Genomic DNA, 57,671 nt, shown 5'->3' on the forward strand with positions numbered 1-57,671 from the left:
ACTTTTGTATGTGCTCTTACTTGGTGAAAATGGCGGAGCCTACAATATCGCTGATGAGGAGTCGGATATCACACTTAGAGACCTGGCAGCTATAATTGCTGATTATGCAGGTAAAAAGGTTATTTTCGAGCTGCCGGATGCTACAGAGGCAGCAGGCTATTCCAAGGCAACCAAGGCTATTCTTGATTCTGCGAAGCTTAAGAAGCTTGGCTGGAGAGCCGGATATGATATGAAAAAGGGACTTACCCGCACAATTGATGTACTAAAGGCAATTAATGCTTAATACAGACGAGGACTAAATTGCAATGAAATTTAAGGCGTGGATGCAGTCCACTGAGGATTTTTTAATAAGATGGGTTTCAAGGAAAATCGTGTTCCCTGCCATGTATTTAGCGGGGAGTATGAAGCCGCTTAAGGAAAACAAGGTGGTTTTTCTGGAGCTCAGACTCCTTTCTCTTTCGAACAATCACAAGGAATTGTATGAGAGACTTACAAGGGACTATGATCTTGATGTTCACTGCATCTTTTTTAAGATAGGAACAGCCAGACGCCGCGAGATATATAAGCGCTATGCGCAGTATATCAGAGAGGCAGCAGATGCCAAGTATCTGATTTTCAGCGAGGGTAATGATGTTCATGCCTGTGTATGGAAGAGAAAAGGTCAGCATCAGCTTAATACCTGGCATGCGGCAGGAGCCTTCAAGAGATTCGGACTTTCCACAGCCAAGAAGCTGTTTGGAGATACTGCAGCAAACATGAAAAGATTCCCTTCCCACGGTGATTATGATCTGGTGACTGTAAGTTCTCCGGAGGTTGAGTGGGCTTATATAGAGGCCATGGGTAAGGAGAAACACCCTGAGTGCATTAAGGCAGTTGGACTTTCAAGAACGGATATCTTTTACAAGGATGGCGAGAAGGCTGCAGCTTTCGAGAGATTCTATCAGCAGTTCCCTGAAGCAAAGGGAAAGAAGGTAATACTCTATGCACCTACCTTCAGAGGTAAGACTGTTGGCGCAGAGACACCTGATAAGCTCTCTGTACAGAAGTTTTATGAAAAGTTCCACGAGGACTATGTTCTTGTGTTTAAGCATCATCCTATCGTTCATAAGAGACCTGCGGTACCGGAGGAATACAGCACCTTTGCTAAGGATTTATCCGATACCATGACGATTGAGGATCTCTTATTTGTAAGTGACATCTGCATAAGCGATTATTCATCCCTTATATATGAGTATTCTCTTTTTGAGAAGCCGATGATCTTCTTTGCTTATGATCTGGATGATTACTTTGACTGGAGAGGCTTTTATTATAATTATGATGAGCTCACACCGGGCCCTGTATATAAGACAAATGAAGAGATCATCGATTATATCGAGCACATCGATGAGAGATTCGACAGGGAAGAGGTAAGGAAGTTTAAGGAGCGGTTTATGAGTGCGTGCGATGGCCATGCCACTGACCGCATAATGGAGATGTTCTTTGAGCCATCACTTGAAAAGTACAAAAAGAAAGATAAATAATGACTGGAAATAAGATTTTCAAAACTATATATCTGATATTTGCGGCGGTTGTTACAGCTGTTGGACTGAGCCTTGTTACCGATTACACAGGAAAAAGATACATTGCTCTTACAGCATGTTTTCTCGCTTTTGCCTTTGTTTTTCCTTTTATCAGCGAAAAGACAAGGGGAATGCTTGATAAGTGGCCAAGATATGTGCTGCTTTTGATTTTCCCTTTTGTCTGCTATTTTCTTACTGAGTGTGCACTTGATACATCTTATTCGATATTTGGAAGTAAGCTCAAGGCGATAGTTGGTAATTACGGACTTTATGCACTTATTTTGTGGTCCATTTACTCGTTTACGTTATCTCTCAGATGGTCTGTTTTTCTGACAGGTGTTTTGTCCGGAATGTTTGGAGTTGTTAATTATTATGTTATCAAGTTCAGACAGATTCCGATTCTGGCAGGAGACATTGCAACTACAGGTACAGCGCTTAATGTTGCCAGTGATTATGAGTACTCATACACCATAAAGCAGTTCATGATGATCGCCTTTCTTCTGGCATGTACAGCGTTCCTCCTGTTCTACAGATCCGGTGAGGAAAAGAGAAGAGATGTGCGTTTCAGACTTATCGTGGCAGGTCTTGGTGTGATGGTACTTTGCGGATCGGTTTATACACTTGGAGCAACAGATTTTCTTAGAAACCATGGTATTTCAATAAATACCTTCATGCCTATAAAGTCCTATAGGAATAATGGCGGACTGCTCACCTTTACAAGAAGTATTCGCACAATGGTAATTGATAAGCCCAGGAACTATAGCGTAGATACAATAACAGAGCTTCAGCATACCTACAGCTCAGACTCAGTTACAGGGGACAGCGAGGCTAAGAGACCCAATGTTATCGTGGTTATGGACGAGGCTTTTGCGGATCTTCAGGATGTGGGAGAGCTTCATACTGACAAGGAAGTGATGCCCTTCTACGACAGCCTTACAGAGAATGCTATTAAGGGTAGAAGCTATGTATCAGTATTTGGCGGACAGACAGCGAACACTGAGTACGAGTTTTTGAGTGGTGATTCTAAGGCGTTCCTTCCTGCGGGAACAACGCCCTATCAGCTTTATATAAAGAGCTTCATACCGACACTTACCCAGAACATGATCCTGGATAATTACAGCGGTATCCTGGCTCTCCATCCCTATAAGGCCAGCGGTTATAACAGGCAGAATGTATATCCCTACATGGGATTTTCAAGATTTATCACGATTGATGATTTCTCAGAGGATAATCATACTATTGGCGGACATATTGATGACAAAGAGGATTTTAAAAGGATAATCGAGGAATACGAGGCTGCTAAGGCAAAGAGCAATGAGCCCTTCTATATCTTCAATGTTACAATGCAGAATCACAGCCCCTATGAGGGGGAATGGGAAAACCTTCCTGATGAGATAGATATCCTTGATGATAATCTTCAGCAGGACGGAGTGGAGAACTATCTCAATCTGATTCATGAGAGTGATGATGCTCTTAGGGAGCTGGTTGAATACTTCGAGAAAACAGATGATCCCACGGTAATCGTATATTTCGGAGATCATGAGCCTGGATTATCGGATGAGTTTTATAATGAGCTTCTAGGAACAGATAAGAGCAGCTTAAAGGGACTTGATCAGATGAACCTCTATCATACAAAGTTCCTCATCTGGGCTAACTATGATATACCTGAAGAAAATTATAATTTTGAGGACGGAATAAGCATTAATTACGTTCAGTCAGTTATGCTTGATGCCTGTGGAATGAAGAAGAGCGGTTACAATAAGTACCTTCTTGACCTTATGAAGGATGTTCCGATAATCAATGCGAACGGTTACGTTGGTGCTGATGGTAAGTTCTATGAGGTGGATGATAAGACATCACCTTATTATGATCAGATAAATGTGTATAACACACTTTGCTACAACCATCTTTTTGATAAGAAGAACCGGGTTGATTCGTTCTTTGAGTATGGGGAGTGATAAGCGCGAATGAGTTTTTTTGATAACAGGCATGTAAAAGGAGGCAGCTTTAAGAGCTCAGCCTCAGCAAATACCAGTCTGTCGGCTAATTTCAACAGGATTCTTACAAGGAAGATTATCTTTCCGATAATCTATCATTTTCATGCATTAAAACCTATAAAGGATGACAAGGTAATTTTCCTTGAAATCAGATTTGGAGAGCTCACTGATAGCTACAGGGAGCTCTTTAACTATCTGGTAAGAGGATATGAGATGGATATCCACTGTCATTTTTTGCGTCAGGGCTTTGTGAATAACAGACAGGAGCTGAAACGACAGATTGATTTCCTGAAGGATGCTGCAACCGCACGTTATCTTATATTTAACGATAGCAGCGATACACAGGGTTCTTTCAAAGCCAGGAGAGGAACGCATGTTATGAATGTATGGCATGCGGCAGGTGCGTTCAAGAAGTTTGGTAACAGCACTGCTGACAAGCTCTATAATGATGGTAAGAAGGGAGTAGTTTATAAGCTCCATCAGAATTACGATCTGGTTACTGTATCAAGCCCTGAGATAGAGTGGGCTTATGCAGAGGCTATGGGGCTGAATTCATCTTGTGTAAAGGGTGTAGGAATTTCAAGATCAGATGTTTTTTATAGGGAGGACTTTAAGGCCGTAGCCTTTGAACATCTGTATGATGTGATGCCTTCTGCTAAAGGAAAGAAGGTTATTCTCTATGCACCTACCTTCAGAGGTATTCCCAGAAATGCCGTAACGCCAGATATGTTTGAGGTGCGTAAGTTCTATGAGCACTTTAAGGATGAATATGTGCTTTTGTTTAAGCATCATCCTCTTGTAAAGAATAAGCCTCAGGTACCGTCTGAGTTTGCAGGCTTTGCTGCGGATATGACCGACAGCATGAATATCGATGAACTGCTTTGTGTGACAGATATCTGTATTACGGATTATTCTTCGCTTATTTTCGAATATTCAATATTTGAAAAGCCAATGTTATTTTTTGCCTATGACCTTGCTAATTATTTTGACTGGAGAGGGTTCTACTATAACTTCGAGGAGCTTACGCCGGGGCCTGTGTGCTTTACCAATGCTGAGATGATTGAGTACATCGAGCATGTGGATGAGAGGTTTGATAAGAATAAGGTTCATGAGTTCAGAGAGAGATTCATGAGCGGCTGTGACGGTCATGCTACTGAAAGAATAACAGCTGAATTCTTTGGAGACAGGATAGATAAGTATAAGAGACCTGAGCCTATTGAGGGTGATTTCTGTGATCTTCCGGAGGTTAAGAGACTCTTTAGTGCGGAAGCTAAGCGCATAGATGAGATGGAAAAGCTCAGGAAGAAAGCTAAGAGTGCTTATGATTCCGGAAAAAGAAGACCGGTGGCTACAGGCAGAGTGGTATTCCTTGGTGATGAGAATTCTGATTGGGATGCTTTCCTTGGAGTTCAGAAAATCCTGGAAGAAGAGACGAAAAATACCGGTAAGCATTTTGAGATAATAGCTGATATTAAATATAACAGCGACAATATTAAGGAGTTTTGCGAAAAGCTCGCAGTAGCTGAGAGAATTTACTGCGCAGGAGAGCCTTACATTCTGAGAATGCTTGATGTAAGGGAAGAAACTAAGGTTATACAGATAAGCCCTGAGCTCAGGCCTGCATATCCCATGTGGGGAGCATCTAAAGAGGCTCGAAGTGGCTATAAGGTAAGAGAGAGCAGACTTTTCCCTGTAAAGACAGAGTACGATGTTGTGTATGGCAGTACCAAGGAGGAAGAGGAGCTTTGGAAAAGGAATTATAAGCTTAAGAATGGCGGAATAGTAACAAATGATATCAATCCTGCACTCCTGATGCTAAAGGATGATAATTACAAGGCTGAAGCTAAGAACAGACTTCTTAGCATGATTCCTTACACAAGGGATAAGAAGATTATCGCATTTATCTGTAAGGACAGAGAGCAGCTTGGTCACCATCTTGGCAGACTTTTGACAAAGATGCATGAGGACTTTGCAAGAACCCATGTATGCGTATGTATGGCTGTAGACGGGGCTCCCGGAAGTACGGTTGCAATTCCTGATTACCTTGAGGGCTTTGCCTTTGATCCCAGAAGGAGTCTTTCTGAGATGATAGCGATGAAGAGTGCTGCCGGTGCAGATGCTGAGAAGCTTCAGATGTCAGAAGGAAATTCTGAAGATAGAGGAGCTCTTTCTTCAGAATCTGGTAAGCAGGTTGATTATAAGAATATGGCACCTCTTTCTGTGAACGAGCTTATTTCAGTAGCAGATGTTGTGGTTACGGATTATTGCACCAGAGCGCTCGCGGCAGAGACCGCAGGTAAGCCGCTTTTCCTGTGGATGCCTGACAGAATAGGCTATGGAAGGGCTCAGGAGGCATATATTGATCTTGCGAAGGAGCTCTCTCAGGTATTGGCAGCATCTGATGAGGATTTGATAGACAGATTGATAAGTGTATGAGTGCTCGTTGACAAAAGTTATTAAAAGTTATTAAAATAAAGAAAAGTTATTAAAACTTATTAAAAGTTATTAAAGTATCCAAAAGTTATTAAAACTTATTAAAGTTGGAGAGCGAGTACATGGCTAGTGAGAATATAAAGGATAACCCATTCAACATCAATTTTGGTAAGGAGCCTTCGCGTATGATATCCAGAGAGGCTCAGATTTATGAGGTTGTAGATACATTTAATTCTGTTACTCCTTCATCTCAGGTATATGTGATTACAGGTGTGCGCGGATCTGGGAAAACAGTGACCATGACTACTATTTCGTCTGCGCTGTCAAAGTCAAAAAAATGGATTGTGATAAATCTTAATCCTACAAGAGATTTGCTGGTAGGTCTTGCTGCCAATTTGTATGAGCATCCTCTTATAAAGCCCGCTTTTATAAAAGCGGATTTGAACTTTTCGTTTGTTGTTGGGGCTTCTATTTCATCAGATGGACCGGCTGAAGATGTCGAAGTTCAGCTTAGAAAAATGTTTAAGATTATTAAAGCAGCCCATCTTAAGGTTTTGATAGCAATAGATGAAGTAACTAACAATAATAATTTAAAAGTTTTTTCAAGCGCATTTCAAATATTTATGCGAGAGAATTATCCTATCTTTCTTTTGATGACTGGATTATATGAGAATATAAAATCACTGCAGAATGAGAAAGCTCTGACATTTTTGTATAGAGCTCCCAAAATAGAGTTAAAGCCACTTGGAATTAAGGCTATGTCAAACAATTATCGAGAAGTGTTTGATATTCCTGAGGATGAAGCAGATGATATGGCGAAATTTACTTGTGGTTATTCCTATGCTTTTCAGGTTCTTGGATATCTCAGATTTAAATATAAGATGCAATTAACAGAGCTGATACCATATTTCGACGAGATTATGGAAGAATATGCTTACGAAAAAATATGGTCAGAGCTCTCTGAAAAAGATAAAACCGTGCTCTTAATATTGGCAAAAAACGGAAAAACTAAGGTTGCCAGGATTCAGATGGAGGCAAATCTTACTTCGAGTTCTTTTTCAACATATAGAAGGAGACTTGGTAAGGCTGGTCTAATAAATACAGCTGAATATGGTTACTGTAGCCTGACACTTCCCAGATTCGGAGATATCATAAGGGCTTGGGAATAACAAATATGAATATTACAAATGAATCTAAAAAATATCCATATACAGCTATGGACTATATTAACATTCTGGTGTTGGTCTTGATTTTTTTTGCCATTGTAATACGTTCACTATTTAGCTTTTGTCAGTCTGACGAAAGCTTTTATATAGCTTTAGCGCACAGGTTCTGGTTGGGGGATTGCCCTATTGCGGATGAGTGGCATCCTGCTCAGCTTATAGGTGTTATTCTGCTGCCATTTTATTCAGCATTTAAAATGCTTGTCCCTTCGGGAACCGGTGTCATGCTTTATTTTCGCATTCTACAGAATATAAGCTCATTATTATGTGCAATTCTTGTTTATACTAATCTGCGCCGTTTTCAAAAGAAATGGTGGACGCTTATTTGTGCTGTCCTGGTTCTTGTATTTGCCAGAGAAAACATACTTGGAATGAGCTATTATCATCTGTTTGCCATGTCTGCAGTGGTGATAGGAACATGCTTTTGCGTGATAGCAGAAACAGATGACGCCATAATTCAGAATTCAAGGATAGTATATATAGGTATATGCTGCGTTATCGGAACTCTGTGTATGCCCTTTTTTATTTTTGGATTTCTAGGTATTTCCATACTACTTATTGCTATTCATAAACGAATAATTGATAAAAAAAGATTTTATTTCAGTTATCTGCTGAGTCTTTTTTTGATGTCTGTATATCCATCCGTTATCATTATCCGCGGAATGCTTAAGGATACATTCATGAAATCCCTTCCGTATATTTTCTCTGATCCCGAGCATCTCAGAAGAATGCCTTTTTTCACGATGCCTATGCATCAGATTATAAAAAAGTCATTTTATATGGAAGCAGGTAGCGAAAACATCTTGCTTATTGTGATATTCTTTTTTATGGTAATACTGTCAATTATCAGCTTATTCATGAAGGGAAGACACGACTGGGTTTATGTAGTAGAGATACTGCTATTTTGCCTGGTAATTATTGAGAGAAGAAGATTGTGCCTTGATAGACAGTGGAGTACATTTAGTATCTTTATTCCCTGGAGTATACCGCTTGTTATTTGTTCTATAAAGAAGGCAAAACATAAGATACCACTGTTTTTGTATCTGTATGGATTTATCTGCTCTGTTTTATTTAACTTGGGAAGTGATGCTCCCAGTTCATTTACGGTAGGAGCACTTACAGTTTCAATGGCCACGGTTATGGCACTTGGAATTCTTGTAGATAGCTTGGAGCTTCAGATAAATCCCGGGACTAAAAGGATTTTATATACTGCTACGCTGGTCGCTTTCCTTTTTGCTTCTTCACCCATACTGGTTACCAGAATACTGGGGGTTTATCGTGATGATGAATTACAGAATCTTACTGAAAGAATTGATAGGGGACCTGCAGCCGGTCTCTATACCAGCCCGGAGCATAAAGCTCAGTATTATGAGGTGTGCAGAACCCTTGATAATCTGCAAAAGAGAGAGCCAGAGGGAAAGGTTCTGTATTCTAAAGTTCTTCCCTGGGCATATTTTTATACGGACTATCAGTTTGGAGCACCTTCTCCCTGGAGAAACCGTATATCCAGTAGACATTTGGTGAAATATTATGAAATTCAGCCTGAGAAGAAGCCGGATATAGTTGTTGTTTTTAATCCTGATATAGGAAAATATGAAGAATCAAAGTATGACAGTATCATTAGAAAGAAGAGACCAAACAAAAACAAACGGTTTGGTCGATTTTACAAAGAATTAAAGAATGACTACAAAATGGAACGTACAGAGTGTGCTACTATTTATATAAAAAATAAGTAAATGGGATAATTCAGATAAGGTAATTAAACAATTATTATGAAAAAAGTGGAAAAGGCCAACAGGATAAAAGGAATATTATTTGCGCTGCCATTTGCTGTGATGCAGCTAATAGGCAAGGATTTTAGTGCTGATAATAAAATAAATGATCTTACATTAGGCAAATTCTATATAATGAGGGCGCTTATCCTGTTTGCAGGATATTTTGTTGTGGCTTATGTGCTTAGTGTTTTGGGATTTTACGTCATAGAAAAGCTAAGAAAAAAGGTAGCTGCCAATAAGGAAAATACGGTAGAGCGAATTAATATCAAGAGCTATTTAAAGTCAGTCCTTGGTGTTTTTGTGTTCTGGATTCCCTACTATATCTTTTTCTTTCCGGGAACAAGTAATATAGGAGATACAGATAAGCAGATAAGGATGTTTTTCCACAGACCTGTCAAGTTTCCGCTCAATGTATCACCGGTGCAGGGGCCGGATATTTATATAACCGATCATCATCCTTTTTTCACTACATGGCTTTATGGCAGCTTTGTTAAGCTTGGTATAACCTTGTTTGGCAGAGCATGGATGGGAGTAGCTATCTTTTCATTTCTGCAGATGCTGCTGTTTTGTGCTTTTCTTGTATTTATTTTGTTCAGAGTACGCAGCTTTGGGCTGCCATCTAAGATATTCAAGCTTGGGATTGTGTTTACAGCGCTATTTCCGTTTTATCCTATGCTGGCAGTCTGCATGGTAAAGGATATGACATTTTCCTTCTTCTGTCTGACTACAGTGTGGATGATATTTGAGATATCCATGTCAGAGGGAATGCTTCTGAAGAATAAATGGTTTGTGGCAGGATTTGCCATATCGAATGTTCTTTTTATGCTTTCTAAGGGGCAGGGTAAGTATTTTGTTATGGTACTTGCCGTAATGATGATGGCGGTGTATTGGAAATACTGGTACTCTGTTGCGATAACAACTGTTTTGCCGATTTTCTTTGTTGTTGTGGTTTGGGGAAAGATCCTTCTTCCCGTGTGGAATATTTCTCCCGGTGGTAAGCAGGAGGCTATTGGCACTCTTCTCCAGCAGTCTGCCCGCTATGTGGTAACCTATCCCGATGAAGTGACTGAAGAGGAAAAGAACGCGATAGCAGCAGTTATTGATTATGATAATATTGCTGAGAATTTTGATCCCACAGTTACAAATCCTATAAAGATAACCTTCAACCAGAAAGCGACAAAGGAGCAGATGCGAAACTACTATAAATGCTGGTTTGCTATGTTTCTTAAGCATCCGGGCTTATATTTTGAGTCAACACTTAATACCTGCTATAAGTTCTTTGATATGACCTGGGAGGGAAATCCGTTCTTCGTATGCTTTAACATTGATGTGGAGCAGGATGATGAGCTTTATATAGAATCATTCTTTACAAGCGGAGAGATAGGAAACAGTATCAAATGGTTGTTTACTGAGATAAGGGCGATACCGATCATCGGAATTTTGTTTAAGACCTCTTTTTATACCTGGGTTGTATGGTTTTTATTCTTGGTAAATCTGAAAAGAAGAAATTCCAGGATGCTGGTTTTCTGTACGATACCGATTTTATCTATAATGATCTATGCAGCATGTCCCAGAAGCCTTCCAAGATATGCTGAGCCGGTGATCATGATGATCGTTCCGATGTTAATGGCGACTATTGTTACCGGGACGGAAGTGAAGAAAAGCGATAATTCCGATGTAATAAAAGTTTAATAGTTGCTTTATAAAACGTAGATTTGCAAGTGTTATAATGAATACATATTATATCTAAAATGGTGCAGATTTTTGATTAAAGCGCCCAAATAATCTTATGAGGAATAGGAGGATATTTTATGAGGGATGTTAAAAGACTTGCAAAGTACGGAATGGCAGCCGCTGCCATGGCTTTTTCAATTATGCTTATAAGCCCGGTGCAGGCAAAGGCTGCATATCTGGTTAAACATAATGAGAAGTGCGTTCAGGAGGATGAGAAGAACTCAAATGACCAGAAGGCTATTCAGGAGGCACTGGAGAAGTATAAGGATATTAAGCTGGAATCCGGAAAAGAGTACTATCTTCAGGGACCTATTGATGCGGTTGATGGCGGAAGCATAGACGCTACAGGAGCTACAATCATCTGCCGTAAGGTTATTATTCATAACAAGACAGAGAGTAAGTCTATAGCTAATTTCAGCATTAAGGGCGGTACATGGAAGAGATCTAACAAGAGTGAGGCGGATGGATCTTCCTTCAGATTCCATTACGGGACTAATCTTAAGTTCACCGATATGACAATTGAGCATGCGAAGATGGAGAACCATGCTATTGAGCTGGTGGCATGTTCGAACGTTCTTATAGAGAACTGCAAGATTACCGGACAGGGAGATTATAGTAAGAAGAGTGTTGAGGAACAGATCCAGATTGATGTTGCTACTGAAAGGACAGCTCCATTCCTGAAAGATAAGAATTCAGGACTGTTAAATGGAACAGGCTGTAAGAATATAACAATAAATAACTGTGAGGTTACAGGCTGCAGAGCTGTTTGTGCTAACTATGACAAGAGCACTAAGAAAAATGCCAACAAATATCACAAGAATATAAAGGTTACCAATTGCACACTGACAGGTGAGTCTGCTGAAGGCCTGATGATTTTCAACACAAAGGGAATCACAGTAAAGAACAATACAATTATCAGTAATGCTCCAAAGTCAAGGAAATACTACTCGCCCGGACTTCACATTCAGGTATATGGAAACGGCAAGGGTGGATTTAATAAAGGTAAGGTAAAGGTAACAGGCAATACTATTAAGGGCGGAATGTTCGGAGCTTTCATTTCTGCAAACACAAGTAAGACCAAGTTTGGTAAAATCACCTTTAAGAATAATAAGCTCTACAGCAAGGCAGGGAAAAACAATGCTTATCACATTGATACCTACAAGAAGCTTACAGATAAAGGTAATAAGAGCAAAAAGTGGTAATCAATCAATGCTTTAATGCTGTATAATCTAGGATATAACAGAAGAGGGCAGCCAGAGAAATTTGACTGCCCTCAGTTTTTGAGGGGGATAGTAACTCGTGAGAAAAATGATCAGAGTATTTATTGCAGCGCTGATAATAGTGGCACTTATGCCCTGTAAGCATGTTAATGCTGCTTCGAAATTAGCTGACAGCCTGAATGACAAGAAAATAGTTCATGCCTGTGGTGGATTTAACGGTATAAGACATGCAAATTGTGAGGAGTCTCTTGTAGAAGCAATCGAATCAGGGAAGAAGGTCATTGAGATAGACTTTATGTTCACATCTGATGATGTGCTTATATGTGAACATGGCTTTTTGGGCTATGGAAAACAGGTTTTGTCCTATGATGAATTCCTGCGAAGGAAGCCAATGGAAGAAGGGACGGCAATGACAGCACGCAGAGCCATAAGTCTTCTGAAAAATACTGATATCAAGCTGATAGTAGATACTCAGGACCCAAAGCTCGTTAAGGTATATAAGGAGCTTCGCAAAATTTGTAAAAAAGAGAATGCAGAAAAGTATTTTAAGAATATAATTCCTCAGATATACTATGAGGGACAGTATAAAGAGATGGAGGCTTTTTATAAGTTTCCGGAATACATATTTGAAGCCTATCGTATCACAGGTAGCCCTAAGAAGGGCGGACATGCTGACTTTAAGTATTTCCAGAAGGTATGTAAGCGTCATAAAAAGATAAGATATATTGCTTTTTACAGTAGATTTGTGACAAAAAAGGCTGTAAAAATGTTTGAAAAATACAATGTCGGTGTTATTGCACACCCGGTAAACACTAAGTCTGACTTTAAGAGACTTAAGAAGATGGGTGTGAAAGCCGTCATGACAGATTTCTTATAATTAAGAGTCTTCGCGGAAAGGTATCAAAATGACAGAAAAGCTTAAAAAGTGGAACATAGGAACGGCGATTAGCGTGATCATTACTCTGGCTGCTATTACAATCAAGCCAGAGTATGATCTTAAAAATCATTTCCTTAAATACAGCTATCAGAATATCTTCGCCACGTTATTTGTAATAGCGTACGTGGCGTTTTTTTATGACCGCATTATGGATTTTCTGTCAGACAGGAAGAACAGAATAGTATGTATTATTATGGGGGCTTTTGCCGCTTTTGCGATTGTGGTGGGATATTCCTTTGATACTACCGGAAGTATAGATGTGGTCAGAGGGGCGCTGATTAAGAATGCTATAAGGTTCATGGCGCTTGGTTATGCCTTCACGACTCTTTTCGCTCTTGTTTTTATCAAGATAAATGACCTTTTGGCGTCGGGTGCATTTATGTTAAATACAGAGCGTAAGCTTAAGGGACTTTATAAGTCCTATATAGATATTCTTCATAAGAAGCCTTTTATTACAGCTGTTGTTACAGTTTTCATAATCCTTATTCCGTGCCTTATCGCAGCTTATCCTGCGATTTTCATGGGTGATACCAGAGTGCAGCTTGCACAGGCATTTAATTCATCTTCATATAATCACTATGATGTGGAGTATGGTGCTACCAAGCTGGATAATCACCATCCTCTTGCTCACACAATGCTCATGTATATCTGTGTGAAAATTGGTGTGGCTGTAACAGGTTCATGGAACGTGGGAATGTTCATATACACTCTGATTCAGTACGTGTTCATGCTTGTTTGCATAGGTTATGTAGTAAAGACCTTCGTTGATGAAAAGTTTGGGGATATTTGTTCAATTCTTTTCATGCTGTATGTGGTATTTGCAGGCGGTCATTCAGGAAGATATATATTCCTTGCCACAAAGGATATTATTTATTCAGGCTTTTTGATCTTATTTACAATCGGGCTTTACAAGGCTCTTAAGGAACAGAAATTTGGAAGGTTCATTTATATTGGCGGCATAGGTATGCTGGCGTTTAGAAAAGAGGCCTTCTATATCCTCCTTTTGACTATCGTATTATGCATGATTCTGGCACTTTTTAGTCGCAAGAAGCTGGCGCTGTTATTTGCTGGCGTTGTGGTTATCCATGTTATGTGGAATAACGTACTTGTTCCTGCTATGGGAATACATGCAGGAAGTACAAGAGAGGTCCTCTCACTTCCTCTTCAGATGACAGGAAGATATGTCCTTAATTATCCAGATGAAGTTACAGATGAGGAGAGGGAGGCGATAGACGCAATCGTCAATTATGAGAAAATTGCGGAAAACTATGATCCCAAGCACTCATCACCTATAAAGAATACCTTCAGGGAAGATTCGACAAAAGCAGACCTTATGAATTACTTCAAGGTCTTTTTCAAGATGTTCCCAAAGCATCCGCAGATATACTTATATGCGCTTATTGAGTTTAAGTATGAGCTGTTTTACCCCAAGGCCTTTAACAAGGCTACTTATCTGTACAGCTATTCTGCGAACCGCATGGAAAGAGCTAACGAATTCATGGGTGATGTGGGAGCTGACTTCCATTATCCCGATAATGCCGCATTGACTAAATTCAGAGATAGTCTGTGCGATGCAATGGTCAGATGGAATGGCTACCCTATAATCAATATATTTAATTCAGCTGCTACCTATGTGTGGTGGGTGATAATTGCATTTGCGCTTTCAATTATAAAGAAAAACAAAGGCGTGTTTATTATTACATTGCCCCTTATTGCCACAATTCTGTTTTGTATTTTGGGCCCACAGTCAGGTGGACATATCAGATATATGTATCCCCTGCAGATGGCGCTTCCGTGCATAAGTGCATTTTCACTTAAGCTTATTAAAGATGCATCCAGATGATGGCATAAACTTTTAATAGCAGACAATTATGAAAGAAACATTAGATTATGAAGATCTATGAAAAGATAACAAGAGCAGGCATTTATATTGTTTTTTTGATTTTACTTATCCTTTCATTTAGTAAAAAGGTAAATGTAAACATAGACGAGGTTTATTCCTACGGTCTTGCCAATCATTACGGTGAGAGAAGGATGTCCTTTGAGGATGGGATAAAGTATGTTCCTGCGGGAACGCCCTGGCTTCAATATGTGACAGTTTCTGATGATCACCGCTTTGATTATGCCAATGTCTGGAGCAATCAGACATCAGACGTACATCCGCCCTTTTACTATGTCATTATGCATACGATATGCTCATTTTTTCCCGGCAGGTTCTCCTTGTGGTTTGGAGGAGTGATCAACATTTTCTTCTGCCTTATAAGCCTTTTGGTTTTTGAAAAGCTGGTTGGAATTTATATTGAAGATACGCGGGTAAAGCTCATTCTGGCAGCAGCCTATGGGCTTGCACCTGCTTTTCTTAATATGGCCATGTTTATAAGAATGTACACCATGGCTATGTTTTGTACGCTTCTTTTTACATATTTCTATATAAGATATGTAAGGGGAGAGGATGGGAAAGGAATTCTTGCAGCCCTTACATGCACAGCAGTATTAGGGACCATGACGCATTATTACTGCATGATCTTTGTTGTTCTTTTGTCTGTCTCCTATGGAGTTTACAGCTTGTTTAAGCGTAAGTTTGCAGCTTTATTAAAATATACCGTATCAATGCTTGTGGCAGCAGGACTTTGTGTGGCTATTTTTCCCGGAATACTGGGCCACTTTTTTAACAGTGACAGAGGAGAAGAGACCATAAGTAATGCCGGAAGTGATTCGGTTCTCAGGACTAACCTTTGGAAGGATGTTTTATTGGTTACTAATGAGATATTTGGTAATCCCATTCTCTTATGCGGAATAGTCTTTGCAGTATTGCTGCTTCTTATAATTGGATATAAAAAGTGTGCAGCTAAGATAAATGCTGAATTTGTGCTTGTTTTTGTTGCTGTTGCAGGATACATGGTGATGATATCAGCTACAGCGCCCTATGCAACGGACAGATATTTCTTCCCTATATATGGCGTGTTATTTGCGCTTGTCTCTATTCCCTGTGCTAACGTTATAAAAGCTTATTTAAATGGTAAAAAAGCAGTGATAGTGACATTTGCTGCTCTTTTCATAATCACCTGCGCAGCATGGCGAAGCGTTAAATGGGACTATACAGAAAGCTATACAAAGGATTCGCTTCAGTGGGCAGGGGAGCATTCTGACCTGGACGCTGTTATGATTCATGGAGCCAGATTCAGGATGCACACATCATTCCTGGAGGCCTCTGAATATGCGTCCATGACACTGGTTGACCACAAGGAGCTTAGCGGACTGCCCAATACTTCTGAATTCGAAGACAGGGATTTCGTATTAATGGTTGCTGCGAAGGAAGATGACGAAGATTATCTGGAGGAAGTGATGAAAAGGTATCCGGGCCACAGCTACAGTAGGGTTGCCTACTCCGGATATCACTCCACATATTATTTTACTTGCAGTGAATAGGAATTCCTATTAATATAGAAATGATATTGTTTAGAAACAGGAGTAGATTTATATGAAGTTAATTATACAGATTCCCTGCTTTAACGAGGCTGAGACACTTGAGGTTGCGCTCAATGACCTTCCGAAGCACATAGATGGAATCGATACTATCGAATATTTGATCATAAACGACGGCAGTAAGGACAACACAGTAGAGGTTGCTAAGAACTGGGGCGTTCACTACGTTGTTAATTTCAAGAAAAATAAGGGACTTGCCAAGGGATTCATGGCAGGTCTTGACGCATGTCTTAGAAACGGCGCGGATATTATCGTTAATACGGATGCGGATAATCAGTATAACGGAGATGATATCGAGAAGCTGGTTCGGCCTATCATTGAAGGTAAGTCTGATATTGTTATCGGCGCAAGACCGATAGACCAGACTGAGCATTTTTCACCTCTTAAGAAAAAGCTTCAGCACTTCGGAAGCTGGGTAGTAAGAAAGGCTTCCAAGTCAGATATTCCGGATGCTCCCAGTGGATTCAGAGCATACAGCCGCGAAGCTGCCATGAGACTTAACGTGGTAAATGAGTATACATATACTCTTGAGACCATCGTTCAGGCAGGTCGTGAGAGAATTCCCATGGAGTCAGTGGACATCAGAACCAATGCTGAGCTCAGACCTTCAAGACTTTTCTCAAGCATGATGGGCTATGTTAAGAAGTCCATGCTTACTATTATCAGAGCATATATGATGTATAAGCCTCTGCAGTTCTTCTCAATCTGCGGATCAATTCCGTTCCTTATCGGATTTATTTTAGGTGTGCGTTACCTGGTATTTATTGCTCTTGGTGTAGACGGAGGACATGTTCAGTCCCTGATCCTTGCAAGCACACTTATGCTGCTTGGCTTTATGACCTTTATTGTGGGACTCCAGGCAGACGTTATTGCAGCTAACCGTAAGATCCTCGAGGATGTTCAGTATCATGTAAGAAAGCTTGACTATGACAAAGATACATCTGAGAAGAAAGATAAAGCAAATGATTGAAAAGATTTTTAAAAAGCTGGTAAACAAAGAAACAATACTATATACAATATTTGGCGTGGCTACAAGTGTTTTAAATGTAGCCATGTTTCATGTTTTGGATTTGCTGGGAATGGAGTACAAGCTGGCAAATCTGATCACACTTATTACAGTTAAGCTGGCAGCTTATATATGTAATAAAAACTTCGTATTTAAGAGTAAATGCAACAATTTTCTTGAGCTTGTCATGGAATTTGGACGCTTCGTGTTCTGGCGTGGCGCAACCATGATTTTAGATTATGTCGGCCTGATTTTCCTTGTAGAGATAGTTCATATGAAGAAGCTTTATGGCAAGATCATTGTAACTGTTTTTGTCATTGCGCTGAATTATGTTACAGGTAAAAAGCACGTATTTAAGAATCAGGTAAAAGAAGAGACAGATAACGTGTGAGGAGACTTTTATGAAGAGAATTTTGGCGGGAATACTTGCAGGAGTCTTGGTGGCGACCTGTGTTGGAACCGGAGATACTGCGAAGGCAATTACTGCTGAGGAGTTTTTTGAATCTGTATCTGATGGGAATGCACAGGATGAAACTACCGAAGAAGAGAAGAGCTCAGAGGAAAAGAGCGATTCTACAGAAGATGCAGATAAGCCGGAAGAAGATGCAACTAAGGTGTCTGACGATAAAGAAAATGCAGATTCTAAAGAAACAGAATCAGAGGATACAGACGAAGCCGTATCAGATGGAAATGCTGATTTTGCGGATGAGGATGATCCTGAAAAGGAAGTATCATCAGGTGATGCAGGAGATATAGAAGACTCTGATGATGACTTCGAGAGTGCCGCGTTTAAGTATGAGGAAGAGGTAGACGGATATCAGTTCGTACTTACCGCGGATGAAAACATTCTTCCTGAGGGCACAGAGGTTCAGATCGTGAAGCTCTCAGAGGAGGATGAAAAGCATATAGAGAACGATGTTCAGGATATGTCTAAGACTAACGTTATGGAGACAGAGTCCTTTGACATCAAGCTCTACGATGAAAATGGAGAGAAAATCCAGCCAAGAGACGGAAGTGTTCATATTTCTGTGAAGCTCCCCGAAGAAAAGGCCTACTCAATGGAGACCTATGGCGGTGGTGCGGAGTTTAAGATTTTCCATGTTCATGATGAGGATGAAGAGGCACTTCCTACAAAGGTAAATGAGGAAGATTCAGATATAGCCCTTCCTACAGAGGATGATACAGAAATTTATGTGGATGAGGAGGCTTTTGACCCCGAAACCCATGAGCTTAAAAAGGACAGCGTATTAAAGTTCTTAAATGCTGCTGTTCATGAGGAAACAGAGTACCTCAAGGAATATACACTTGAGTGCGATACTGACAGCTTCTCAGTATTCTCAGTTGCAACTGTGCTCAAGTACTCATACGACACAGTTGAGGCAGGCGGTGAGACAGTTTATAACCTTTCAAGAGCTGAGCTTAGTGGTAACTTCGGAGGCTGTGTAAATGGTGCCCTTTCAGATGCCTGGAAAGATTACAAGGCTGATAACTCAAGATTTTTCAGAATTGTGATCCCTTCAGGTACATATACCTTAAGCGGAGGCGTCCTTCGTATAGGAAGCAATACGACACTTGATATGAGCGGCGTTACTATTAAGAATAACAACGGCAGAATGCTCACAACGCAAGTTCTGGATGGTAAAAAAGGTGTAGGTGGTTATTCTGACTATCAAAACATCACATTGTCAGGCGGATGCTGGGATGCAGAGGGAACAACAAAGGTTCCGATAAGATTTGCCCATATGACAGGTCTTACAATGAAAAATGTTACCTTTGAAGATACAGCAGCTACCCATACAGTGGAGATTGGTGCCTGCAAGGATGTTCAGATAACAGGCTGTACCTTCCAGAACACCAGACATCCAAGCGGTGAGCTGGAAGCACTGCAGATAGACGTTATGCATGAGTATAGCTATTCCTCAGACGATAGTGAAGATTCAGATGATACAGGTTACACCATGAAGTATTATCCGGATCAGGTATATGATGATACCTGCTGCGAAAATGTCACCGTAACAGGCTGCACATTCCGCAACCTGAAGAGGGGCTTTGGCAGCCACGGAGCTCTTGTTGGTAAGTATTATTACAATAACATCACAGTTAAGAACTGTGTTTTTGATAACATTGAGAATACTGCGATCATGTGTACCATGTGGAAGGATTCCGTTATTTCAGGTAACACCTTTACAAACGTAGGACGAGGTGTGGATACAACTACTTATCCCTGGTATACACATTACCCTGATGATCATGAGAGTAAGAAGGCATTGGGATATAATGCCAACATCACTATTTCCTCTAACCAGTTTAGCCTTGGCGGAGCAGACAGAGACAGTGCGACTCTTGCGGCGATTCTGGTAAGCGGATATCACAGTTCAAATGAAGGTGATGATTATCCCGCAGGAACCTACACTCCTACAGGATTCACAATCATCAACAATACTGTAACCGGTTATAATGACTGGAATAATTATCACGAGGATAATGTTTACGCAGATGTTTACGTGCTCTATGCAAGGGGCGTAAAAATCGATAACAATGACCTCAGATATGGAAAGTACGGCGTTCTTGTTCAGAGTAACAGTGAAGCTTCTTCAGTAAACGGTAACAAGTTTTCAGAAAACGATGCTGCATCAATTGCTGTAAGAAACGGTGGAACAATCTCAGATATGCGTGATAATGCGCTTCTTGGAGCTGCTCCTTATGTACTTTATGCAGATAACGAGTCGACCTGCAACGGAACTATCAATGCTGACTTTAAGATGGGTGCCGGTGAAAAGGTAAACCTTAAGTATAAGGAATTACCCCATGTAACATCTGACCTTGCAAATATAGAAGGACTTAGATACAAGTCCTCCAAGAAGGCAGTTCTAAAGGGTGGTGGATCCAAGCTCAGTGCCAAGAAGAAGGGAAAAGCCATAGCGAGAGCTTCCTGGCAGCGCGGTAACGGCACTGTAAACCTGGAGATTTCAGTTCAGGTTAAGAAGGCGCCCACAAAGCTTAAGCTTGGTAAGAAAAAGATCACCATTAAGAAGGGCGATAAGTATCAGCTTACACCCAAGGTAAATACTGCATGTCACACCTATACTTACAAGTCTTCAAATAATAAGATTGCAAAGGTGTCCAAGAACGGCGTTATTACAGCTAAGAAAAAGGGCACAATTCAGATTACGGTTAAGACATATAACAATGTTACCAAGACCATAAAGGTAAAGGTTAAAAAATAAACTATCGTTTATGGAGGAGAGATAAGTAATGCAGGGAGTAATCTTAGCTGCCGGAATGGGTAAGCGCCTTAAGTTTTTAACAAATGACAATACAAAGTGCATGGTGAAGGTAAACGGTGTCACCATGATAGAGCGTGCGCTCAGGATTCTCGATAAGAAGCATTTGTCCAAGATAGTTATAGTTGTGGGTTACAAGGGAAAAGAGCTCATCGACTATATAGGAACTCTGGATATCAAGACGCAGATAGTTTTCATTGATAATCCTGTGTACAACAAGACCAACAATATCTATTCACTGGCTCTTGCCAAGGATTATCTTTGCGCAGAGGACACACTTTTATTAGAGTCTGACCTTGTATTTGAGGAAAGCGTCATCGACACTCTTCTGAACGATAAGAGGGAGAATCTTGCTCTTGTTGATAAGTTCGAGAGCTGGATGGACGGAACCTGTATGGAGCTCGATGATGACGACTGCATTACCAATTTCATTCCCGGAAAATATCTGCAGTTTTCAGAGAAGGATCACTACTACAAGACAGTTAATATTTATAAGTTCAGTGCATCCTTCTGCATGAATACCTATGTGCCCTTCCTTACAGCCTATGAGAAGGCCATGGGTGAAAATGAGTACTATGAGTCTGTTATCAAGCTGATTTCTCTCCTTGAGACAAAGGAGATAAGAGCTAAGAGGCTTGATGGCCAGATCTGGTATGAGATCGATAATATTCAGGATCTTGATATAGCTGAATCGCTGTTTTCAAATTCAGACGAGGAGCATTTCCAGAAAATAGCTGCCCGCTACGGCGGTTATTGGAGATATCCCAAGCTCCTGGATTTCTGCTATCTTGTTAATCCCTACTATCCTCCGAAGAAGATGATAGAGGAGATGAAGTCCAATTTCACAGAGCTTCTTACACAGTATCCTTCCGGAATGGCGGTTAATTCACTGTGTGCAGCCAGTGCCTTTGGAGTAAGACAGAACCATATCGTAATCGGAAACGGTGCTGCCGAGCTTATTAAGAGCCTTATGGAAAAGCTGCTTTCCGATCCGGAGATGAAGATAGGCTGCATTTCTCCGACCTTTGAGGAGTATCCTAACCGATTCGACAGAGACAGGATTGTGGGATTTGTATCTAATGCTCATGATTATCATTATACTGAGGATGATCTGATAGCCTTCTATGGAGATAAGGATATAAGTGCGCTGGTTCTGATAAATCCTGATAATCCGAGCGGTAATTACATCAGTAATGACGGTCTTATGAAGCTTATCGACTGGGCTAAGAGAAAGGGAATTATCCTTATTATCGATGAGAGCTTTGTTGATTTCGTAGATATCGAGGATGGCGAGGGGATCGAGAGCGTTACGCTTTTAAAGGAAAAGATCCTAGGATTATATGAAAAGCTCTATGTTGTAAAGAGTATCTCAAAATCCTATGGTGTTCCCGGTGCAAGACTTGGGGTGCTTGCCAGCCATGATGAGAAGACTATTGAATTTATCAAGAAGGATGTTGCTATCTGGAATATCAATTCCTTTGGCGAATTTTTCATGCAGATAAAGGAAAAGTACGATAAGGATTACTTTAAGTCTCTTGAAAAGATGAGAACTGCAAGAGCTTCTCTTATGAAGGAGCTTGCGGCAATTCCTTATATTACACCCTTTGAGTCACAGGCCAATTACATCATGTGCAGACTCTCTGATGTGAATTCAAGGGAGCTTTCCATGAGACTTCTCAGGGAAAATATTTTCATAAAGGATCTGACTCCCAAGATCAGGGACGGAAATCAGTACCTGCGTCTTGCAGTCAGAGATGAGACTGATAATAAGAAGCTTATCAGTGCTCTTAAGCGTTACATGAAGGAAAAGATGAAATGATGATGCCTTTATATATAGACCCCGGCACGGGAAGCATACTGTTTGCGGTGCTTATAGGTATTCTCGGGGCTATAAGATATGTTATAAGAATTGGAATAGTAAAGCTGAAGTTCATGATGAGCGGAGGCAAAAAGGTGGATAACGATGGAGAAGTCCTTCCCTTCGTAATCTATTCGGACAACAAAAGATACTGGAATGTATTTGAGCCTATATGCAGAGAGCTTGATAAAAGGGGAATGAAGGTTGTTTACATGACCCAGTCTCCGGATGACCCGGCTCTCAATAATCCCTACGAGAATATCAAGGGTGAGTTTATCGGTGAAACAAATAAAGCCTTCGTGAGACTGAATTTCCTTGAGGCTACAATGCTTTTATCAACCACGCCGGGGCTTGAGGTTTATCAGTGGAAAAAGTCCAAGGGCGTAAAGCATTACTGTCATATCCTGCACGCAGCGGGAGAGGTTGTGCTCTACAGAATGTTCGGAATCGACTATTATGATTCCCTGCTTTTATCAGGTGAGTATCAGGTTGATGAGGTAAGGCAGCTTGAAAAAATGAGAAATCTTCCGGAGAAGGAGTGCTACGTAGTGGGACTTCCTTACATGGACGAGATGGTTAAGCGTCTTAAGGAGAGCGGCCCCAGTGAGCCTCATGAGAGAACCGTTCTTCTTGCTCCTTCATGGGGACCGAGCGCTATTTTCTCAAAGTTTGGAGGAGATATCATAGGTAAGCTCCTGGACACAGGGTATCACGTTATTGTTCGTCCTCATCCCCAGTCCTTCGTATCCGAGAAGGAAATGCTGGATAAGATCATGGAAAAGTATCCTGAATCCGACAGACTTGAATGGAACAGGGATGTCGATAACTTCGAGGTATTAAAGAGAGCAGATATTCTGATCTCAGACTTTTCAGGTGTTACATTTGATTTTGCACTTGTTTACGATAAGCCTATCATCTATGCGGATACTGAGTTTGATACCGCGCCATACGATGCATGGTGGCTTAAGAAAGAGGTATGGACTCTCACAGCTCTTCCAAGAATCGGAATGAAGCTGGAGGAGAGCAAGATGGATTCTCTTAAGGAGATGATCGATACCTGTATCGAGGATCCTAGGTTTGCTGAGGGAAGAAAAGAGGTCAGATCAGAGACCTGGTGCTACTACGAAGAGGGCACAAAGAGGACTGTGGACTGGCTTATGAATAAGTATGAGGAGCTTACAAAGGAGAATGCAGAGAACGCCTGACCGGGCGCTTTGCATTTGATGTGAGCTTTCGAATTAGAAACAGGAAGTAAAAATGAGTATTTCAGAAATAATATACACATTGCTTATCAGACCACTCAGAGTTTTTTTTGAGCTGGTCTTTATAACTGCCAATAAGGTGATCGGTAATCCCGGCCTTTCAATAATCGCGCTGAGTCTCGCTATCAATTTTCTGGTACTGCCTCTCTATAAGAGAGCTGACGCAGTTCAGGAGGAGGAGAGAGACATCGAAGCTAAGCTCCATGACGGCATTGCTCATATAAAGAAGACCTTCAAGGGCGATGAGCGTATGATGATGCTTCAGACCTACTACAGGCAGAATGATTACAGACCGACAGACGTTTTCAAGGGATCCATATCACTATTTCTTGAAATACCCTTTTTCATTGCTGCATATCAGTTTCTGTCTAATCTTTGGATTTTACAGGGAGTTTCATTTGGTATAATTTCTGACCTTGGAGCTCCGGATCAGCTTATAAAAATCGGTGCACTTGGAATAAATCTTCTTCCGATTCTCATGACCGGAATTAACCTTGTTTCCTGTGCGATTTTCACCAAGGGCTATCCCCTTAAGACCAAGGTTCAGCTGTACTCAATGGCGGTGTTTTTTTTCATCTTTTTGTATGATTCACCATCAGGCCTGGTATTTTACTGGACTCTGAACAATCTGTTTTCACTTATAAAAACAATTTTCTATAAGCTTAAGAATCCCAAAAAGGTGCTCAGCATCCTTTTTGCGGTTATCGGAGCAGTGACAGCTGTTTATGGTGCTGCCTTCTATAGTAGCGATAATATGAAGCACAAGGCTCTTATCGTTGTCCTGGGCCTTGGCTGCATGGTTCCGCTTTTCGTGATGCTCCTTAAGAAGAAAAAGGCTGAGCTTGTGAAGGCTAATAAGGATCAGCCCAATGCAAAGCTTTTCTGGGCAGGTGCTCTTTATATGGTGGTGCTGGTGGGACTTGTTATTCCTTCAAATGTTATAAAGTCATCACCCCAGGAGTTTGTGGATCTTAACTATTACGTAAATCCTCTGTGGTATATAGTCAGCTCCTTCTGCCTGGCTGCAGGTGCTTTTGTGATATGGATGGGAGTTTTCTACTGGCTTGCAGGAAAAGAGTTCAGACCTTTCTTTGATAAGCTGATCGTAGTTGTAAGTGCTGTTGCTACAGTTGATTACATGTTCTTTGGAAATAATCTGGGAACCCTTACTGCCGATCTTGAGTATGAAGAGGGCTTTGAGTTTTTATTATCAGAGAAAATGATAAATTTCGGAGTGGTGCTGGCGGTTATTGCAGTTTTCATACTGCTTGTTAAAAAGCTTCCCAAGCTTACAGCGTCTGTGGTTTCAATAGCGGCACTTGCCCTTGCTATCATGTCAGGCAGCAACATGGTGAAGATTCAGGAGTCTGTAGCGCAGCTCGCTGATGATGTGGCATACGCCAAGGCAGATGTGCCAAGCTTTAGCTTAAGTAAGAACGGCAAGAATGTTATCGTTATCATGCTGGACAGAGCCATGAATGCTTACATTCCCTATATTATGAATGAAAAGCCGGAGCTTAAAGAGGTTTATTCAGGATTTACATATTATCCAAATACAATTTCCTTTGGACCCTGCACCAACTTCGGATCAGCTCCGATTTTTGGTGGTTATGAGTACACTCCTGAGGAGATGAACAAGAGGGATTCCGAGCTTTTGGTGGATAAACAGAATGAGGCACTTAAGGTACTGCCGGTTCTGTTTGATGAAAATGACTATGATGTAACTGTTATAGAGCCGCCCTATGCGGGATATCAGTGGACACCTGACCTGTCAATCTATGATGAGTATCCTGATATTAAGGCATACCATGCGGCAGGTAAGTTCATACCTACTGAGCAGAAGGAGGACAGCATCGAGAGAAGGAAGGAAGATTTCTTCTGCTACAGCCTTATGAAGGCTAGTCCGCTTTTTGCACAGAATTCACTCTATAACAGTGCTAACTATAATAACTATGCTGATCCTGCAATTCCGGGTAAGCAGAAGAGACACAAGGCGCACGCAGCAACCGGAATAAGTGCAAAGTGTATGGATCATTACACTGTTCTGGAGAATCTTACGAATATAACTACTATAACGGAAGAGGGTAATAACTTCCTTATGATGTCTAATGACACGACTCATGAGCCTATGCTGATGCAGGAGCCTGAGTATGTGCCCGCTGCAAATGTGGATAATACCGAGTATGATGAGGCTCATGCTGACAGATTCCTGGTGGATGGAGTACAGCTCCATGCAGAAAAGGGTTGGCTCCTTGCTCATTATCAGACTAATATGGCTGCTCTTTTGAAGGTGGGTGAGTGGCTTCAGTATCTGAAGGATGAAGGTGTTTATGATAACACAAGGATCATCATTACAGCTGACCACGGAAGAGCTTTGGAGCAGCTTGATAATCTCATCCTTGATGACGGAAGTAACTGGATGCTTGATGCACAGTTCTATTATCCGCTTTTACTTGTGAAGGACTTTGACGCTGAGGGAGAGTTATCAACCTGTGAGGATTTCATGACAAATGCTGATACGCCCACCATGGCAGTTAGCGAAATTATTGATAATCCTGTGAATCCCTTCACCGGTAAGGAAATCAATAACGATGAGAAGTTTGCCCATGACCAGTATGTGCTTGCATCTCACCTTCATGATGTGGGAGCTAACTGCGGAACACAGTTTTTACCTGATATGTGGCTCGCTGTCCATGATGATATGAGGAAAAAAGAGAACTGGAAGATAGTTCAGGATAGTTCTACAATGCCATATTAAGCTTTTGTAGTGTATAATATGCAATGGAAGAGGAGATAAATCTTTTGTTGGGGTAAGCTATGAAAAATGGTTGCCAGTTGGAAAATAAAATAGATCATTCTGATTTTAAGAAAAAAGCTGCTATTACCGCTTTAATAGCGGCTTTTTTTGCTGTGCTTTTGTTTATGGCGCTTTGCGTAGTGCTGCATATTACGCCCTTTGGGGATAAGACCTTTTTGTATGAGGATATGAAGCAGCAGTACGTGGATTTCTTCTCATATTACAGCAATGTTTTTCATGGGAAGGATGGATTTTTCTATTCTGATAACTGCGGACTTGGAGCTAAGATGCTTGGAATATGGGCATATTATCTGACAAGCCCCTTTCTTTTGATGTTCGTGCTTATTCCTGATAGCTATTATCCTGTGGCTGTAACCTTCCTTATTATGTTAAAGCTTGCGGCCATGGCTGGAACTGGTTCGGTGTTCTTTTCATATATTTCTGATAAGTTTCCTGTTGAACAAGAATTTGGAAGAGTAAAGAGACAGGATGAGAATGGTTGGGCAAGTGGACTTTTTAATTGTATAGGCCTTTCTAATATCATAGCTTCTGTTGCTTTTGCATTTAGCGGCTGGATGATTGCAAACATGACTAATATCATGTGGCTTGATGCAGTGATCATGATGCCGGTGGTGCTTATCGGGCTCTTTATGATGATGCGTGACGAGAAGAGAGGACGAATTATTTATGTCGTCTCTGTCATGATCATGGTGGTGATGAATTATTATATTGCAGCTATGGTGCTGATGTTTGTGGGATTACTTGCATTTCTGCTGTGCTTTGGCGGCATTTATGAAAATGGGATCAGGAGGTTTTTTGAATTTATAGCTGCAACTTTAGGCTCGCTCCTTCTTGATGCCTGGTTCCTGATTCCAACTGCGATGTCTCTTATGGGCAGCAATAAGGACCACTCAGGCAAAATGGCAAGTGCGTTTGCTAAGTATCTGCCATCCTCAGAGGCAATCGGAAAATATATCTCTCCAATTGCTGTTCTTCCAAAGCTCTTTAGCATGAGCTATGATTCCTTGGAAATCATGGAAGGGATGCCTAATATCTATTTTGGTGCAGCGCTTATTATTCCCTGTGTTTTGTTTTTCTTTAATAAGGCTATTGGCAGAAAGACCAAGGTGCTTATGGGCATTTACCTTTTGGTGATAATGATGTTTTTCTGCATTAAGCCGCTTAATACCCTGGCTCACGGAGGAACGGAGGCCTATGGGTATCTGTACAGGTATTCCTTTGTTTTTTCCTTTGTGTGCGTGACTCTTGTTTATTTGAATCTTGTGAACTACAAGGGGATAGATTTAAAAGGAGTGCTTATATCAGGTGGAATTGCGGTAGTTTTATTTGCGATTGCATTTTTATCAAAGCCTGGATTTATTGGAAATAAGGCATGGGTTGTTAATGCTGGTGTTTTGTGCGCAGTTGAAGTGCTGCTCATTGCGCTTTCTTGTGGCAGGAATATTGTTAATATGGGCGCTCTTGCTATCTTGGCCATTGTCTTTGCTGCCGATATATCGATGAATTTTATATGTATATACAGAAATTCATCAATGAATGCGGAGACAGAAACAGGCTACATGGCTAAATGCGAGGAGACGAGGGCTACTCTGGAGGATATTAGAAGCGAAGAAGATTATGCATTGGGAATGGAGTGGTATCGTATAGAATCTACTTCGCCCAGAACTCCTAATGATTCTTTGCACTTTGGGTACCCTGGAACCACAACCTATAATAGTCTTCTAAAGGTTGAGAACCGCCTTTTCATGTACAGGCTTGGCTTTAATGACAATGGTCTCTATACCATGTATGAAGAGGGTAACACCAGATGCGCCGATGCTATTCTTGGTATCAGATACATTATGAATGGTGTTGATTATGAAAAGAGGGAGGCTCTTCCAGCAGAGTTTACTACAGGGGATAAGATTCCGGAGCTTTTAGAGTGCATTGAGGATACAAAGAATCCCTTTGAAGCCCAGGAGATGTTGTGGAACAAATTTACCGGAAGAGATGATGAGGTATTTAAGGAAGCTGAATGCCTGCAGCTTAATGAAGGAGATAATGAGGCGGATGATAAGGGTTCTGCCGATACATGTATATATGAGATACATCCGAAGATAAGTGGAAAGCTTTATTTCTATATGAACCGCGACACTAGAGCTGACAGATCACTTGAGATATATGTGAATGGAGAGTTCACTAGCGGCTATGGTAATGCTTCCTGCCAGAAGGTTCTTGATTTTGGCTACTTCGATGAAGGAGAAGCAGTAACTCTGGAAATAAGAGCAGCGGATGGAATAGAAGGTCTTCCTGATGGAATGGTTGTTGTGACTGAGGATTTAGGTATTCTTGAGGGTGTTTTCACAGACTGAACAAAATTCTAAAAAAAAAATAAATTTTTTTTTGAAATAGGGGTTAAGTTTTCTAAAGTGCTGTCCGATATTATTATCGGTGGGGAAGAAATGACACAACACCTTGGGTTTTCTAAGGAGACACTACAAGATAGGGTATGCCGGGATGCCTATCCACAAGATAGAGTCATTCGGGGGAGCATTTAGAGGTAGAGTTTAAAATCAATTGATTTTTTTTCATAAACCCTCTAAAGTAAATAGAAAATACGCCGATAAATGTAGTAGAACTAAAGAAATTCTCCAAGGAAGGAGGAAACGATATGCGTATAGAAGCTTACAGCCAGATTCAGCAAGTTTATGGCACCAGCAAAGTGAATAAGACCGCTAAGACTCAGAAGACAGGTAATGTTTCTGATTCTCTGAAGATTTCTTCAATCGGAAAGGACATTCAGATTGCTAAGCAGGCTGTGAAAGAGGCTCCGGATGTCAGGGAGGACGTTACGGCACCTATCAAGAGTGCAATTAAGAACGGAACGTATGACGTTAGCGGAGAGGATTTTGCAGATAAGCTCCTCGCTAGACTCAGCGAATCTATTTGAGAAATATGAAAACATTATATAGAAACTATTAGAGCCGGCTTAATCAAACGGTTTAAGCTCCGATGGAAATTAGGCAGGCTCTATATCTATGCCCTTTTTTGGGACAGTCACCTGACGAGGTATTTACGAGTCTGGTGAATGTGCCAGGTCTGGCGAGCGAAGCGAGAGCAGACCTTCCTTGTTGCTATAGTTATTTAGCGAGGTAATAGACATGGCTAGCTTATTGCAGAATCTTGTAGACGTTCTCGACAGAGAATGTGCATTATATGAGAGACTCCTTGATTTATCAGGAAAAAAGACGCCTGTTATAGTCGAGAGGGACTTAAAGAAGCTTGCAAAGATAACAGAGGATGAGCAGGCGGTGGTTTCCCTTATTTCTGCAGTGGATAAGGAACGTGAAGCAGTAATGAACAGCATTGCAGAGGTAATCGGAGAAAAGGGCAACGATCTTAAGCTTACCGATCTTGTAAGGATGCTTAATTCAAGACCTAATGAACAGAGAAGTCTGGCAATCCAGAGAGATAAGCTTAAATCAATATCAAGCAATGTCCAGAGAGTAAATGATCAGAATCAGATTCTTCTTCAGAGCTCTTTGGAAATGGTGCAGTACGAGATGAATATAATTCAGTCTGCAAGGCGTGCGCCTGAGACTGCCAATTATACGAGACATGCAGGCACCAGAGGCGACCTCATAGCGGTAGCACCTATGGGACGCTTCGATGCGAAGCAGTAAAATTTTTTGAGACATTTAAAATCGAGTGGGACCGTGTATCCTGCTCGATTTTTTTTATGGAAATTCCGCACATTCGTAAGGAATTCCTGATATTTTTTCATTTTAATTCTAAGAAAACCCCTTAATTAGCCGATAAAGAATATGAAGAGCTTTGTGTAAAGGCTGAAATCAGCTATTTGATATATACGAGGTAAGTACATGGCATCTTTAATGGGAAGTTTATATATTGGAGCTTCTGGACTTCAGACATCACAGAATGCGCTGAATACCACATCTCACAATATGGCCAATATAGACACGGAAGGCTATACAAGGCAGCAGGTTTCACAGGGCACTCGCCCCTACATCACCACTGAAAAGGATTTCAGAATAATTTCCTGGAAACAGACCGGACTCGGCGTTGTTTACAACAATTGTAAGCAGGTCAGAAGCCTTTTCCTTGACCAGAGCTACAGGCAGGAAACAGGCAGAGAGTCCTTCTATGACGTGTCAGTAACAACCCTTGAAGAGATCGAGGATCAGCTTCAGGAAATGAACGGCACAGAGTTTGCAGAGTCCATGAATAACCTCTGGGTTGCAATTCAGGAGATGAGTAAGAACCCTACAAACGCAGTCAATCAGAGCACTCTGGTAACAAGGGCAAACGAGTTCATCACAAGAGCAAAGAGTGTATATGAAGGCTTTACTAATTATCAGGACAACATGGATCTCAAGGTTGCGGATCTGGTGGAAGAGATAAATGACATCGGCGACAGAATAAAAGAGCTGAACCTGGAGATAGTTAAGATAGAATCCGGACATCAGGAGCATGCAAATGACCTTCGTGACGAGAGAAATCTCCTCCTGGACAGACTTGGAAAGCTTGGAAGAATAAGCTATTACGAGGATGTTTTCGGAAACGTACTTGTACAGTATGAAGGAACACAGTTCGTAACTACAGATCATGTAAATCACATGGCATGCGACAATGAGCTTCCTGCAGATAAGGGCGGAAGTGCTGTTGGATATAACACTCCTTATTGGGAGTTCGCAGCGAAAAAGGAATACGATGAAATAAGAGGCGAATGGGTAGTTACTGATATCAGAGGTGCAAAGGTATTCGACCTTACACAGACCGTATCCACAGCAATGAACACCGATATCGGACAGCTTCGCTCAACTCTTCTTGCAAGAGGTGACCATCACGCCAACTATCACGATATAACAGAGGACGCTTCAGGACAGTATTACAACACAAATATAGCTCAGTCAGTAATCATGAATGTAGAAGCAGAATTTGACCAGATGATCAAGAACATCTGCACAGCAATAAATGAAGTGTTCGAGAACGCCGAAAGTAATCCTGTTACTCTTGGAGAGGCAGAGGGGAAAACTTCAGATTACGATCTTTTCACAGTATTAAACGAAGAGGATTGCCTCAACTATGATATCGATGATGAGCACAAGGCAGGAACAGTAAGAAAAAGCTACATGATCACAAACCTGGCAGTTAATTCAAAATATCTTGAACTGCCTACAACAATGACATTCCTTCTTGCAGATGGAAGTGAGGATCAGGATGCGGTTGAAAAGCTGAAGGCCACTTTTACTACAGCAAAGTATCTGATCAATCCTAACGTGGCAACAAAGACAGACTTCGTTGGATATTACAATATGCTGGTTTCTCAGGTGGCTAACTCAGGTGAGGTTTACAAGGGAATCAGATCCAATCAGGAGCTTACGGTAGATGCTGTATCAAATGCAAGAGAGCAGATAGTTGGTGTATCAAGTGATGAAGAGCTTGAGTTCATGATCGAGTTCCAGAATGCATTTAATGCATCCAGTAGATATATAAATGTGGTAAGTGAGATGCTGGAGCATGTAGTTACGGCACTAGGAAGCTAAAATACCTGACGAGGTATTTTCGAGTCTGGCATTTTAGCATTCTTCTGGCGAGCGATAGCGAGAGCAGAAGTTCCTTTGAAAAAGAAGTAAGGAGATAACATATGCCTTCAACATTTTTCGGATTAAACATAGCTGCATCAGGACTTAGAGCGGCAAATGCAGCACTCAACACAACTGCAAATAACATAGCTAATGCCAATACTGATGACTACAGCCGTCAGAAGGTTGATCAGAGAGCATCGGATGCACTGAGAGTTTTCACAACTTATGGATGTGCCGGTGCGGGTGTTGATACCATCGCTATTGAAAGAGTTCGCGATGAGTTTTATGACGTAAAGTACAGAACTAACGAGACACTTCTTGGAAGAGTAACTCAGCGCAACTACTTCAACCAGCTGGCTCAGGAGTACTTTAAGGACGATGGAACAACCGGATTCTCAAGTCTTTTCACCAAGATGCAGTCAGCACTTCAGGATGTTATGAAGGCATCAGGAACAACTGAGACAAAGGCTACATTCGTATCATCGCTGTCACAGATAACAGATTATTTTAATCACATGTCTGAGTCATTGCAGCAGCTTCAGAACGATATCAACCAGGAAATAAAAATGAGCTGCGATACCATAAATTCCTACGCACAGCAGATCTGCTCCCTCAACGAACAGATAAATGTCATCGAGATGCAGGGATCAAGGGCAAACGAGCTTAGGGATCAGAGAGATGATCTTCTTGATAAATTGTCAAAGATTGTCGATATAGATGTTAAGGAAACGAAGGTGGTAGATGCCAGCAATCCTGAGAGAGAGACCGGTGCCACAAGACTTATAGTAAATATCGCAGGACAGCAGCAGTTACTGGACGGATATGCTTATAAAAAGCTTATCTGCATCGCTAGAGAAGCAAATGAAAACGTTAATCAGAGCGATATAGTCGGACTTTACGACATCAAGTGGGCGCCCGCCAACTATAAGGAGGGTGATAACACAAGTAAGCTCGATGTATTTGATCTTGATAATAAGCTTATTGGAGGAGAGCTCCAGGGGCTTATCGATATGAGAGATGGAAATAACAGCTTCTACTTCAGCGGAGAGGTTCAGGATTCCATCAAGGATTCAAAAACAGGACTTACAACAGTTACCATCAAGGTTTCAGACCCGAACCTTATGGATATGACAAAGTGTACACTTCCTCAGGCAGGAAAAATCGAAGTGGCAAGTAAGATATATTCCTACGAGGAGTGGCAGTATGACGGCGGTGATACCTACACCTTCATACTTACGGCAGAGAGTACAAGATCCACAACACCTCCTAAATACAGGACAGCAACTGTTGGCGCTGATTTTTCATACCAGGGAATTCCATACTACATGCAGCAGATGAATGAGTGGGTAAGGAAGTTTTCCGACAGAGTTAACGACATCATGGTTAAGGGCTTCACAGCGGACTCTCAGGAAGGTCAGTACATACTCTCCGGAACCAGCGATATGGATTCCAGCGCACAGTTTTCATACCCGCAGCTCACATCACTCTCAAACAACAAGGGCTATTACGAGCTGACAGCAGGTAACTTCATAGTAACAAGAGAGCTCAGAGCTAATTCAGATCTTCTTGCAACCAAGATGGATGTCACAGAGGGTGAATCAGAGTACAAGAATATCGAAACCCTTGGAGAGTTCTTTTCAAAGGAAGATATATTCCGAGGCGCAACAAGCGGTGAGTTCCTTGATAAGGTACTTGGTGATGTGGCACTTAACGCCAGCAACTCAGAGACACTGGAGGGTACATACACAGCCCTTGAAAAGACCATCGGCAACCAGAGACTTTCAGTAATGGGTGTTGATGAGGATGAAGAAGCATCCGCACTTGTTCAGTACGAGCACAGCTACACGCTTAACTCCAAGATGATAAATACATTAACACAGGTCTATGACAGACTTATCACCCAGACGGGCGTATAAGAAAGGGATTTACCATGAGAATTACCAACAAGATCATGAACAATAACTCACTCTACAACATCAATAACAACAAGGTCGCAGAGGATGAGGTCAACACACAGATGGCTACCGGAAAAAAGATAGCCAGACCCTCCGATGACCCGGTTATTGCCATCAGAGCTTTGAGACTTCGCTCAACAGTTACACAGCTTGATCAGTATTATCAGAAGAATGCGAAGGATGCAAAGAGCTGGATGGATGTTACAGAGGATGCGCTTTCAACTATAACTGACGTTTTGACAGATGCGATCAGTATAGCAAACAGAGGCGCGAATAAAGATCTTACCATGGCAGATTTAAATACTCTGGTAACACAGCTTAGCGCCCTGTCAAAGGAATACTATTCCACAGGAAATGTGGACTATGCAGGCCGTTATGTTTTCACAGGCTTCCGCACAGATACCACACTTTCATACGGAAAGCCCACAACTGAGAATTTCACGGATATAAATGATGAGTTCAACGCAGCTGATATCAGCAGATCCTACAGAACCCTGAATATGCAGTATCTGGATGCCGGTAATGTGCTTGATGCTACTACACAGGGCAAGTATGCAAATGAAACCAAAGAGGATGATATCCGTCAGGTGGATATAGGAAGAATAAGATTATCCTATGATGATCTGGATTATACAGTTGGCGATGAGAATAAGGCAGCGCTGAAATACAGGGAAAATCTGCCGCAGGAAGCTACATCATCCATAACTGAGACAGACCTTACATATTTTGATCTCAAATTCGTCAACGAAGCAGGTGAGGAGCAGATAGCTTATGTTCCCCTGTCTGACATATATACGGTTACAGTAGGAAACTATCAGTGCACCGCAGAGCGCGCAAGCATTACACATCCTGAGAGAGGATACATCATCAATGTAACTGATCTTACAACCTTTGATATGTACCAGTTCGAGGTAAGTAAGGATGGAGTTCTCACAGATGGCGACGGAGACGGACAGGTAGATGTTCCGACAGGTATAAAAAGTGCAGTTGTATCTATGCAGACTACAAGCGTATCTACACTGGCATTTTCAGATGAAGACGGTAACAACGAGACAACGGTTCCGCTTCTTGGACCTGTTGGGCAGCAGTACAAGATAGATGTAGATAATGATTTCGTAGCCACAGTAAACGGTGACGGAACATATACAATTGAAAAAGAGACATCCCAGGATGAATATGAAAACAGGACTAAGACAGTTCTTGAAGTGACTGCAAACGGAAGTATGCATTCATCCTATAAGGAAACTACAATAGTTATAGATACAGATCATATTATCTATTCAACATCCACAGAGGATGAAATAGATGAAGCCTACAGACAGCTTAAGGGTGAATATGCACCTAAGAGGAAGGCTTATAACTCCGGAAACGAAGGAGATGATGAGCTGGCATTTGAAGAAGCCTATGAGGAGTTCAGTAAGACCTATAACAACATGGTTTATCTGAATGCGAAAACAGGAGAAGTCCTTCTGAATGATTATCTCTATGATAAGCTTTCAGCACTTCCTTTTATCACAAACTCCAACACTGTTGATGTGGTCTATGATAAGAAGGAGTGGCAGGAGGGTGACATCAGACCTCAGAACCTGTTCGCATGTGTCGATGGAGACGGTGTTATTTACAATGGTGGTAATGCACCTCATGAGATTCAGTACGATGTGGGATATGCTCAGAAAATCACCATAAATACAGCAGCTACATCAGTTTTCTCAACCACGATAAAGAGAGATATATTCGATCTTGAGCAGATAGCAGCTAATATCAATCTGGTAAATACAACACTTACAACTCTTCAGGATAAGCTTGCAGGACTGACCGATAAGGACGAGATAAGCGTAGTACAAAATGAGATAGATGCCTGCAAGAAGGCTTATGATTATCTCAGACAGAACATCCAGGAGGAGTTCGAGCACAAGATCACAAGCATCCAGGTAGCACTTGATAAGGCAAATGTGGCAGTAACTGATAATGGTACAAGAAGTAAGAGACTCGAGCTAATAAATACAAGACTTCAGGATCAGAACACGACCTTCAAGTCATTGCAGTCTGATAATGAGGATGCTGATCTTGCAGAGACAGCAACCAATCTTGCAACAGCACAGCTGACCTACCAGGCAGCACTTATGGCAACAGGTAAGATTTCAAAAGACAGCCTTATGAATTATATTTAATAAATTTTTAATGGTAATTGGTTATCAGGTTCAAAACCATTTGGCTTGCAAAAAACCGTTAATTTGTTACAATAATTAATAACAGAAAGTTCGAGGAAAATGCTGAAATTCAGCATTCACATATTTTCATATGGAGGGGCACCAGAATGAAATTAAAGACCAGAATTTTCGGAGAGATTGAGATTGAAGATAGCAAGATCATCGAGTTTCCGAAGGGCATCATTGGTTTTCCGGACATGACACAGTTTGCGCTGATGCATGATAAGGATAAAGAATCAAACAACATTAGATGGCTTCAGTCACTTGATGACCCGGTTTTTGCCATGCCTGTTATGGATCCGCTTTATGTTAAACCTGACTTCAACCCCGTTGTTGAAGAGGAGAGCATAAAGGATATTCTGCCGCTTGAGGATGAGGACCTTCTTATCCTTGTAACAGTAACTGTTCCGCAGGATATTACCAAGATGACAGTTAATCTTAAGGGACCCATCATTATTAATTCGGGTAATTGCAAGGCTTGTCAGATCATTATCGACGATGATGATTATCCTGTTAAATACCCTATTTATGACTATCTTCAGAAACAGAAGGAAGCTGCCGGAAAATAATTACACGAAACTTCTGTGAGGAGCAAGGTATAAAAAAGGAGAGGAAGAGCTTATGTTAGCATTATCTAGAAAAAAGAATGAGTCTATCATCGTTAATAATGATATAGAGATTACAATTTTAGACATCAGGGGTGATCAGGTGAAAGTGGGAATCGCCGCACCCAAGGAAGTGCCTATTTATCGTAAGGAGGTTTACCTTCAGATTCAGGAGGAGAACAAAGCAGCAACAAATGCGGATGGTATTTCCGCACTGGCAGATCTGCTTAAATAATTCTGATAAGTTTAATGGGGCAGTCACGAAGTTAGCTTCGGGGCTGCCTTTTTATTATCCAGGGATAAACATTTTATTAAATAATTATAAGAACCTAAATGTTATGCATTTACATCCGATATAATGGATAGAGGAAACTATAGGTATGTCTGTTTGTAAAGGGGACAGATTTTACCTTGAAAAAAGTGGAAAGGGATAGCCACTGTAAATTACACAAGGAGGTGAGAGTGATGGCTATGGATGCAATCAGTAACGTAGGTGCAATCAGCACAACACAAATTCCTGACATTCAGAAAACTGAGCGAGTAGTATCATTCCAGGAAGGAGCTGGGCAGAATCAGGAGAAGCCTGATTTTTCACTGAACCAGCCGTCTACAGGTGCGCCGGCATCTAAGGTAGAGCTTCAGGAAAATACTAGCAGCAACGTGCCTACCCGTCAGGAGAGGACAAAAGAACAGATCGAAGCTGAGAACAAGCGAATCAAGAACGCAATCAGTGAGATGAACAAGAAAATGTTCAACAACTCTGAGGCAGTGTTCGGAATCCACGAGGATACAAATCGTATCACCATTAAGATCGTGGATAAGACCACAAGAGAGACAATCAAAGAGCTGCCGCCGGAGAAAACACTGGATATGATTGCAAAAGCTTGGGAATTAGCTGGACTTATGGTCGACGAAAGAGGATAAAAATCACTTTCGAAAGCTATTTTTGAATGTGCAAGGGGTATTCTGCGCTTTTTCAAGACAAGGCTTGAAAAAGCAAAGGATGCACAGCCCGCGATAAGGAGATAATTGCTTCGCAATTCCGCGGGCGCGCAGAGATTTCGCAAGCGAAATCTCATTTTCAGCAGGTTATGCCCCATTAAGAAAGGAGCACCATATGACCATGAGAATAACCGGACTTGCTTCCGGGCTCGATACAGAGAGTATTATCACCGAGCTGACGAAGGTTGAGTCCCAAAAAGTAGATAAAATTAAAAGTGATCAGAAAAAGCATGATATGAAGATGGATAAGTGGAAGGAGCTCAACAAGAAGGTTGTGGACTTCTACAATAAGACATTAAGTAATCTGCGTTTTGATTCAAGTTATACAAAGAAAACCACTGAGTCTTCCAACAATGATGCAGTATCGATCGTAACAAGCGGTACTGCTATGAACAGTGTTCAGAAGCTCTCAGTAGATAAGCTTGCAAGCAGCGCCTATATGACAGGCAGCAAGGTGCAGGCTAAGAGTGGTGATGGCAAGGCTAGTCTTACTACTACCCTGGATAATCTGGTGGGCTATGGAGCAACTACTGACGTAGCTGATGAAGTAAAGAATAAGATAACCATCAAATTTGGTCCAAAGCCAGCTGATGGAGAAGAAGATACAAGAGAGACATTCCAGATTGAGCTTAAGGGAGATGAGACAATAGCAGATGCCATTTCCAAGATAAAGGAGCTTAAATCCAGCGATGGCTATAGCTTAAATGCTAGCTATGACGCAACTCAGGGACGCATGTATATGGCATCTAACGAATCAGGTGCCGACGCCGGTTTTGAGATAGATCTTGATGCATCTGACCTGAACGTAGTAAATGCGCTTGGCCTTAATGCTTCTGACGGAGCAACCTATAACGCAGGTGAGGATGCACAGATCACACTTAATGGTGTTGAGTATACATCAAATACAAATACCTTTGATATTAACGGATTATCCATTACTGCAAAGCAGAAGGCAGAGGATATATCCCTTACAACAAAGGATGACACCAGCGGAATCTATGATATGATCAAGAACTTTGTAAAGGAGTACAACGACCTGATCGGAGAGATGTATACACTTTACAATGCAGATGAGGCCAAGGAATATGACATCCTTACCAAAGAGCAGAAGGATGAAATGACGGATGATGAAATAGAGGAATGGAACAAGAAGATCGAGGATGGTCTTCTGTCCAGAGATCAGACAATCTTCCGTGTCATGAATGAAATGAAGAATATCATGATGAAATCCTATGACTGGGGTGAAACTGATATCAATAAGGAAACCGGTAAGGAAGTTCAGGTCATGACATCATTCTGGTCCTTCCATATTGCTACACCTGGATACTTCGAAGCAGAAGAGGGCGACAGATATAAATGGCACATTTACGGCGATGAGGATGATGATCTTAAGAGTAATGAAGAAGATAAGTTAAAGGCAAAGATCGAAAAGGATCCGGAGCTGGTAACAAAATTCTTCAAGCAGATATCATCTGAGATGTACTCAAAGCTTGGCGATCTTATGAAGTCAACGGAGTTTTCAAGTGCTTATACCTTATATGAAGATAAGCAGATGAAAACGCAGGTTGATAAGTATAAGAAGCAACTAAAGGAAGCTCAGGATAAGCTGGGATCTGTCGAGGATAAGTATTACGACAAATTTGCCCAGATGGAAAAAGCGATGACCAAGCTAAATGAGCAGACCAATTCTCTGGCAGGTATGCTGGGAACAGGCTGATATAAATAATGGCTATCAAGACTACAACATGGAGGTGGTTCTATGCCGGTAACGAGAAATCCTTACGCAAAGCAAATGAATCAGTATCAGAATACTAAAATCCAGCAGGCAAAGCCTGAGGAGCTCACTCTGATGCTTTATGACGGCGCCATAAAATTCTGCAATATTGCGATTATGGGCCTTGAAAATAATGATGAAAAGAAATTCACAACATATCTTCTTAAGGTAGAAAATATTATTGATTATCTGAACAACACCCTGGATATGAAATATCCTGTTGCAAAGGATTTTGAAAATGTTTACAACTATCTTATGAAGAGGCTTGTGGAAGCTGATCTTCACAGAGAGGATGCACTGGAGATCATGAATGAGGTGAATAAGCATATTCACACCATGCGTGATACCTGGGTGGAAGCTATCAAGATAGCAAGGGGACAGGCTCCGGCTCCTCAGAGAGTGCCGGCTGGCGCATAAAATGATTATTTATATGAAGAAAGTGGGGAAATAAAAGTGACAGAGTCATATCTGGACATGATGGAAGACAGTCTCAGGGATAAGATTGAAGTCCTTAATGAGATCGTTAAGGAAAATGAGACTCAGAAGGAAATACTTGAAAGTACGACAGAATTCGATGAAAAAGGTTTCGATGAAGCAATTAGTCGCAAAGGCGAACTGATACGGCGGGTCGATAATCTGAATGACGGATTTGAGAGCTTGTACGAAAGAGTAAAAGAAGAGCTTGACCAGAACAAAGAAAAACATAAAGAAAGGATAAGGATTTTTCAGGATCTTATAAGACAGATAACTGATTTATCAAACTCCATAGAAGCAGGCGAAAAGCGCAACAGCGCCCTCGCAAAAAATTATTTCAGTGTGGCAAGGAATAAGATGAATCAGGGACGAAAATCCTCCCAAGCTGCTCTTGATTACTACCTTACAATGAACAAGTCCAAGATTACACCGCCTCAGTTCTATGATACAAAGAACTAGGTGATAAAGTGAACGAACTTCCGATTGTAAAGGAATACGAAAACAGAATAGTTGAGATACTTACATGTGATGATATCACGGAGTGCTTTGACGAGATGTTGCAGATCGGAGCACGGATTATTAGCGGTGCGCTATCTACAGAGGGTAAAAAGGAGCTGGCGGACCGCATTAAGAGAAGTGTCTATTTCCTCCCCAGGGAGGAAACCCCGGATATGCTGCGCCATGTGGCATATCTTCATTTAATGGTGCGCCTTACAGACAGTAAGGATTTTTATACCGAATTTCTTGCTTATGTAGATGGAATGAGAATAGATGAACGTTATAGATTTTTCCTACTTATGCAGGCAAGATATTTATCCTACCAAAAGCCTTACATAATTACATTAGAGTCTGACAGGTTATTCCACAAAATATTTAAGAGAAGTAAACAATATTATGCCGACAGACTGGGCGATACCGGACCTTTCATGAAGCTGACCAGTAGAAAGTGTGATCAGACGATCATCCTGACCCAGCAGTATCTGACGGATACACACAGAGAGACGCATATTACCAATCTCATAGCGCAGGAGATAATGGTAAGCATGTGTCAGAATACATTTATTATTAATACGAATGATCTCCTTCCTGTTTCAAATGTGGTACCGCTTTTCGGAATAGAGGGTCACAATTCCATGCAGTACCTGGCAAATGCCAATAATGTTTTTGTAAGAGGACTTTCGGTTCCCTACTTCCAGTGCGATGACAGGATGCCTTCAGAGGATGAGATGCATATAATCCTGAGTACCATAAGGGAGCTTAGGCCTGAATACATAATCAGCTGCGGAGACCATGCGATTACAGCTTCACTGGCAGCAAGGATTGTTCCTGTAATACCGGGATATCAGATAGCTCCGGTGGATGATCCCCAGGTAATAAGGGAGAATCTTCTTAATTATAGAAGAATGATCGAAGAAAAGAGATTTTGGCAAATACGTTTTAAAGTTAGCGAAAATAAGATAAAATAATCTTGTAACGTATGAGGGTTTTAGAGAAGGGAGATAAAAATGAAAGTTAATACCAGGATCTTTGGTGAAGTTGACATTGAGGATGAGAAGATAATAACAATGCCGTTTGGGCTTGTGGGCTTTCCTGATCTTCAGAAATTTGCGCTTATTCATGACAGTAAAAAGCCTGTAGGTGCGCTGTGGTATCTTCAGTCTATGGATGATCCTGATATTGCACTTCCGGTTATCGATCCTTTGACGATAAAGGCTGATTACAATCCTCAGATTGAGGAAGCGGATGTTGAGCTCTTAGAGCCACTGACAGAGGATAATCTGCTTCTTCTGGTTACGATAACTGTTCCAGAGGATATTACGAATATGACTGCTAATCTGAACGCACCTATTCTTATTAATAGTGATACGGGAAAGGGAGCACAGATTGAGATAGTATGGGGGAAAGAGGAGTACATTACAAAGTATCCTATTTATGAATATTTGAAAAGGCAGAAAGTGTAAGTATATATGATAGTTTTATTTAGCGCACGTTTGGAGAGTGAAACGTGCGCTATTTTGATGAAATGAATTACTAATGAATTAATGAGGGCAAGATTTTTGGAATGTTAAATGCTATATGTGACGCATTAGATGATGCTGAGATGCATAATATGTCACATGTTGCATTTTATGACTTCGAAATATATACTGATGGTAAATAGTAGGACGGATAAAAAACAAAAGTATGCTTGGGTTATGAGGTTTGTAACATGAATATCAACTCATTTACTAATGAAATATACAGAAAAATAAAGCAATATAGAATTGAAGCAGAGATGACACAGAGCGAGCTTGCAGCTCAGAGTGGTATTTCCCTTAGAACAATTCAGAGATTTGAAAGTGGTGGAGAAATAAATTTATCTGCTTTTCTTAGAATACTTATAGCATTGGGCCTTGCAGATAACGTAAATAACGCTATACCGGACATGGAGAAAAGACCCTCAGTACTTCTCAGAAAAGAACAGCATCATGAAAAAAAGAGAGTCAGAAAAAAAGAGCCCAAAGAAATAGATTTAAGATGGGGTGATGAAAAATGAAATTTGCAGAAGTTTATTTATGGGGAACAAAAGTTGGTACACTTCATTTGGGAGATAATGAAGTTTTTGCCGACTTCGAATATGATAAGGAATTTATACAGTTCGCAAGAGCAAGAGATATAGAGCTATCTCCGATTAAGATGCCAATATCTAACAGAGTTTACAGATTCACGGATATTGGTGATGCATTTAAAGGGGTTCCCGGGCTTATTGCAGATTCTCTTCCTGATAAATTCGGAAATGCAGTTATAAGCTCGTGGCTGGCAGCACAGGGAAAAAGTGAGAGTGATTTTAATGTAATAGATAGGCTGTGCTACACAGGAGCCCGCGGAATGGGAGCTCTTGAGTATGTACCGGCGGTGGGACCGGATACGGTGCATGATGAAAAAATTGATGTAGATGAAATGGTGAAATTTGCTTCCGCAGTTTTGAACAAAAGAAAAGATATTGTATTAGATGCGGACAAGGATATGTCATATGCTCAGCTTTTACAGCTTGGAACATCGGCGGGGGGAGCCAGAGCTAAAGCAATTATCGCATGGAATGAGGAAACAAAGGAGATAAGATCCGGACAGATAGAGGCCGGAGATGGATTTGATTATTGGCTTATAAAATTTGATGGTGTGGGTAAAAACGGTGATCATGGACTGGAAGATTCTGCCCAATATACTTTAATTGAATATGCTTATCATCAGATGGCAAAAGAGGCTGGAATAGATATGGAAGAGTGTCGAATTCTATCAGAGAACGGCAGAAACCATTTTATGACTAAAAGATTTGATCGGGTAAATGGGCAAAGGTTACATATGCAAACGCTTGGAGCGCTAGGGCATATAGATTACAATGTCCCAGGATTATGTAGCTATGAACAGGCTGCTATGTACATGAACGAAATGCATTTGGGAATATCTGATGTGGAGAGACTTTTCAAGAGAATGGTATTTAATGTGGTGGCAGTAAATCAGGATGATCATGTTAAAAATATTTCTTTTTTGATGGATCGAAGCGGCAGATGGTCACTTTCACCTGCGTATGATATCACATTTTCATATAATCCTGATAATAGATGGCTTAAGGCACATCAGATGACTATAAATGGGAAAAGTATAAATATAACCCGCGAAGATATATTTGCTGCCGGAAGGAATATGGGCGTAAAAGATAGTACTATTAAAAATGTAATTGAACAGATTAGAAGTGTAGTAAATAGATGGGAACATTATGCCGAAGTAAATCATATCAATGAAAAGAGTTACCGTATGGTGCAGGATATTATAGATCAAAATATGATATGATCACATGAAAAATATCGCTTAAAATAAGGCTCTTTAGGCAGATTATAATAGTTTATAAATAATTTATATTTTTTTTGAAAAAAGGGGTTAACTTTATGATAACGCATCCGATATAATGTATGTAAGAACACAAAGCACGCATGTTTTGTGGCACGGAACGCAAAGAAGCGCGCTTGTGATATAGTAGGATAACAGGGAGAGAGCAGCCTAGGAACTCCGCTCACCGGATATCCGAATCGAAGAAACACAATTCAATATTTTTTACTACGGCAAAAGGATTTGCCGCGTACACAAACAAGGAGGTATATTATGGTAGTACAACACAACGTGACAGCGATGAACGCTAACAGAATGCTCGGAGTAACAACTGGTTCACAGTCAAAGTCAGCCGAGAAACTCTCATCAGGTTATCAGATTAACCGTGCAGCAGATGATGCAGCAGGTCTTTCAATTTCCGAAAAGATGAGAAAGCAGATCAGAGGTCTGGATCGTGCTTCAACTAACGCCGATGATGGTGTAAGTTCCGTACAGACAGCAGAAGGTGCACTCACAGAAGTACACGATATGCTGCAGAGAATGAATGAACTTGCAGTTCAGGCAGCTAACGGAACAAACAGTTCATCCGATCGTGAATCCATCCAGAATGAGATTGATCAGCTGACAACCGAGATCGATCGTGTTGCTGAGACAACCAAGTTCAACGAGACTTACTTACTTAAAGGCCAGACTGGATACAGAAATAAATTTATGGCAGCTCATGACGCTGGTCTTGAGGGAACTATTGCTGATAACTTGAATGGCGGAAAGTCTGCTACATTTACAGCTGAGATTAAATCTGATACTGACAAGACAATTGCTGGAAAGAATTACCACATTTTCAAGGCAGGACAGGATGAAATTGATACTATTCAGAAAACTGTTGAAGAAAATGGCACAATCAAGGCTAATTCTGTAACCATCAATGGAGCAACATATGTTAAAGGTAAGGCATCACAGGATGGAACAACAGATGTCTTCAAGCTCGGTGAAGAAGAATTCACTGTAGATCAGATTAAGGCAAAGATTGTTGATGGCGCAAAGGTATCTGTAGATGGTGCAGAGACAAGAACAGCTGTTGATACAAATCTTGACAAGAACATTTCTGTTGCTACAGCTGTTAACAAGATGTCTGCAGCACTCCTTCAGGCTAATAAGATTGGTGTTGATCCTACTAACTCTAATGAGGGTGCTCATGATCAGAGTAGTGTAAAGGTTAAAGCTAAGGATAAGGATGGAACTGAGGTTGAGTCAAATACTGCAAGTTCAGCTCTTGATGAAGGTAAGTTCACATTCTCTATTCAGAAGGGTACTGCACAGGTTGCAAAGGACCTTGGGCTCCAGCTTCATGTTGGTGCTGACGCAGATATGACCAATAAGATCACAATCGGCGTGGAAGCAATGACAGCTAAGAATCTTGGTATCCAGAACCTGAACGTTGTTGACAACACAGGTATGGCTGCAACATATGCAATCGATGCAATCGAAGATGCTGTTAAGACAGTATCTGCTCAGAGATCCGCACTTGGTGCTGTTCAGAACCGCTTAGAGCACACAATTAAGAACCTGGATAACGTTGTTGAGAATACCACAGCAGCTGAGTCCCGTATCCGTGATACAGACATGGCTGACGAAATGGTTACATACAGCAAGAATAACATTCTTGCTCAGGCTGGTCAGTCAATGCTTGCACAGGCTAATCAGAGTAACCAGGGCGTTCTTTCACTCCTCGGCTAATCCAGTTAGCGATACTAGACGTACATTAAGTACAACCATAGAGAGGGCTCTCCCGAAAGGGGGAGCCTTCTTCGTTGGTGTTAAGTTTTACGCGATTGATTCCGATAACCATATTGTAACTGAAAAATATAGGGCAGGATGATAGGGACACGATATGGTTATACAGCATAATTTACAGTCAATAAATGCAAACAGACAGAGCTCGCTTGTGAACACAAACAGGGCTAAGTCTTCAGAAAAGCTTTCATCCGGTTATAAGATAAATCGTGCTGCAGATGATGCTGCAGGACTTTCAATATCTGAGAAAATGCGCAGGCAGATGAGAGGACTTCACCGCGCTTCTGCAAATGGCGGTGATGGTATATCCCTTGTTCAGATTGCTGATGGAGCTCTTAATGAAGTTCATGATATGCTGCAGCGTGGAAATGTACTTGCAGTACAGGCTGCGAATGGAACTAATTCATATAGCGATAGACAGGCCATAAACAATGAAATAGTTCAGTTAAAAAAAGAAATCGACTCCATAACAGCAAGAACTAAGTTTAACGAAACAATGATCTTTAGCAAGAATGGAATACTTCCAAGACTTGATAAGATAAGACCAGATACAAAGACACAGAATGCTTTGGAGGAGATTGCTACTAAGATAACGGATGAGTATTTTCCAAATGCGGTCGATCAGATACTTACCAAATTTTCATCCCTTGGAGATAAATTAAAAGAGCTGGCAGCTGATGATAAAAGTAAATATAATACCAGGCTTAGTATTCAATATATTGATGGTGTGGGCAAAACACTTGCTTATATGAGCGCAGCCTTTTTAAACAGTGATCAGTCATTTTACTCGGGATCGTTACTCATGGCAGTGGATAAGGATGATTTTCCGTCTATAAATCTGTCAGATAGCCAGATGGAGAAGCTGGAATCTACTATAGCCCATGAAGTAATGCATGGTATTATGGATACCGTTCTTTCTAAGAGAATGAGTAGAGAGGGCGGAGCAGAGGATTTTCCAAAATGGTTTGTTGAAGGAACTGCCCAACTTGCAGGTGGCGGTTATACTACCGGATGGAACTATGAACTCTCCAATATAGCAAGCGGACTATCGAGTGCAGATGATAGTTCTAAAGATAATCTGATCCATGACTATCTAAGCAGGGGCGGAGATTATACAGTTGATACCAGAGAATATGGACACGGATATCTGGCAGCAGCTTATGCGAGCTATCTGGCAGCAGATGGAAATGATGTAACACAGTCCAACCTTCTTAATGGTGCAAATAAGATGTTCCAGAAATTAATGGATAGTGATGACAGCTTTCAGGATGTAATGGCAGATGTCATGGGAATATCTGAAGCGCAGCTAAAAAATGCTATTGATAGTGGCAGTACAGCACCACTCAAAGAAGGGAAAATGAGCGCTGTCGAATTTGTAAGAAGACTTACCTATGAAAGTCTTGGCGGTGCAGGTTCACTTGTTACAAGTGCACTGAATACAGGCGGTTCTTCAATACTTGGAGAATCAGCAGATAAGGATGCTCAGCCTGTAGTAATAGTTAGTAAGAAGGTTAATTATACAGCATTAAAGGATGATGAAGTAGATAACAGAGGTCACTATGAGAGACTGGCTCTTCACCTTGGAACAGATGCAGACATGACCAATAAGGTTGAGGTTAATCTCTATGACATGAGTAGTGGTGCTCTAAGGCTAACTGATACAAATGTGCTCACCTCTGAGAATGCAACAGATGCAATAAATGATTTTGGCGATGCCATTATGATGGTGAGTGCAGTAAGAAGCTATTTTGGTGCCGTTCAGAACAGAATTGAGCATACCATCAAGAACCTGGATAACGTTGTTGAGAACACCACAGCATCAGAATCCAGAATCAGAGATACAGATATAGCAGATGAGATGGTCAAGCTGTCAACATATAATATACTTTCCCAGGCAGGACAGTCGATGCTTGCACAGGCTAATCAGAGCACACAAGGCGTAATGTCACTTCTGCAAGGATAAAAAGTAGCCTTCCCCCTGGGTGGGAAGGTGCCCTGAAGGGGCGGATGAGGGGATTGATAAAAAGTGGAGGCTCTTCCGTTTGGGAGAGCCTTTTCAAATGATAGACTGAAATGGTATAATTTTCAGTATATTAAATGAAAAGTGTGACTATTCATTTCGGAGGTGAGTGATATGCCATTACCTATTGAAAATAAAGAATATTATACAGTGGAAGATTTTTATAACTGCGTCGAAGAAGAATTTGTGGAACTTATAGATGGGCATATATATAATATGACTGCTCCAAATAGAATACATCAAAAGATTACGACAAAGATGATTCAGAGAATTGCGAATTATATTGATTCAAATAATGGAGATTGCGAAGTATATCCGGCTCCTTTTGCTGTTCTTCTGGATGTGACTAAAGATACTGTTGTTGAGCCTGATATTAGTGTTATTTGTGATAAAAATAAGCTGACAGATAGAGGTTGCACCGGTGCCCCGGATTGGATTATTGAAGTGGTTTCGCCAAGTAATTATTCTCATGATTATATTGATAAATTGAATTTGTATCATCAGGCCGGGGTAAGAGAATATTGGATAGTTAATCCAATGGACGAAAAAACTACGGTATATAATTTACAAGAAGAGGTAAGTCCAAAGGTATATGATTTTGACGAATCTATACAAGTTGGGATATATGAGAACCTTAGTATTTGTGTTAGAGATTTTCTATAAAACTCATGAAAATTAGATAGGCTTATTTTATTAAAGGGTTGATTTAGAAGGTGTGACAATGGAAAGTATAAAAGATTTGGGACGCCAGATAATCAGAAATAACGAGAAGGCTGCTGACACCATTTACCAAAGAAAACCGGGTGGAGCAGAGATGGTAGCGCCTGTTATGAAACAGCTTGTGACGTTCACAGAGTTACTTGTGCAGAGCGGGAAATTAACCCCAGATAATGCAGATAAACTTCAAAAGTGGCAGGGGGATTTTGCAAGGCTTGCAGTGGCGAATGAGAATGGCGATTTGATACTCGCGGCAGACATAATTCATCACGATTTAAACGAGGAGATTATCAGCTGGATTAGGTGATATTAACTGGATGAATATTTGAGTAATTGTGTGGGGGATGCAATGCTTCAAAAAAGTGAAGAATTAAGAAAAAAGAATTTTAGTGTGTTCGAAAAGCGTTACGGCTTCGTTCCGCAGATAAACGCTGATGAGGATGCGATTTATAGGATGGATTACGCAAAAAATGGCGAACCCATCCTTTTTATTAAGAGTGCAGCACCGGGCGGTGAGGATCTCAGGATGAACAGCGAATATGATCCCACCTATGAAGCATCAAGGTGGGCAGAGAGGTTTGAATTTGCAAACAGACGGTCAACTGTTGTTATGCTTGGGTTGGGTTCAGGTTATCATCTTAGGGCACTTATGAAAAAAATGCGCCCGGACACTATGTTTTATATATTTGAACCACAGGAAGACCTATTTGCATACATATGTTGCTTTATGGATATAACGGATTTAATCAGTAACAGCAGAGTCATGCTCTTTGTTAATGAACAGCAGAGGGGGCTCTATGTTGCAGAGACCATGATGGATATTGTTACTTTTAATACCGAGACCGGGGCTATAACAACACCTTTTTATGCGGCTAATGCAGAGTTTGATGAAGCCTGTGAGGCTCTTAAGGTGATAATGCTTGGGCAACGCAATTATCAGAAGAGACGTGGGAGAGCAAGCCTTAAGTGCAGACTTTATGCCTGGACACATATGAGAGAGGCTGCGCTTCTTCGCGATTTAAGAGAGGCTCTTCCTGATGGAATACCTGCGGTGATAGTATCCGCTGGACCGTCTCTTAATAAGAATGTTGATGTTCTTAAGAAGATAAAGGGGCATGCACTTATTATGAGTAGTGATAGAGCTCTCAATGTGCTTGATGACCATGGAATTGAGCCTGATCTGGTGCTCTCCGCTGAGCCGGTAAAGGATCCATCGTTCCTGAAGTATAAGGTGGCAGAGAAAATACCTATGCTGTGCTCTATGCAGACCAATAGTGAATCGCAGAAGCTTTTTAAGGGGAGATGTATATATTTTCACGCTCTTCATTATGAGGAAGCTCTATTTGGAGAAAAGGTGGAGGCAAACCTTGGAGGACTTGACCTTGGAGGGAATGTATCCGGAGCTTGTTTTTATGCATGTGAGAAGCTGGGGATAAAGACGATTGTTCTGATAGGCCAGGATATGGCATATCTCGATGGAAAACACCACGCAGACAACAACGATTCCGGAGGAGATGATGCCAGAAATCTCGAAACAATAGAGCTTCCGGGAGCACTTGGAGGGACAGTGCAGTCCTGCGCCATGTGGAGAGAGTTCAGGGATTATTTTGAAAGAAGAATAATGCTTAATCCGGAACTCAGAGTTATAGATGCGACTGAAGGAGGTGCCCTAATACGGGGATCTGAGGTCAAGACTCTCGAAGAAGTTGCGACAGAGTTTGAAGATACGAGCTATGACATTGAAACTACAATAAGAAATATACCAAGAGCTGAGACGGAAGAGGAGCATGTAGAGACAATAGCTAAACTCCAAAGATGGTGTGATGATCTTGATAGGATAAAAAATAATTCAAACGAAATTGCGACTATATGCGCACAGCTCCTTAATGTGAGTAAATACCAGGATATAAGGGATAAGAAGAATAATAATAAGTTAAAGAAGCTGGATATATTGAGAGCGGAAATCTATGCTACAACAGTTAATTCTCTTCTTGAGGAATTCTGGGTAGAGGATGTCTATTCCATTCCGGATTATCAGTTCATGATAAGAAATAATGAGGAAGCGATTCCTGTTTTTGAGAATGCCAGGGAATATTATTCACATCTTCAGGAGGACTGTGAGAGTCTTAAGGAAGCAATTTTAGTAGCAATTAGTGATGAAAACAGCAAATAAAATGAAATTATTTGTAAGTTTTTGAAGAAAATTGTTCAATTGATGAAAAGCTCAAAATGCAGATAAATACTGCGTTTTAGGGCTTTTTGTTATGCCTTAAATTCAATTTTGAAATAAAAAATCAAAAAAATTTCAAAAAAGGGGTTAAGTTCTCGGAAAAGAAAACGATATATAGAGTGTAAAACAAATACAAACATCGTCAAGGATGATCGATGTGGGAGCGCACTCAACTTAATAAGAAACTTTTAGTAATGAATTTTTTTATCAAGCAGGCAGTCTCTGACTATACGGATTATAGGAGGAACTGCACCCACATGGAGGTATAATATGGTTATCCAGCATAATATGACGGCGATGAATTCTAATAGAATGCTTGGCATTACAACAAGTGGTCAGGCAAAATCTTCTGAAAAACTTTCCTCAGGATACAAAATAAATAGAGCAGCAGATGATGCAGCAGGACTTTCAATTTCAGAAAAGATGAGAAAGCAGATGAGAGGTCTTGACAGAGCATCAACAAACGCAGATGACGGTATTAGTTCAGTACAGACAGCTGAAGGTGCACTCACAGAAGTACACGATATGCTTCAGAGAATGAACGAACTGGCAGTACAGGCAGCTAACGGAACAAATAGTGAGACAGACCGTAAGTCCATCCAGGACGAGATCAGACAGCTCACAACAGAAATTGACCGTGTTGCAGAGACAACAAAGTTCAATGAAACCTATCTCCTTAAAGGCGGAAACGGTTTTTACGATAAATACATGGTAGCTCATGACGCAGGTCTTGAGGGAACTCTTGCAGATGCAGGAACTTACGGAACCTTCACAATGGATCTTAAGAATGACACCAATGTAAAGATTGCCGGAAAAGAGTATCACATCTATATGGATAAGGATACAGTAAGTGCAATTCAGCAATCAATTGAGGTGCTCGGAACAGCAGCAGGAAATAAAGTAGTTATAGATGGCACAGAATATGTAGTAGCAAACAGTTCTTCAGATTCTAGTGAATTGATCTTCAAATTCGGTGAAGAAGAGTTCACAGTAGATGAAATCAAGCAGAAGGTTGTAGACGGATCCAAGGTAAGCGTTGGTGAAGGACAGCCCACAAGAACAGCCGCTCTTGAGACACTTGATAAGAACATACATGTAAGTACAGCTATAGCAAAGGTTAAAGACGCACTTGTTCAGGCTAACAGAGTAGGCGTAGATTCCAAGAATCAGCAGCTAGTAAAGGTTGAACTTAATACAACAAAGAGGCCTGATAATAGCCCTGCGATGGATGAAAAGACCGGTGGTATTGGTGCAAGATATATGTTCAGTATCCAGAAGAGCACAGCTCAGGTAGCTAAGGACCTCGGCCTCAGCCTCCATGTAGGATCTGATGCAGACATGACCAACAAGATCAGCGTAAACATCCAGACCATGACAGCTGCACACCTCGGAATCCAGAACCTCACAGTAGAAGACAGCACAGGTATCGCAGCAACATACGCAATCGATGCTATCGAAGATGCTATCAAGCAGGTATCAGCTCAGAGATCAGAACTCGGTGCTATCCAGAACAGACTTGAGCACACAATCAAGAACCTGGATAACGTAGTTGAGAATACAACAGCAGCTGAGTCCAGAATCCGTGACACAGATATGGCAGACGAGATGGTTACCTACAGCAAGAACAACATCCTCGCACAGGCAGGACAGTCCATGCTGGCTCAGGCAAACCAGAGTACACAGGGTGTTATGTCACTCCTTCAGGGCTAATCAATCGGTTCATAAAGATAAGAAATTTAATCAAACTCAATTATGCTGGGGCGCTCTCCATGAGGGAGGGCGCCTCTTTTTGCGCTCTTTTTACGTTTTTTTTCTAACTTCAAAAAAGTGTTTTGATATGTTTTATGGATTTGAACTATATGGCAATGGATATCCATATATGGATTGATAATGGAGAGATATGGCGCTATAATGGATATGGAAATTCTTGCTACCATTATGAAGGGAGTGTATTTACTATGACTATAGATCAGATGATTGCACGTAAAGAAGAGACGGGACTAACATATGAGAAGATTGCAAGATTGTCCGGAGTACCGGTGGGTACGGTGCAAAAAGTATTGGGTAAAGTTACAAAATCTCCCCGCTATGATACTTTAAAGGCTTTGGAGAGAGTTCTTGGTGTGGAAAAACCTTCCGGGAGAGTCGAGGAAGCAGAGCCGGTATATGGCAGAGCTGGCAATAGTGGTAGAAATATTCATTCAAATGTTTTACATACAAAAGCGAAAAATCAGGGGGAGTATACATTAGACGATTACTATGCACTTCCGGATGATCAGCGAGTTGAGCTTATCGATGGAGTGTTTTATGACATGAGTGCTCCATATACTACGCATCAATTCATAGCGCTTGGAATCTTCAGTCAGATAAAAAACTATATCAATTCAAAAAAGGGTAAGTGCATCCCTCTTGCTGCACCTTGTGATGTGCAACTTGATAAGGATGATAAGACCATGGTTCAGCCAGATGTAATGATAATCTGTGACAGAGACAAAATAGTAAAGCAGAAGGTATACGGGGCTCCTGATTTTGTGGTAGAAGTATTATCGGATTCTACTAAAAAGAAGGATATGACTCTAAAACTCTCAAAATATGAAAAGGCCGGGGTAAAAGAGTACTGGATAGTTGATCCTGATAAGCAAAAAATAATAGTATATGATTTTGCTCATGACTTTGATGTTTCAATATATGGCTTTGGTGATGATGTTCCAATTGGATTATATGATGGAAAATGCAGGATAGATTTCAAGACAATTCTGGATGAAATTAAGTTTCTGCTATAAGATATACTTGTTTTAAATGTCATATGTTGCGCTATAAAATATAAGATATGACTTCTCTATAGATAATGGGGGATGAGAAATGTGGTATGTAGTTCAGACAAAAAGTGACAATGAGCAGCTTGTTATGGAATATTTCAAAAGAACGGCGGATCCGAGTTGCTTTCATAACTTATTTATTCCCATGTTCGAGGATGTAAGGAAAAAAGAGGGTAAAGCAACAATTCATTTGAGACGATTATTCCCGGGGTATTTCTTTGTTGATACAGAAAATCCGGATGCAGTATTTAAGGCTTTAAAAAAGGTGCCGGAATTTAAAAGGGTTCTTGGCGCTGAAGAGGAAGATGGAACTAAGCTCTTTATTCCTATAGAGAAGGAAGATCAGAAGTTCCTTGATTCTCTAATGGAAAATGGACTTATGAGAGTGAGTCTTATTAAGCGTGCCGGTAATGGAAGAATAGAGCACATAATAGGACCGCTTTCGAAATATAGTAACCGTGTTATAAAGTTCGACATTTCCAGAAGACGTGCTATTGTTAAGGCAGATATTTTCGGAAAAGAGAGAAAATTGAAGTTCGGTCTTTGGACGGAGAGTGATCCGAAGCTTCCGTGGGTATCAGATATAGAGAGTAATGAGGAAGCTATAGGGAGTGCAAATCTTCTTAAGGGAGTAGCTGATATTGGTATATACCCCGGAGACAATGTGGTGGATGAGTTGGGAGTTTATGAAGATCAGATATTCACTGTTACAGAGGTTGATACTTTCAGGAGAATAGTTTATACCACCATTGAAATGTTTGGGACTATGGTGAAATTGCAGTTCAATGCAGATGATGTGAGAAAAGTATAAATCATAAAAAGTAAGCTATTTACAAAATGCAATAAATGTGTTATTTTTGTTTTCGTTGCTGAGCAACGAATATATGTTATGCATTTATTGCATTTTGAATAGACATCTGAGCAAATCGCTCATTTATTCCACTTAGTGTTAATGATAATGTTAGTTGCAGTTATGTAATTCTTTTATTACCCCTTTATTGGATTGCTTCTTGCTATTATTCAATGTTCATTCATATGCAATGAGATGCATGGGAATGAGAAAAATGGCAGAAAAAGAAACAACACAGAATAATGGGAAAGGAGAATATACAACTAAGATAACATATCAAAATAGGGATATAGTATCCAAAGTTATGGCAGAGGAATTTGAAGGGAAAAGCTTTGCTGTATATGGGATAGACATTCCTAAGATAGTTAAGGTAGAACCCACAAACTTGCCTGCGATAGAAGCGAATGAGCTTAGAATGGACAATCTGTTTTTGTTGGAAGATGAATCATATGCGCTTGTGGATTATGAAAGTGATTACAGTCGTGATAACCTGCATAAATACTTGAACTACGTTGTTAGGGCATCTAAAAGATTGTATAATGATCATAAGATATTTCCGAAGATAAGAATGATAGTTATCTACACAGCAGATGTTGAGAGAGGAACTACTAATCCTGAATTAGACATGGATAGCGTGAAGTTTAAAGTTACTGAAGCATTTCTTTCTGAATTTGATAATGAAGAAGCTTGGAAAAATATATCAAGTAAGATATCCGTTGGTGAGGATATTTCTGCTGAAGAAACTATGCAATTGATCATTTATCCGCTTGCTTTTAAAGAAAGAAAATCAAAACAAAATGCGATTAGACAAGTGATAGAACTTGCCAAGGGGATAAAAGACGATAAGAAAATGATTTTTGTTTTAAAGTGTCTGATGGTCTTTTCTGATAAGGTTATAAGAGAGGATGATGCAAGACACATTAAGGAGGTACTTATGATGACTAAGGTCGAAAAGCTTATATATGATGAAGCAGAAGAAAATGTTGCTACAAGAATAGCGAAGAATCTTTTGAAGACAGGTAGTGAGGTTGATTATGTTTCTGAAAACACTGGACTTTCGAAGGATATAGTAATTCAGTTGGTTGCAGATATTGCAAAAGAAAAGGAACAATAAGTGTTATTCTTATTCAAAAGAAAACACAAAGTTATATGAAAGAAAATACACCCTATAGGGTATAAATACGATCATTTTGATTTGAATTATACCTTATAGGGTGTAATAGCATATTTGAAAATGGGTGACAATTATGATCAATCTGGGAATGATAGGAACCGGACGAATTGCAAAACGAGCAGTGAAGGAAATAGCTGAGGTGAAAGATATTAAACTCACAGCAGTTTATAATCCTAACGAAGACCACGCAAAGACTTTTGCAAAAGATAATGGTATAGATCAGGCATATTCTGAGATAGATAAGTTCTTAGAATCTATAGATGCGCTTTATATTGCTTCACCACATGGAACTCATTATGACTATGTTAAGCAAGCTCTGGAGCTCGGCAAGCACGTAATCTGTGAGAAACCCTTAACTTTAAGCGAAAAACAGACGATATCATTATATGAGATAGCTTCAGATAACAAGCTTGTTCTGATAGAAGCAGTAAAGACGGCTTATAGTCCTGGATTTAAGAAGCTCTGTGAAGTGGTAGAAAGCGGAGCAATTGGCGAGGTAGTTGACGTTGAGGCGGCATTCACGAGGCTTACAGAAGGTAATGTAAGGGAACTTACGGATACGAAAACCGGTGGAGCTTTCACAGAATTTGGAACCTATACAATGCTTCCTATATTCCGATTCCTTGGAACAGATTATACGGATATCAAATATAAAACTATAAAAGCAGGAAACGTTGATGGCTACACCAAGGCGCATTTTAACTATAGTGACAGATTTGCAACTGCAAAATGCGGACTTACTGTAAAATCCGAGGGTCAGCTCCTAATCTCAGGAACGAAGGGATACATTCTTGTACCTTCGCCCTGGTGGCTTACAAAATACTTTGAAGTAAGATATGAGGATCCACGAAAAATAGATAAGTATGAATTCGCATATGAAGGCGATGGTCTGAGATACGAATTTCAGGAATTTGCGAAGCGTATATCTGTACGAAATTGTGATAAAATAGAGCGTAACGAAAGCATAACAAGAAGCAGGGTATTTGAAAACTTTCTATCAAACAGATAAGTGTTGCACGAGATTATGAGGGGTAATCTAATGAAGAAAGTAATAACCTATGGTTCATTTGACCTTTTTCATGAAGGGCATTACCGTATTCTCGAGAGAGCCAAGGCGCTCGGGGACTATCTTATTGTGGGCGTAACCACGGAATACTATGACCGTCAGAGAGGAAAACTCAATCTGGTTGATCCCATTATGACCAGGATTGAGAATGTAAGGCATACCGGTTTTGCTGACGAAATTATAGTTGAGGATCACGTCGGCCAGAAGGTAGAGGATATCCAGAAATATGGAATCGACACCTTTGTTCTCGGCTCTGACTGGGAAGGAAAATTCGATTATCTAAAACAATACTGCAATGTAGTATATCTTGAGAGAACCCCAAATATATCATCAACATTTTTAAGACATGACAGAATGAGACTTATTAAGCTTGGCATTGTTGGCACCGGAAGAATTGCTGTCAGATTCATGGACGAGGTCAAGTACGTATCCGGTATTGAGGCGGTTGCAGCATATAATCCGGATGAGATAAGCCTTAGTAATTTCGCAGTGAATTACCCTGTTCTTACTTTTTCAGATTATTTCGACGAGTTTTTAAATGAAGTAGATGCAGTGTATATTGCATCGCCAAATGAGACACATGCTGATTATGTGCGCAAGGCCATCCTTGCGGATAAGCATGTGTTGTGTGAAAAACCTATGACTTTTACTTATGATGAGGCAGTGGAGCTCTATCAGCTTGCTCATGATCATCATGTTGTGCTGATGGAAGGAATAAGAGCAGCGTATCTGCCGGGATTCCAGCAACTTCTTACGGTTGCCACAAACGGAACAATAGGCGAAATATGCGACATAGATGCCTGCTTTACCAGAATTGGAATTAAGAATTCAAGAGAGATGGCTGATTCTAAGTACGGTGGCGCGTTTATGGAATATGGTAGTTACACTATGCTGCCTATATTTAAACTGTTTGGAATGGATTATGAGGATGTAA

Annotated in this window: 44 protein-coding genes (2 of these 44 cut by a window edge); all 44 read left to right on the forward strand. The window is 40.7% G+C overall.

The genetic code is table 11. The features are described 5' to 3' along the window. Positions 1-283, forward strand: the end of a protein-coding gene (locus G587_RS0107570; RefSeq protein WP_026491756.1) for an NAD-dependent epimerase/dehydratase family protein. The gene continues 767 nt to the left of window position 1, outside the view; only the last 283 of its 1,050 coding nucleotides appear in the window; the start codon falls outside the window, past its left edge; its stop codon occupies positions 281-283. Positions 284-305: 22 nt separating this feature from the next. Further along, complete coding sequence (locus G587_RS21805) at positions 306-1,520, forward strand: CDP-glycerol glycerophosphotransferase family protein (RefSeq protein WP_051200880.1); 1,215 nt, start codon at positions 306-308, stop codon at positions 1,518-1,520. Then, on the forward strand, positions 1,520-3,517 hold the full coding sequence (locus G587_RS21810; RefSeq protein WP_051200881.1) for an LTA synthase family protein: 1,998 nt from the start codon (positions 1,520-1,522) through the stop codon (positions 3,515-3,517). The genes G587_RS21805 and G587_RS21810 overlap by 1 nt, the downstream gene beginning before the upstream one ends. Positions 3,518-3,526: 9 nt before the next feature. Beyond that, positions 3,527-5,992, forward strand: a complete 2,466-nt coding sequence (locus tag G587_RS24295; RefSeq protein ID WP_051200882.1) for a CDP-glycerol glycerophosphotransferase family protein — start codon at positions 3,527-3,529, stop codon at positions 5,990-5,992. A 119-nt stretch (positions 5,993-6,111) separates the two neighbouring features. After that, positions 6,112-7,158, forward strand: a complete 1,047-nt coding sequence (locus G587_RS0107590) for an ATP-binding protein (protein ID WP_035786060.1) — start codon at positions 6,112-6,114, stop codon at positions 7,156-7,158. A gap of 167 nt (positions 7,159-7,325) precedes the next feature. Further along, positions 7,326-8,948 carry a hypothetical protein gene (locus G587_RS0107595; protein ID WP_026491758.1) on the forward strand — a complete coding sequence of 541 codons (1,623 nt, stop codon included), beginning with the start codon at positions 7,326-7,328 and terminating at the stop codon, positions 8,946-8,948. 36 nt (positions 8,949-8,984) lie between these two features. Next, complete coding sequence (locus G587_RS21820; RefSeq protein ID WP_035786061.1) at positions 8,985-10,679, forward strand: DUF6020 family protein; 1,695 nt, start codon at positions 8,985-8,987, stop codon at positions 10,677-10,679. Between the two features lie 119 nt (positions 10,680-10,798). Next, positions 10,799-11,923 carry a right-handed parallel beta-helix repeat-containing protein gene (locus G587_RS0107605; RefSeq protein WP_026491759.1) on the forward strand — a complete coding sequence of 375 codons (1,125 nt, stop codon included), beginning with the start codon at positions 10,799-10,801 and terminating at the stop codon, positions 11,921-11,923. Between the two features lie 97 nt (positions 11,924-12,020). Then, positions 12,021-12,818, forward strand: a complete 798-nt coding sequence (locus tag G587_RS0107610; protein ID WP_026491760.1) for a hypothetical protein — start codon at positions 12,021-12,023, stop codon at positions 12,816-12,818. A gap of 28 nt (positions 12,819-12,846) precedes the next feature. After that, positions 12,847-14,721 (forward strand): DUF6020 family protein, encoded by a 1,875-nt coding sequence (locus G587_RS0107615; protein ID WP_026491761.1) that lies wholly within the window; start codon positions 12,847-12,849, stop codon positions 14,719-14,721. Positions 14,722-14,768: 47 nt separating this feature from the next. Beyond that, positions 14,769-16,307, forward strand: a complete 1,539-nt coding sequence (locus G587_RS0107620) for a glycosyltransferase family 39 protein (protein WP_026491762.1) — start codon at positions 14,769-14,771, stop codon at positions 16,305-16,307. Between the two features lie 52 nt (positions 16,308-16,359). Further along, a complete protein-coding gene (locus tag G587_RS0107625; protein WP_026491763.1) occupies positions 16,360-17,334 on the forward strand; it encodes a glycosyltransferase family 2 protein in 975 nt (324 codons plus the stop codon). Then, positions 17,327-17,761, forward strand: coding sequence for a GtrA family protein (locus tag G587_RS0107630; RefSeq protein WP_026491764.1), 435 nt, complete (start codon positions 17,327-17,329; stop codon positions 17,759-17,761). Before G587_RS0107625 ends, G587_RS0107630 begins: the two co-directional genes overlap by 8 nt. Before the next feature lie 10 nt (positions 17,762-17,771). Continuing rightward, positions 17,772-20,597: a right-handed parallel beta-helix repeat-containing protein gene (locus G587_RS0107635; RefSeq protein ID WP_026491765.1), complete on the forward strand. Its 2,826-nt coding sequence runs from the start codon at positions 17,772-17,774 to the stop codon at positions 20,595-20,597. Positions 20,598-20,625: 28 nt separating this feature from the next. Further along, the gene (locus G587_RS0107640; protein WP_026491766.1) at positions 20,626-22,473 is read left to right on the forward strand and encodes an aminotransferase class I/II-fold pyridoxal phosphate-dependent enzyme; all 1,848 of its coding nucleotides are present in this window, start codon (positions 20,626-20,628) and stop codon (positions 22,471-22,473) included. Further along, entirely contained in the window at positions 22,470-23,717 is a 1,248-nt protein-coding gene (locus G587_RS21825) for a CDP-glycerol glycerophosphotransferase family protein (RefSeq protein WP_035786063.1), read from the forward strand. Before G587_RS0107640 ends, G587_RS21825 begins: the two co-directional genes overlap by 4 nt. Positions 23,718-23,769: 52 nt before the next feature. After that, positions 23,770-26,532: a YidC/Oxa1 family membrane protein insertase gene (locus G587_RS0107650; protein WP_026491767.1), complete on the forward strand. Its 2,763-nt coding sequence runs from the start codon at positions 23,770-23,772 to the stop codon at positions 26,530-26,532. A gap of 59 nt (positions 26,533-26,591) precedes the next feature. Beyond that, positions 26,592-28,943, forward strand: coding sequence for a YfhO family protein (locus G587_RS0107655; protein ID WP_026491768.1), 2,352 nt, complete (start codon positions 26,592-26,594; stop codon positions 28,941-28,943). Between the two features lie 299 nt (positions 28,944-29,242). Next, positions 29,243-29,521 carry a flagellar biosynthesis anti-sigma factor FlgM gene (gene flgM / locus G587_RS0107660; RefSeq protein WP_026491769.1) on the forward strand — a complete coding sequence of 93 codons (279 nt, stop codon included), beginning with the start codon at positions 29,243-29,245 and terminating at the stop codon, positions 29,519-29,521. A gap of 211 nt (positions 29,522-29,732) precedes the next feature. After that, positions 29,733-30,254, forward strand: a complete 522-nt coding sequence (locus tag G587_RS0107665) for a flagellar protein FlgN (RefSeq protein WP_155829450.1) — start codon at positions 29,733-29,735, stop codon at positions 30,252-30,254. A 198-nt stretch (positions 30,255-30,452) separates the two neighbouring features. Then, on the forward strand, positions 30,453-32,138 hold the full coding sequence (flgK, locus tag G587_RS0107670) for a flagellar hook-associated protein FlgK (protein ID WP_026491771.1): 1,686 nt from the start codon (positions 30,453-30,455) through the stop codon (positions 32,136-32,138). Between the two features lie 101 nt (positions 32,139-32,239). Beyond that, positions 32,240-34,096 carry a flagellar hook-associated protein FlgK gene (gene flgK / locus G587_RS0107680; protein WP_026491772.1) on the forward strand — a complete coding sequence of 619 codons (1,857 nt, stop codon included), beginning with the start codon at positions 32,240-32,242 and terminating at the stop codon, positions 34,094-34,096. A gap of 14 nt (positions 34,097-34,110) precedes the next feature. Further along, the gene (locus tag G587_RS24300; RefSeq protein ID WP_051200883.1) at positions 34,111-36,306 is read left to right on the forward strand and encodes a flagellin N-terminal helical domain-containing protein; all 2,196 of its coding nucleotides are present in this window, start codon (positions 34,111-34,113) and stop codon (positions 36,304-36,306) included. A 146-nt stretch (positions 36,307-36,452) separates the two neighbouring features. Continuing rightward, entirely contained in the window at positions 36,453-36,914 is a 462-nt protein-coding gene (gene fliW, locus G587_RS0107690; protein ID WP_026491773.1) for a flagellar assembly protein FliW, read from the forward strand. 52 nt (positions 36,915-36,966) lie between these two features. Then, a complete protein-coding gene (gene csrA / locus G587_RS0107695) occupies positions 36,967-37,185 on the forward strand; it encodes a carbon storage regulator CsrA (protein ID WP_026491774.1) in 219 nt (72 codons plus the stop codon). Positions 37,186-37,415: 230 nt separating this feature from the next. After that, positions 37,416-37,874, forward strand: coding sequence for a flagellar protein FlaG (locus G587_RS24305; protein ID WP_051200884.1), 459 nt, complete (start codon positions 37,416-37,418; stop codon positions 37,872-37,874). A gap of 193 nt (positions 37,875-38,067) precedes the next feature. Then, positions 38,068-39,669 carry a flagellar filament capping protein FliD gene (gene fliD / locus G587_RS0107705; RefSeq protein WP_026491775.1) on the forward strand — a complete coding sequence of 534 codons (1,602 nt, stop codon included), beginning with the start codon at positions 38,068-38,070 and terminating at the stop codon, positions 39,667-39,669. Between the two features lie 42 nt (positions 39,670-39,711). Next, positions 39,712-40,143: a flagellar export chaperone FliS gene (gene fliS / locus G587_RS21840; protein ID WP_242830050.1), complete on the forward strand. Its 432-nt coding sequence runs from the start codon at positions 39,712-39,714 to the stop codon at positions 40,141-40,143. A 36-nt stretch (positions 40,144-40,179) separates the two neighbouring features. Further along, positions 40,180-40,659 carry a hypothetical protein gene (locus G587_RS0107715; RefSeq protein ID WP_026491776.1) on the forward strand — a complete coding sequence of 160 codons (480 nt, stop codon included), beginning with the start codon at positions 40,180-40,182 and terminating at the stop codon, positions 40,657-40,659. A gap of 8 nt (positions 40,660-40,667) precedes the next feature. After that, positions 40,668-41,666 carry a hypothetical protein gene (locus G587_RS0107720; protein ID WP_026491777.1) on the forward strand — a complete coding sequence of 333 codons (999 nt, stop codon included), beginning with the start codon at positions 40,668-40,670 and terminating at the stop codon, positions 41,664-41,666. A gap of 39 nt (positions 41,667-41,705) precedes the next feature. Then, complete coding sequence (gene fliW / locus G587_RS0107725; protein WP_026491778.1) at positions 41,706-42,161, forward strand: flagellar assembly protein FliW; 456 nt, start codon at positions 41,706-41,708, stop codon at positions 42,159-42,161. 248 nt (positions 42,162-42,409) lie between these two features. After that, the gene (locus G587_RS21845) at positions 42,410-42,736 is read left to right on the forward strand and encodes a helix-turn-helix domain-containing protein (protein WP_051200885.1); all 327 of its coding nucleotides are present in this window, start codon (positions 42,410-42,412) and stop codon (positions 42,734-42,736) included. Next, entirely contained in the window at positions 42,733-44,031 is a 1,299-nt protein-coding gene (locus G587_RS21850; RefSeq protein ID WP_035786064.1) for a type II toxin-antitoxin system HipA family toxin, read from the forward strand. Before G587_RS21845 ends, G587_RS21850 begins: the two co-directional genes overlap by 4 nt. 309 nt (positions 44,032-44,340) lie before the next feature. After that, positions 44,341-45,804 carry a flagellin N-terminal helical domain-containing protein gene (locus tag G587_RS0107745; RefSeq protein ID WP_026491779.1) on the forward strand — a complete coding sequence of 488 codons (1,464 nt, stop codon included), beginning with the start codon at positions 44,341-44,343 and terminating at the stop codon, positions 45,802-45,804. Between the two features lie 154 nt (positions 45,805-45,958). Then, positions 45,959-47,824: a flagellinolysin gene (locus G587_RS24310; RefSeq protein WP_051200886.1), complete on the forward strand. Its 1,866-nt coding sequence runs from the start codon at positions 45,959-45,961 to the stop codon at positions 47,822-47,824. Positions 47,825-47,995: 171 nt separating this feature from the next. After that, the gene (locus tag G587_RS0107755; RefSeq protein ID WP_026491780.1) at positions 47,996-48,544 is read left to right on the forward strand and encodes a Uma2 family endonuclease; all 549 of its coding nucleotides are present in this window, start codon (positions 47,996-47,998) and stop codon (positions 48,542-48,544) included. A 58-nt stretch (positions 48,545-48,602) separates the two neighbouring features. Further along, positions 48,603-48,905, forward strand: coding sequence for a hypothetical protein (locus G587_RS0107760; RefSeq protein ID WP_026491781.1), 303 nt, complete (start codon positions 48,603-48,605; stop codon positions 48,903-48,905). Between the two features lie 42 nt (positions 48,906-48,947). Continuing rightward, positions 48,948-50,771, forward strand: a complete 1,824-nt coding sequence (locus G587_RS0107765) for a motility associated factor glycosyltransferase family protein (RefSeq protein ID WP_026491782.1) — start codon at positions 48,948-48,950, stop codon at positions 50,769-50,771. A gap of 327 nt (positions 50,772-51,098) precedes the next feature. Beyond that, positions 51,099-52,538, forward strand: coding sequence for a flagellin N-terminal helical domain-containing protein (locus tag G587_RS0107770; RefSeq protein WP_026491783.1), 1,440 nt, complete (start codon positions 51,099-51,101; stop codon positions 52,536-52,538). Between the two features lie 149 nt (positions 52,539-52,687). Beyond that, complete coding sequence (locus G587_RS0107775) at positions 52,688-53,611, forward strand: Uma2 family endonuclease (RefSeq protein ID WP_330364419.1); 924 nt, start codon at positions 52,688-52,690, stop codon at positions 53,609-53,611. A gap of 79 nt (positions 53,612-53,690) precedes the next feature. Further along, complete coding sequence (locus tag G587_RS0107780; protein ID WP_026491785.1) at positions 53,691-54,458, forward strand: transcription termination/antitermination NusG family protein; 768 nt, start codon at positions 53,691-53,693, stop codon at positions 54,456-54,458. A gap of 253 nt (positions 54,459-54,711) precedes the next feature. Beyond that, complete coding sequence (locus G587_RS21860) at positions 54,712-55,611, forward strand: hypothetical protein (RefSeq protein ID WP_155829451.1); 900 nt, start codon at positions 54,712-54,714, stop codon at positions 55,609-55,611. Positions 55,612-55,744: 133 nt separating this feature from the next. Next, positions 55,745-56,680 (forward strand): Gfo/Idh/MocA family protein, encoded by a 936-nt coding sequence (locus G587_RS21865; protein ID WP_035786065.1) that lies wholly within the window; start codon positions 55,745-55,747, stop codon positions 56,678-56,680. A 30-nt stretch (positions 56,681-56,710) separates the two neighbouring features. After that, a protein-coding gene (locus G587_RS0107795; RefSeq protein WP_026491786.1) for a Gfo/Idh/MocA family oxidoreductase crosses the window boundary here: on the forward strand, positions 56,711-57,671 show its 5' portion. The gene runs 392 nt beyond the window's last position; 961 of the gene's 1,353 nt are visible here — the first part of the coding sequence; it begins with the start codon at positions 56,711-56,713; its stop codon lies off the right edge, out of view.

Origin of the sequence: Butyrivibrio sp. XPD2002, assembly GCF_000423945.1 — a bacterium.
Classification (GTDB): Bacteria; Bacillota; Clostridia; order Lachnospirales; family Lachnospiraceae; genus Butyrivibrio.

Bases quoted from the DNA above. Each gene is read 5' to 3' on its own strand.
- G587_RS21845 (WP_051200885.1), top strand. From the start codon at position 42,410: ATGAATATCAACTCATTTACTAATGAAATATACAGAAAAATAAAGCAA.
- flgM (WP_026491769.1), top strand. From the start codon at position 29,243: ATGCGTATAGAAGCTTACAGCCAGATTCAGCAAGTTTATGGCACCAGC.
- flgK (WP_026491772.1), top strand. From the start codon at position 32,240: ATGCCTTCAACATTTTTCGGATTAAACATAGCTGCATCAGGACTTAGA.
- fliD (WP_026491775.1), top strand. From the start codon at position 38,068: ATGACCATGAGAATAACCGGACTTGCTTCCGGGCTCGATACAGAGAGT.
- G587_RS0107605 (WP_026491759.1), top strand. From the start codon at position 10,799: ATGAGGGATGTTAAAAGACTTGCAAAGTACGGAATGGCAGCCGCTGCC.
- G587_RS0107635 (WP_026491765.1), top strand. From the start codon at position 17,772: ATGAAGAGAATTTTGGCGGGAATACTTGCAGGAGTCTTGGTGGCGACC.
- G587_RS24305 (WP_051200884.1), top strand. From the start codon at position 37,416: ATGGCTATGGATGCAATCAGTAACGTAGGTGCAATCAGCACAACACAA.
- flgK (WP_026491771.1), top strand. From the start codon at position 30,453: ATGGCATCTTTAATGGGAAGTTTATATATTGGAGCTTCTGGACTTCAG.
- fliW (WP_026491773.1), top strand. From the start codon at position 36,453: ATGAAATTAAAGACCAGAATTTTCGGAGAGATTGAGATTGAAGATAGC.
- G587_RS21820 (WP_035786061.1), top strand. From the start codon at position 8,985: ATGAAAAAAGTGGAAAAGGCCAACAGGATAAAAGGAATATTATTTGCG.
- G587_RS0107765 (WP_026491782.1), top strand. From the start codon at position 48,948: ATGCTTCAAAAAAGTGAAGAATTAAGAAAAAAGAATTTTAGTGTGTTC.
- G587_RS24300 (WP_051200883.1), top strand. From the start codon at position 34,111: ATGAGAATTACCAACAAGATCATGAACAATAACTCACTCTACAACATC.
- G587_RS21865 (WP_035786065.1), top strand. From the start codon at position 55,745: ATGATCAATCTGGGAATGATAGGAACCGGACGAATTGCAAAACGAGCA.
- G587_RS0107630 (WP_026491764.1), top strand. From the start codon at position 17,327: ATGATTGAAAAGATTTTTAAAAAGCTGGTAAACAAAGAAACAATACTA.
- G587_RS0107760 (WP_026491781.1), top strand. From the start codon at position 48,603: ATGGAAAGTATAAAAGATTTGGGACGCCAGATAATCAGAAATAACGAG.
- fliS (WP_242830050.1), top strand. From the start codon at position 39,712: ATGCCGGTAACGAGAAATCCTTACGCAAAGCAAATGAATCAGTATCAG.
- G587_RS0107780 (WP_026491785.1), top strand. From the start codon at position 53,691: ATGTGGTATGTAGTTCAGACAAAAAGTGACAATGAGCAGCTTGTTATG.
- G587_RS0107755 (WP_026491780.1), top strand. From the start codon at position 47,996: ATGCCATTACCTATTGAAAATAAAGAATATTATACAGTGGAAGATTTT.
- G587_RS21850 (WP_035786064.1), top strand. From the start codon at position 42,733: ATGAAATTTGCAGAAGTTTATTTATGGGGAACAAAAGTTGGTACACTT.
- G587_RS21805 (WP_051200880.1), top strand. From the start codon at position 306: ATGAAATTTAAGGCGTGGATGCAGTCCACTGAGGATTTTTTAATAAGA.
- fliW (WP_026491778.1), top strand. From the start codon at position 41,706: ATGAAAGTTAATACCAGGATCTTTGGTGAAGTTGACATTGAGGATGAG.
- G587_RS24310 (WP_051200886.1), top strand. From the start codon at position 45,959: ATGGTTATACAGCATAATTTACAGTCAATAAATGCAAACAGACAGAGC.
- G587_RS21860 (WP_155829451.1), top strand. From the start codon at position 54,712: ATGGCAGAAAAAGAAACAACACAGAATAATGGGAAAGGAGAATATACA.
- G587_RS0107590 (WP_035786060.1), top strand. From the start codon at position 6,112: ATGGCTAGTGAGAATATAAAGGATAACCCATTCAACATCAATTTTGGT.
- G587_RS21810 (WP_051200881.1), top strand. From the start codon at position 1,520: ATGACTGGAAATAAGATTTTCAAAACTATATATCTGATATTTGCGGCG.
- G587_RS0107775 (WP_330364419.1), top strand. From the start codon at position 52,688: ATGGCAATGGATATCCATATATGGATTGATAATGGAGAGATATGGCGC.
- G587_RS0107650 (WP_026491767.1), top strand. From the start codon at position 23,770: ATGAGTATTTCAGAAATAATATACACATTGCTTATCAGACCACTCAGA.
- G587_RS0107770 (WP_026491783.1), top strand. From the start codon at position 51,099: ATGGTTATCCAGCATAATATGACGGCGATGAATTCTAATAGAATGCTT.
- G587_RS0107745 (WP_026491779.1), top strand. From the start codon at position 44,341: ATGGTAGTACAACACAACGTGACAGCGATGAACGCTAACAGAATGCTC.
- csrA (WP_026491774.1), top strand. From the start codon at position 36,967: ATGTTAGCATTATCTAGAAAAAAGAATGAGTCTATCATCGTTAATAAT.
- G587_RS0107640 (WP_026491766.1), top strand. From the start codon at position 20,626: ATGCAGGGAGTAATCTTAGCTGCCGGAATGGGTAAGCGCCTTAAGTTT.
- G587_RS0107655 (WP_026491768.1), top strand. From the start codon at position 26,592: ATGAAAAATGGTTGCCAGTTGGAAAATAAAATAGATCATTCTGATTTT.
- G587_RS0107615 (WP_026491761.1), top strand. From the start codon at position 12,847: ATGACAGAAAAGCTTAAAAAGTGGAACATAGGAACGGCGATTAGCGTG.
- G587_RS24295 (WP_051200882.1), top strand. From the start codon at position 3,527: ATGAGTTTTTTTGATAACAGGCATGTAAAAGGAGGCAGCTTTAAGAGC.
- G587_RS0107620 (WP_026491762.1), top strand. From the start codon at position 14,769: ATGAAGATCTATGAAAAGATAACAAGAGCAGGCATTTATATTGTTTTT.
- G587_RS0107625 (WP_026491763.1), top strand. From the start codon at position 16,360: ATGAAGTTAATTATACAGATTCCCTGCTTTAACGAGGCTGAGACACTT.
- G587_RS0107665 (WP_155829450.1), top strand. From the start codon at position 29,733: ATGGCTAGCTTATTGCAGAATCTTGTAGACGTTCTCGACAGAGAATGT.
- G587_RS21825 (WP_035786063.1), top strand. From the start codon at position 22,470: ATGATGATGCCTTTATATATAGACCCCGGCACGGGAAGCATACTGTTT.